Below are 57,671 nucleotides of genomic sequence, written 5' to 3'. Positions count from 1 at the left end.
GCCCATCCAGCACCTCGTCAAGATTGACGAAGAGAAAGCCTACGCGATCTTCCGTCAGTTCCGCTGGCCTAAGACCCAGGGCGAGCCTGTCTGCCCCCCTTGCGGCGTTCTCGACCGCTACGTACTCCGCAGGCGTCGCCGCGAGTACTCAGTCACCTCCAGCACCGTGTTCGCCTTCCGCAAGCTCAGCTTCTGCAAGATGCACCAATCGCTGGCGTTCAACGTGAGCAGTTTGAGGACGGGCCGAAGGCCGGGCACTGGTGTTGAACCAGATTTGGGCTTGGCGGGGCAGCCGCGTGCCATCGTCTTTCATTGAAAAGCACGGCCGGCGTCAGCTATTGCGACAAGGTCCGCGACATCCGCAATGATCGGCCGCCCATGAACACTTGACCCAAGCGCCTTCGGATAGCGCGGCTCGGCCAGCGTTTTGACAAACTTTGCCAAAATATGCCATGCTGGTATAGGGTACGGAGGGCACTATGGCAACGATGAACGTATCACTACCCGACCCGATGAAGGATTGGGTCGAGGGGCAAGCCAAAACGGGCCGCTACGGCTGTTAACGAGAGGCGAATTCCCATTAGCCATTGTCGCGCGGCGCTTCATGGCCGCGATTTTGTCATTTCGCTCCTGATCCCGGCGGATCAAATCGCGCACATAATCGCTCGCGTTGGCGTTTTGTCGATGATGGCCTGAAAAGGGGCGCCGGCAAACGTTCCAGGGACACGCTTTTTGCGGAAGCGGCCAAACCATTATCGGTATTGCCGAGCAGGCAGTGCACCTGTTCGGTGCTGTGCAGGTCAGAGAAGATCATGACGAGATGTTCGCGATCTTCGATCTGATCGCTGCCAATCCGCGCATGGCCCGGGAGCGGCTTGAACTATCGCCGCCAATACGTATTCAACATTCGAGGCCCATCTCATCGTCTACCTGATCGAAGCCAACGACGGCATACTCATGTCCGTGTGCGCCACGGACATGGGTCCTCATGACGACTCAGGATCGATGATCCCCCATCAGCTCTGGGATTGCCCCAAGGCTTGGGAATAGTCTGGCACAGGATAAACTTTCTGGCAGCACGACATCGGCGCAAGCCGTGCCTTTGCCATTGAGTTGACTGGAGCGTTGGTACTCAATTTCCTCCCTATCTGACTTCGACCTGGGTCATTGTCCGGCAATCAGCGTTTGTCGATCTGGCCGCCTGTCTTTACTTCCTGCTCGCAGTCGTCGATTTCGAACAGATCGATCGCCGGGATACAAAACGGCAAGCGGGATCCGCTTTTGATCCGATCCCCCCTGGTCAAGCTGTTCGCCAGTCTCGCTGCCTGACCGGCACTTCGCCAATTCGCGTGCAGACATTGCAACAGATCCTTCAAAGAAATTCATACACTCTTAGCAACACCAAATTCGTTGGAATGGTAAGCTCATCGTCGAATCCGAGGTAAGTAGGTCAAAAGCCTGGCGACACTTACTCTCAATGGTCAAACTGCAATTCTTTGCGGCAACAGCAGAAGAGCGCACATCATGGGTTTTTGAAAAACTCTACTGTCGCCTCAAAACAAGTACGCGCTCAAATACGCGCTCAAAAATAGGAGAAGTTCCTCGCGACCACGGCGATTGTCTGGTGGCCGGATTAAGCAAAAACATGATTTGGTTCGAAAGCTGCAGCATCTGCGGAGATTGCCAAATGACAAAGTCAGTAGGACGAGTGCCCTGTCTTTCTATGTGGCCTGATGTTGACCAATGATGACACTGGTCAGTCGCCTACGCACAGCAGCGCATTTGGATCGCCTTCGAATCCTGGGCCTTTGCGCGCATGCGGACCTAACTGTCTGCGAACTAGCGGAGATTCTGGGCGTGCGTCGCGAGCGGATTGTGCGACACGTCCGGCTGCTCGCCAGAGCCGACTTTCTTTGCTGCAACGAACAACGCCCGTGGCGCTCGTACCATCTGAAAGCAGGCAAGGACGGCGGGCTGGTTCAACTATTGGTCGATCTCCTGCCCCATGGCGACGGCTATCATAAACGGGACCTGCAGCGGCTCGAAGCGATCCGAGACGCGCGGCCGAAGGGACCGCCTGCCTGATCGTGAAATAAATCAATCCAAGCGGAGCGAGAAGCTACCATGGACAACACCACCGACGGCGCCATCGCGCAGCCCGAAACCTCCGCATGGTCTCCCTTGGCCGCGGTTGATCGCCGCGTTCACGAACTGCTTCTAAGACAGGAGCGGCAGGAGCGGACAACGCTCAAACTCATCGCCTCTGAGAACTTTGCCTCCTCGGCCGTTCTGGAAGCGACCGGTTCGATTTTCACGAACAAGTATGCCGAGGGGTACCCCGGTGCACGATACTACGCGGGAAACGAGATCGTCGATGAGCTTGAGAACCTTGCGATTGAGCGGTTGAAAACACTATTTGGCAGCGAGCATGCCAACGTCCAGCCTTATTCCGGCTCGCCGGCCAACCAGGCTGTCTATCGCGCGCTTTTGAGCCCCGGTGACAAAGTCATGGGCTTGCCCCTTCCGGAAGGCGGCCATCTCACTCATGGTTGGGCCATCAATTTTTCCGGAACGGACTATAAGCGGGTCCCCTATGGGCTGCACGAAAAGACGCAGCAAATTGACTATGACCGTTTGCGCGAAACAGCAAAGCGCGAACAGCCTCGGCTCATTTGGGTTGGCGGTACTGCTTATCCCCGTATCTTTGACTACGCGCTGATGGCAGAAATCGCTCTGGAGACGAACTCCTATCTCGTGGCCGACATCGCGCACATCAGTGGCCTGATTGTCGCAGGAGCGCACCCGAATCCGGTTTGCCATTGCGACGTCGTCACCAGCACCTCTCACAAATCGATCCGCGGTCCCCGCGGTGGCTTCATTTTGTCGAGGAACGAAGATCGCTATCAGGCTCTGTACCATCCCAAGAGCAAATACAATCTCGCCAGGCGGATAGATCGCGCTGTCTTCCCTCAACTGCAAGGAGGGCCTCATATGAATGTTGTCGCTGCGCTAGCTGTCGCTTTGCAGGAAGCCGCGACCCCGGCCTTCCGCAGCTACGGTCACCAGATCGTCAAGAATGCCAAGGCTCTGGCCCAGGCGCTTCTGGAGCGAGGTTATGACCTGGTCACCGGGGGGACTGACAATCACATGCTGATCCTTGATCTGCGTGATCGACCACTGTCAGGAAAAGCTTATGCCGAGCGGTTGGCAAACGCTGGCATCATTACGAACTTCAATATGGTGCCGGGCGACCCGCGCGACCCGGCGGTCGCAAGCGGAATTCGCTTGGGGTCGCCAGCAGTGACCTCAATGGGCATGCGCGAGGGGGAAATGCTGCAGATCGCCGCTTTCATTGACTTGGTCTGCCGCCAGCCCAACGATCCGGATGTTCACACCAGCGTGCGAAGAGACGTCGCCGACTTCTGCGCTGCGTTCGGGGTGCCGGGCATCACCGACATCTAAGGCGAACTCATCAAAATGCTCCATACAACTCCACACCCGAAGCGAGGCATTTCATGGCTAGGCAGTTCGTGTTCTCTTCTGAATCCGTCGGCGCGGGACATCCGGATAAATTGGCCGACAACATCTCGGATGCCATCCTCGATGCGGTCCTGCGCTCCGATCCAAAGGCGCGCGTCGCCTGTGAAGCTTTGGTGAAGACCTGTGAGGCGTTGGTCAAGACAGGGATGGTCGTTCTGGCTGGCGAGATCACCAGCGATGCGCAGGTCGATTACAGCCAAGTTGCCCGCGACACGATTCTCGATGTTGGATACGATGATGATGCCGTTGGCTTTGATGGTCGGCGTTGCGCCGTCGTCCTGGCCCTCACCGAGCAGTCGCCCGACATTAGCCAAGGCGTTGACGAGGGTCGGGGGCAGGATCTCGAGCAGGGCGCGGGGGATCAAGGCCTGATGTTCGGGTTCGCATGCAGCGAGACCGATACACTGATGCCCTTGCCGATCCAGCTCGCTCATCGCTTGACGAAAAGGCAGGAAGAGGTCCGCAAAGCAGGACAGCTTAGCTGGCTGCGTCCGGACGTGAAGTCGCAGGTGACTGTCCGCTATGAAGGTTTGCGCCCAGTGGCGCTGGATACCATAATCCTGTCGACGCAACATGCGGAAGAGGTCTCACAAGATACAGTCCGGGAAGGCGTCGTCGAGGAGATTATAAGGCCGGTCCTGCCGACCGATTTGGATACGGCGGGGATCAGGATCTTGGTCAATCCAACGGGGCGGTTCGTGGTGGGTGGGCCGCGCGGCGACTGCGGCCTTACAGGGCGCAAAATCATCGTCGATTCCTATGGTGGGATGGGGCGTCACGGCGGCGGCGCCTTTTCGGGCAAGGACCCGTCCAAGGTAGACCGCTCGGCTGCCTATGCGGCCCGCTATGTCGCGAAGAACATCGTTGCTAGCGGACTTGCGGAGGTCTGCGAGGTTCAGCTTGCTTACGCGATCGGCGTGGCCAGTCCGGTTTCTGTCATGGTCAACACTTTCGGAACGGCGAGGATTGAGGAAAAAAGGATCGAGGGCCTCGTTCTTGAGCTGTTCGATCTCAGACCGAAGGGCATTATCAAAATGCTTGATCTCTTACGTCCGATATACCGCAAGACCGCGACATATGGACATTTCGGCCGTGAAGAGCCTGAGTTCACCTGGGAGAGGACAGACAGAGCCGAAGACTTGCGGCGCGCGGCAGGGCTCGCAGCCGCATGAACGCCGACGTCGACTGGATTGTCATTTGGAAAACCCATTCCAACTCGCCAGATCCGCACGTGGCGGCAGAAAGCCGGCAGGTTCATCGCGGAGACATTGATGCCGGATTATGACGTGCTTTGCATCGGCAATGCCATTGTCGACATCATCGCCCAGTGCGACGAGGACTTCCTCGAGACCAACGGCATCATCAAGGGCGCGATGAACCTCATTGACACCCAGCGCGCCGAACTGCTCTACAGCCGCATGGGCCCGGCCATCGAAGCGTCCGGCGGCAGCGCCGGCAACACGGCGGCCGGCGTCGCCTCCTTCGGCGGACGCGCCGCCTTCTTCGGCAAGGTCTCCAACGATGCGCTGGGCCAAATCTACGCGCACGACATCCATGCGCAAGGCGTCGCCTTCGACACCAGGCCGCTCAAGGGCGAGCCGCCGACGGCGCGCTCGATGATCTTCGTCACCCCCGACGGCGAGCGCTCGATGAACACCTATCTCGGCGCCGCCATCGAACTCGGGCCGGAGGATGTCGAGCCCGACAAGGCTTCCGGCGCCAAGGTCACCTATTTCGAGGGCTATCTGTGGGACCCGCCGCGCGCCAAGGAAGCGATCCGGCAGACGGCGAAGCTGGCGCACGCGGCAGGCCGCGAGGTGTCGATGACCCTATCGGATTCGTTCTGCGTCGACCGCTATCGCGACGAGTTCCTCGACCTGATGCGTTCGGGCACCGTCGACATCGTCTTTGCCAACAGCCACGAGATCAAGTCGCTCTACCAGACATCGTCGTTCGACGAGGCGCTGGCGCAGATCCGCAAGGATTGCCGGATCGCCGCCGTGACCCGCTCGGAAAAAGGCTCGGTCATCGTGCGCGGCGACGAGACCGTGGTCATCCAGGCGACGGCGATCAAGGAACTGGTCGACACGACCGGCGCCGGCGACCTCTATGCCGCCGGTTTCCTGCATGGCTACACCCAAGGCCGCGACCTCAAGGCCTGCGGCGACCTTGGCTCCCTGGCGGCCGGATTGGTGATCCAGCAGATCGGCCCGCGCCCGCGCCAGAACCTGCGCCGCGAGGCTGAACAGGCTGGGTTGCTGTAGCGTGCGAACTAGGTCCCCACCCCGGTGCAAGCTGTCTAAGGAAAGTGCTGGCAAATCGCTATCTCAAGATCGACGTCTTGGGATCTAGAGCGACGTCGACATCCGGCCGAGACTGCCAAGACAGGCCAGCGTCCTTACGATCGTGTCCGTCGACGCACGTCGGTTCGGGCGGCTGGTGCTCCCCCGCCGCTGGCTCTCATCTGCTGCCCGCTTCGCCCTGCAGACACCAGAGAGCGAAGCCTCCACGGCCGCGAAAATCTCGGCACGGCGGCTCGATACCAGGACCGGATCGCCATTTTGGGGAGGTGATCGGTGCAGGTGCCCGACGTGGATCACGCCATCCATCTCCTGACTGTATCATAGCCATCGTCCTTTTCAGCCGGCAGAGCCTCCCGACCGCCGGATCGATGATGAAGATACCCTCTGGCGAATAGTCTCTTTTTGAAGAGTGTGACGGTCTGCGCCGTCCTACTTGTTCCGGCCTGTTGCCATGCCCTCCTGCTCCGCGCACGCGGCAAGGCGTTGTCACTCTACCGTGCAACACCCTGTGGAAATACGACAGGTGCACCAGAATAGCCCGGTCTGGGCTAAAGATTTTTCAGGCAAACCCTGAAAAACGAAACGGCAGCCCTTGGTGTTCACGCCGCCGCTTGGGCTAGTACTACAGGTTGCGCATGTCCACGCCGTTTGTAGTGACAAATGGTGGCTGCGGCCCGATGTCGTCGTCGCCATAGCGACCATGCGATGATGAAGGGCTTTTGTGTCGGTGGGAAGATGAGGATCCGGGCGAGGAGATAGCGGATCTCGGGCACGCTCGGGACGAGCCCAGCCATCCGGATCGGGCGGCGATTGGCTCCTTCAGACTTTCGTTCGGTTTGCTCCATGCGCTGCGGCGAAGATCAGCCGATAGCTTGGAGAGGAACGCCAGGGCGGCCATGCACAGGCTCATGTGGCGATGCCATCCCTGCCAGGACCGAGCCTCGCAATGATCAAGTCCGAGATCATCTTGGCGCGCCAAAAGCACTCCTCGAGTTCCTCGGGCGAGGTTTCCTCAAACCGACGATCCCCTCCACGGCGCATGGAGGACGTTCTCGGACTGCAATGCCTCGGAGCCAACACACAGCTTTTTCTCGATACGCTGCGAGCGTGGCTTCAACTGGCGGATGATTTGCCAAGGCGGCGTTTGTCCGGGGTAGGTCAGACGGATTCCGCCGACGTCCACTCCGTCCCGGTCGAGCAGCACGCGGATCAAATCTTCTCGACTCAATTTATTGTAATCAGTCATTTATTACCTCGACAGAGCCGCTAGGTGCCTGCTCCTGAATGAATTTGAAGCTAGGCTGAGCCTGCCGAGGCGTGAAACCATAGGCTTTTTGATCTGTTGCTGTGAGTCGACCTCGATAGGACCATTACATGAACAAACGGAGGTGACTACGCTCATCTCTCGACTTCCCGCAGGGGGTTAACGATATCGACTCCCTCGAAATCTTTCTCATTGTCCGTGACGACAAGGCACCCATTTCTCTCGGCAACAGCGGCGATGATCGTGTCGAGAGCGCTTCGTGGGCGGCCTTTGGCCTTGCCATCTGCCATTAGCCGCGCCCAGATCAGACCTGCTTTCTCGTCGAATGCGAGGATGCGATCCGCGAACAGAGCCTGCGGCCCTTCAGACCCAGTGAACCACTTGTCGAGTGCATCGCGCTTTCTGCCGCGTGGTTTCTCCAAAATCCCGCGTCGGATTTCCGCAACGGTCAGCGAGGCGATAAACAGGTCCTCATCGCGCTGTGACGACATCCATGCCACGAGTGATTCTGATGGCTGCGGTTTGACGACATTGCTGATGATGTTGGTATCGAGCAGGTAACGCGTCACAGGTCGACCTTGCGCCCCTCTTCGCGGGGCCGGCTGAGGTCGAGGTCCGCGCCAACCAGAGGCGAGCGACGCAACGCAGCGAGAATGCCGCCCGCTTTCGGAGACTCACCCGCCACTGCCTGCTGTACGGCCCGACGAAGCTGTCCGGCTTCCGGCCCGCCCTCCGTCAATTTCCGGGCAAGGGTTCGCAGTAGATCGCGGTCGGCGTCGAACGCCTGGATCTCGAACCGCGCGATGCCGCGCTCAGTCAGGCGAGACCGATAATTCTCGATGGCTCTCTTCTGCGCACTGTTGCTCATCGCGTGCCTCCGTTCTATATCCGGATATATAGCCGTCTTTTCCTTGGAGGGCAAGGCTGGTGAAACTGTTATGCATCCCGGTGGGTGAGGATGGCCTCCCCAAGGCATTCATGGTGTCGAGGGTTGCCACCATGACGAAACTACCCTCTTCAAAGGAAGGTGATCGCAAAAATATTTTTGCTACGACGGTAGTCGACTCGTGCCCCGCCACTACGCTGCCGTCCGCCAGAACTCGCTCCTGCGCGAAACAAGCTATTGATTCAAAATGAATTTCTCTCTTGCCAACGCGCCGTCACGTGGCATCTTCGTCGCGAAGCGGAGTGCTCCGCGCGAGGACGAGGACGCGATCGTGGTGCGACCGAGACGTACAACAGCCGAAAAGTTTGGTGTGGTCGTCGACGCGGCCCGCGAACCGGCAGTGCCTGCGTCCTCGAAGCCCGATCCACGCCTCATCGATCTGGTCCGGCTGCTGGCGCGACAGGCCGCACGGGATTTCGTACAAGCCGAAACGCATGATTGGAAGCGAGATCGCCTCCCGGAATAGGGAGGTCGCCTCATGAAGGTCGCGCTCTACGCCCGCTACTCGACTGACAATCAGCGAGACGCCTCGATCGAGGGATCAGCTGCGGCTCTGGCGCCTCCATGCCAAAAAGCAAGGCTGGACAGTCGTCGACAGCAATACCGACCGGGCGATCTCCGGCGCGTTGCTGCTGCGTCCCGGCCTTCAGGAGCTGATCAGCGATGCGATGCGGGGCAAGTTCGTCGTCGTGCTCGCAGAGGCGATCGATCGCCTGAGCCGCGATCAGGAGGATATCGCTGGACTGTTGCAATGTGTGGGAGACAGCGAAAAGTCCAACAAAAACAACCAACCGCCCAAAGCACAATGTGCTGCCTTTTATCTTGCCATCTTAATCGGTTGTGTTTGGCAATACTTTGTAATCATCGTCGTTCCTCCTTCCGTCTACGATGATAAACGACTCTATTCTCTGCGCTACGATTCCGCTTTTGAACGTCGAGTTCCGATGCGCCGTGCAATCTTCCGCGCTCTGCGACGGTGTGGTTCGGCTGCATGGTTGCAGCGCTCGGACCGTCGTGGCGCACTTTTCCATCGGACTGACGGAGCATCGTCACAGGCAATCGAGCGCGGTCCGGCCGGCTGTTCGTCGGCGCGGCAGCAGGCAAGATAACGTGCGTTCCGTCGTTCCTGGTCTGCTTCGGTTCTCATCCGCAGGGGCGGATCTCCTTGTGTCAGATGGCGTCCGTCAGCGTGCGGGCGCCATGCGTTTCAACCGCCGCCGCGCCGCTCATCGCTGCGCTCCGAGCAGGCGTCGATCCTTGATGTGGGCGCGTTGCGCGGCGTCGGTGTCACTCATGGCTGCGTCGCCGACATAGAACGTGCCGTCGCTCCACATGGCGTGCATGATCACCGCCAGCTTGCGCGCCACAGCGACACAGGCCTTGCGGTGGCAGGAGCGTTTGGCGATCTCCCGGCCCCAGCTCTTGACCTTGTCCCTGCCCTTGAAGCGCGTCATCAGTCCCGACGCCGCCTCGTAGAGCGCGCGCCGCACGTCCGCATCGCAAGCCTTCGAGATGCGGCGCTGAAGGTCGATCGAGGAGCCCGACTGCCAGCGCCGCGAGGTCAGCCCGAAGTAGGCCGCGACGTCGCGTGAGCGGCGGAAGCGTGTGGGATCGTCGATCGTCGTCATAAAGCGCGCGTCCGACCTTGCCAAGGCGGATGCCGAATGCCTTCAGCGAGTGCCTGATCGCGTTCTCCAGGTCGAGAAACTTGACCTTCAGATTGCGCCGGCGCATCAACAGAAGCTTCGTCCCGCAGCAGCTCTCTGACTTGATGTAGGCTTGGCGGAACTAGCCGGTGCACATGATGTGGGCGATGCCGAGTCTATCAGCCCTGTCGGTCTTGTTGCGCTGCGCCGACATCGCGCCGCGCACGTGCTGCGTCTCCAGGCAGATCGCCGGCAGGCCGAGTTTCTTCAGTTCCGGATGCAGACCGGCGACAGTGATCCTGCCTCGTGGCCGACGCGGCGCAGGCTCGGCAGAAACGGCTTCAGCACCGCAAACAGCGCATCGGGATCCGTCACCGCCGTCGTCACAAGTTGCACGACGCCATGATCGTCGACGACGCACAGCGCTGTCTCATCCATCGCCACGTCCAGTCCACAAAAGAGCTCTATCGTTCGCCTCCCGCGTTGCTTCAAAGGAGCAGATTTGCCGCCAAGTCGTCGGCGACAGGCGGGACGGCCGCTAGGCGTTCTGGTCTATTTAGGGTCGGTTTGATATTCACGACTGGGATCATGCCAGAGAATACATGGATAGCACGGTTGAGTGTGTCTCGTCCTGGTATGACGTCGTCGTCTCTCGAGAGACGCGACCACAATGTCGCGCAGCACAAAGCATAATGGATCAAATCCGCCATAACCGCCGCGCTTCTCCCCGGTGGAGGGCGAGCGCTGCCGCAGGCGCGATGACGATCTTGAGCGGGAGCGGCGCTTCGTCTCCTACGACACCGTGACCGGCAAGGACAGCGACACTTCGTAGCTACCCCCCCTGTTGCCATCAAAATCAAACTCATAAATCGTGACCGGCCCAATGGCGGTTGCGCGCTGGCCTAGGAAAAATGAAAAGGCCCCCGGAACAGCCATGAACAAGTGAATCCTTTGTCCCGGCGAAGTGTCGCGGACTGACCTGATCTTGGCGACCAGAGACTCTGCCAGCTCGAAGGCATGACGGCCGCAGATCACGGCGCGAGCACCCGGCGCCGTTGCGATCCGCGCGTCAAGCGTAGCGCGCGCTACGGGCAGCGACGCGGCCGCATATCCGGACACCGCCGCCGCTACGTCATGAGTGAGACTCACCGTGACGACTATCCCGTCCCCCTCCGGCATGCCGTCATGCTCACTGAAGGTCCATACCGGCCAGGCGGGATCGTGAGGCAGGTCATTGGGCGACCACACCGCACGGCCCGTAGTGCGCTGCTCCAGCTCGATAAGACGCCCCGATTTGATATTGAGCACCGAACCTGCCGCAAATGAAAGCGTGAGGTGCGCGTCGAGGACGAGCCTGAGCCGTTCGCTCTCGCGCGCGGCTTCAAGAAGGAAGTTCTTCAACGCCGGATACAGCGTCCCCTGCCAGTCCGAATCCGGCCGTATCTGGCGGTCGGCAAAACCCGGCACAGCTACGTTTCAGCCCTACGGCCAGGAAATGCAGGTCGAGAAGTTCGCGCAGTCCGTCCAGGGATTCGGACGTTTCCGAAAAAGCGAGGGTCCGCGCGAGGATGCGCAGTTCGTCGTCCGTGACACCCAGGTGATCTCGCCAAAGCTTGCGCACCTTGCCCATCGTGCTGTTATCGGTGGCGGTTCCGAAAAGCATGCCGACACGAAGTGTGTGCGACCGCTCATTCACGAGCGCGCGCAGAGGGTCGGCGCGATCAATGCGCCAGTTGCTGGCGAGCCGGAAGCGAGTGCCCATTCCATCGGGTGCGTGGTCACGCTGCGCCTTTATGGCGCGCTGCAAGTGAGACCGCGCCGTCGCCCCGAGAAACGCCGGGTCGGCCAGGCTCGCATGGCCGTAACTGTCGGGGCTGACATGCCATTTGCACTGGACATGCTCCCTGCGCAGGGGATGTCCCTCCTGATCGAGAAGAGCCGGATCATATTCGACCCACATGTCATCAAACCCGTTCGCGCCGCTTTCAAAGCCGACCTTTACGACGGGGCCATGGGGATCGAGAAGCAGCGCCGCCTTTTGCCAGAAAAGACGGGCTTGATAGGCTGCTCCATCGCGGGCGACGATAACGGCTTGGGTCACGGGCAGTCCTCCGTAAAAGCTGCGCTCATGTCGCCTTACCGTCGCGGAAGCGCGGTGTAGCCTTCATGGCCTGAATAATCTCGATGGCGCGTTCGAACCGGACAGGCCGGTCGGGATAAGCGTCCAGGATAAGTGTCGGCAGTAAGCGCTGCGTGAGATCGGAGAAGGTGTAACCAACCGCGCCCTTTTCGCCCCCGGTCAGGTTCACGACCTGATCGATCTGCGCCTTGTTGAAACCCAGCTCGGTCAGAGGGTCTTCGATCACAGCGCGGCGCTGCTTATCGCCGGGCCTGTCAAAATCGAAAATCTCCGCCGCCCGCCGTTGTACGGCAGGGTCAATTGCCGATAGGCGGTTCGTGCAAAGGACCACGGCAACCGGCAACTGCCTCTCGGCAAGCCGATCGACGCCGCGAATGAACGCGTTAACACCGGCCCGGTCCTCGTGATGCATCTGGGCGCTTTCGCGGCTCTGCGTAACGGCATCGGCCTCGTCGACCAGGAGGATAATCCCGCCCGATGCCTTGCCCGACGAACGCTTGAGTTTCTCGGCCGCAAGAAGCGTCGCATCGAATGCAGCAGACAGCAGCTTGGTCATTTCGCCGACCTTGCCGCTTCCCCTCGTCGCGAGCGACAGGGGATAGAGCGTGACGCCGATCTTTTCCTGCCGGGCGACGGCATCGCCGACGGTTTCAGAGAGAGCGGTTTTTCCTGTGCCGACGTCACCCGCTAGAATCACCAGTGGCGGGCGTCGCTCCAAATAGTCGAGCGCGACTGACGCTCCCTTATGGTGCTTTTCCGCCCAATCGCGCGGGCCAGCGGGATTGACCAGAACGCCCAGAACCTTGGCAAGGCGCGTCTTCGCGTCATCTATGCCGACAAGCCGCGCAAGCCGCCGCGCCGCGCCCATATCGGGAAAATCGAGCCGACGGTCGAAAACGTCGTCAATTGAGATGGCGTCGCTCATATCTTCCTCACTGTGCTGCGGCCGAGACCACGACCGCCGGCGATGTAGTTGAGATCGTCGGTCCAATAGCCGGATTCGAGCGGCGGTTCGGTGCCCAACGACCGCTGAAAGGGGCAGGCGTTCTCTATCGCCTGACGTTCTGCTGCCGTCATGTTCGACCAGTTGCTGTTGTGAACGAGAAAGGACGTAAAGGTGGCACCGGCAACGTCAAGGCGCGGCCGGATCTTCCCCGGATCATCGTCCGAGACCAGGATGCCGCCCGCGAGCGCGCGGTAGCGCACGGCGGCCTCGGTCCACTTGCCGTCGCGCTTGAAGCCGTAGGTCACGGACTTAACGACGTCGTGGCGGAGATACTCGACGATCTCCTTCTCGTAGTTGTCGATCAAGGCCGTAGACGGCACGCCGTTATAAAGCGACTGGAACCGCAGCAGGTCGGTGGCAACCTTCGATGCGATGCGCCGTGCATGGGCGATCGTGAAGGTTTCGGTTTCGGTGGTGGAGTAGGAGCTCATATTGCCTCACACATTGAACGTCGGGCCAAAAATTTTCTGCCAGTAGCGCACGGTGTCGCCCTTGGTGATCGCGCGCAGCGCCGAGTCGATCGCGTCACCCGCATCAAGGGCGGCTTCGACGATCTTCTCCTTGTTCTGCCGGGTGTAGAGAGCGCTCACGTTGTTCTTGTTGTTGACGGGGTCCCAGACTCGGACCGGCGCGCCTGTCGCCGCGCAGGTCGCCGGGTTGTAGTAATCAGCAAAGGTGATGGCCGTTTCGAAGTCGTCGTTTGCTATGAAGGCGAAGATCTTCCCCAGGGCCGACGGATAGTCGCTCAACGCAAGGCCGCGGTCGGCGAGATAGGCGACTATCAGCTCGATCATGAATGACTTGAAGCGGAAATTTTCGTCCTGCTGCTTGATAAGCTGGCTCCAGAACTTCACGAACCGCACGACCTGCGCGAAATGCTTGTCATTGGCGGTTTTCCGTTTGCGGATGAATTCGAGGTGCATCGGCACGCTCGTCATCAGCTTTTCGCCCGTGTCCTGAGAGACAAGGTCACCGCGCCACTGCGGATCGCCCGCATAGAGAATGGGGACGATGTCGACTTCATTGCCCGTGGTGATGAAATTGACCCCGACGGAATAGGTCTTGCGCTTGATCTGCTCGGGTTTGAAGTTCGGAAACGCCGTTTCGAGCTTCTTGGCCAGCCAGTCGATCAGATCTGAGATTTTGTCCGGGGCCGAGTCGGAAGAAACGTAGCAGCCCACGTCGATATCGCTGATCGACTTCAGCGCCGTACCCTTGGCCAGGCTTCCCGAAAGCATCATCTTGCGCAGCGCGAAGTCGGGATGTTCTGCCAGATAGGTCTCCAGGCGGTCACGCAAGCGGTTCGCCTGAGCGCGCAAATCCGCCGCGTCATCGCGCTTCAGGTTCACCCGTTCGTCGGCAAAACGAACCAGGTCCGCGTGACTTACGTGGTCGCGGCTCATGCTACGCACTCCTCTTAATTGACGATTCTGTATGGTTGTGTTAAGTTACTATACGGATCGTGTTTAGCTGTCAATATAGTTTCTATCCCCATCGGCGAGGCTTGCAATGAATAATGAAGTGACCGGCATCCGGTGGGGCGTCGAACAGAGGCTGGAATTCATAGAATTCCGCCTGTTCTGGGAGGGGGGGGTTCGCCGCAAGGACATCATCGAAAGGTTCGGCGTGTCAGTTCCGCAGGCGTCCAAGGACTTGACGCTCTATCAAGAACGGGCGCCGGGAAATGTGGAGTACGACAAGAGCGCAAAGCGCTATGTCGCGGCGCACAATTTCAAGCCAAGGTTTTTGCAGCCCGATTCGGATGGTTATCTGTCGCGCCTGCGCTCCCTTGCGGAGGGATTGGCGAAGCCAGCGGAATCATGGATCGGCTACCGTCCCGATACTGACATTGCCCTCAGTCCGCATCGGGAGGTCGACCCCATTGGGTTGCGCGCTGTTCTCGACGCCATGCGCGAGGGGAAATCGATAGAAGTGCTTTACCAATCCATGAGCGACACCCGAACCGATCCGGTATGGCGGCGGATGTCACCCCATGCCTTCGGCTCTGACGGACTTCGTTGGCACGCCCGCGCCTATTGCCATATCGACGGAAAGTTCAAAGACTTTCTGCTGCCGCGCATTCTTGACGTGCGTTCCCCCGGACCCGGCGGAGCCAGGGGCCAGGACGACGTGCTCTGGCAAGAGCACGTCGCGGTGGAGATTACTCCGCATCCGCAGCTGACCGAAAGCCAGAAGACTGTCGTCGCGAAAGATTACGGCATGCAGGATTTCAAAGCCGTCCTGTCCGTTCGTACGGCGATGTTGTTCTACGTCTTGAAAAGACTCGGCTTGCTTCGTGATCCGGAGAATGAGAAGCCACGCGCCCAGCATATTGTTTTGCTCAACAAGGATTATGTGATGGCGGCCCAAAAGCGTGCGGAGTTTTACGATGCCGGTATCACCAGCGCTCCTCTCTCATAGTCAGGGCGGCCCGGGACCTCGGTCAGGATCACGCTCGGATCACTTGTTTCTCGGAGGCTCCCAACTCGGCCCTCCGCCACGAGGCCCGAAGGACCGAGCTACCAAAAAGCAACTTTAGATCCCACACGTCCTGTGCCGGTGTTCCTGTACGCGGAAGCACCTCAAGTTTCGCGAGAGTTCCCATCTGACCTGCGAATAGCGCAATGGTTCCAGGGTACGCCTGCCCGTCAGATCATAGCCTGGAATACTCCACTGGGTCTGCCGTTGATCGACCCTAGTCTGAGCGACATGGCCGTCGAAAAGTGCGTCAATCGAGCTGCAAGTCTTGACCAGGAAGGCGGCGGACGACCTCGGCAAATACTAGCTCTGGGCTTCGCTGGCCCTCGAGCTACTCAGCAAGCTGGCAAGCAACCCACCCTGGCTATTGCGGATTCCAGGGAACGACCGGACGGGATTCCGATCAAAATCCGGACGGCATTGGAGTGCACCCCCAGACTGAGACAAGGAAAATCGCGGACAGCTCCCGTGTTAAGCTATGCAGCCTTTTCCATCTGTCGCCCGCGTGAATGCTTCTGTTCGTATTCCTCCGGGCTGAGGTAGTCGAGCGCCGAATGCAGGCGCTGCGTATTGTAAACGGTCTCTATGAAAGCACCGATGTGCTTGCGGGCATCATCTGCATCCTTATAGGCGAGACCTTGCACCTCTTCCTGTTTCAGGGTTTTCATGAAGCTCTCCGCCTTCGCATTGTCGTAAGGATTGCCGACACGGCTCATGCTCGCCTGGATGCCGCGGCGATGCAGAAGTTCGGAGTAGGCCCCGCACGCGTATTGAACCCCCCGGTCGGAATGATGGATGAGGCTCCCGGGTACGGGCTGGCGATCAGCGATCGCTATCTCGAGAGCCCCGATGGCAAGGCTTGCTCTAAGATGCGTATCCAGCGCCCATCCGACAACCTTGCGGCTAAACGCGTCAAGGACAACGGCAAGGAAGGCAAACTCCTCGGCCAGATGCAGGAAGGTGATATCGGCAACCCATAGCTGGTTTACGCCATTGAGGATCATTCCCCTCGCGAGGTTCGGCACGACTTGCCAACCATGCCTGGAGTTGGTCGTCACAGGCGCAAAGGGTCTAGCGCGCAAGCACAGCAGATTGTCTTCACGCATGATCCGTAGAACGCATTTGTGATTGACTCGCCACCCCTCCCGCCGAAGCAGGGCTCCAATCCGGCGGTAGCCGTAGTGTGTGTTGCCGAGAGCCAGCTTCTGAATGAGATCGCGCAAACCCGTCTCGGCCCGACGCGGGGCCGAATCCAGCCAGTGACGATAATAGCTCGCGCGGCTGACACCAGCGAGCCAGCACATTCTGTCGATGTTGAATTCGCCTTGCGACAGGCCGGTCATCATCTTTTCGATGACTTTGAAGATGCCGTTTCGCCAAGAGCGCTGCTCCGACGCTGATCTTCCTCGAAGTGCCGCAAGGCTTCGCGAAAAAAATCGAGATCGAGCTGCTGCTGCCCGACCTTCTGCTCCAGTTCCCTGATCCGGCGCCTGACCCTGCTCAGTGCCTTTTCCTGAGGTGACGGCACATCGACTGCACTCTCCTGCTGTCCTGGCCGGCCGCCGCGCCGACGTGACCTCAGATTACCATGAAGCCTGAGATGATCGCGCCACTCGTAAAGTCGTTGGCGACTGATACCAACCTCATCTGCCAACTTGCTGACGGTTTCGCCCGCCTCCATGCGCCGGAGAAGCTCCAGCTTTTGGTCATCATCAATAACTCTTTGCCGTCCGGCCATACCCCAGTTTCCTCTCCTTGCGGGGAAACTGTCCGCGATTTTCCTTGTCTCAGTCTGGGGGTGCACTCCATCACTGTCCGGCTTCAGATTGGAATAGCCGTCCGGCATCACCGGAATACGCAGGCTATCGATCCAACCCATTGGCAGTCGCTCTTCGCCACTGCTGGCATCCGCGTCTGGACGGATCTAGGTTCGTCGATCGAGAACGGTCACATTCGGCAGGCCATCGCCCGCCAGGATGTCACCAAGTTCCCCGAGCAGGAGGTTGGTGTGGCCCTCGATGAGGCCTTTCTTTTCCAGACGCCAACCGCCATCGCGCAGCTTCTCCGCCATCGGACGATCGATGAGCACGTAGTCGACCGCGATGTCGGCCGGGACCAAGGTGGCGTTGAGTAGACGGTCGTTGCGTCTGAGGTTGGTGGCGTCGATCACCACGCTGTTCCCTGCGGCGAGTGCAAGTCTTGCACGTTGCCGCACCGTGTTGAACACGGCCTCCTGACCTCCGGTCATATTGTGGCTGCCATAGAGCTCTTCGCGGATCGCATCGGCGGATATCACCAGCTCGGTCGAGTAATTGGCCGCGGCATAGGAGCTCTTGCCCGCCCCGGACGGACCGACCAGCAGGACGAGGCGTTGACCGCAGCGCGGCCAATCCCAACCGACGCCGCCGGCGAAGCCCTCGGTATCCCCAAGCATCATCTGCCAGCTCCTGGATGCCCTGACGATGAGCGAAGCGTCGCCGGGCTCCATATGGGCCATCGATGTCCTCAGCGTCTTGAGGTCTCGGAGAAGGTTCGCTTCGAGCGGCGGGATCTCATCCTTCAGATGATAGAAGACGTCATTGATCTCAAGCTCGAGGGGATGGTGGTACGTTCGCTGCGTGTTGTTCTGGAAGGTCTTGGTGACAGGCAGGATCGAGGTGAGCTTGCCGAAGTACCTTTCCACGAACGCTTGGCGGATCTGTTCAATCGCGGGGAAGATGGTCGCGACGTGTGCCCGCCATACCCGTCGTGCCAAGAGCTCCCTGGAGCCCAGGAGCGCCAGAGTGTGCATGTGCGGAGCTCCGTCCATCAGGTCGACGAGCCCGTTCGACCAAGAGGGCGTTCCAAGCTTGAGTTCCAGTGCGCTGAGGAGCTGACGCGGGTCGATCTGGTCCCCTATAGGGCGTTCAGTGAGTTGAAGCGCAATCCCAGGGTCCCAGCATGCGACTTCCGCGACAGTCGCTACGGCTGCCCGCTCCGCGAGACGACCGGACCGTCCGAGCCGCGACTCGACGAAGAGGTGCATATCCGCTCGGGAGACCACGTCTCGCCATTTCACCTCGGATGAACCAAAAACCGCTTCGACCTCATCGAGAGGGAGAGTCAGCGGTGTAAGCACCCCCAGGCTGGGGGCCGAGATCCTTCCGGACCGGGTTCGCTCATTGCGGAAGGTGCGGAAGAAGAGGCTCCATTGGTTCCACTGCTCAACACCCAGCTCGTCGATGAGGAACACGGCGTTCGCAAGGGCGGCCGACTCGATGAAGTCATTGGTGGATCGGATGCTTCCGGGTGGCGCCCCAGCAGCTGCGGCCAAGGCGTGAGCAGGCGATCGGGCGCCGCTGGCGTTCCGGGCGTCTACCAGGATTGCACGAAGCCCTCGCCCCTGCTCCAAAGCAGATACGAGGGCTAGGATCAGGCCGGTTGGCCGTCGTATTGGGAAGGAGAGCCCGATCAAGCCGCCGTCGTCGGAAGCCAGCCGGTCGACGGCACGTCCTAGAAACGCTGATGGTCCTGGTAGATCCCACCAGTCCACGCTGCCCCAGTCGATGGTCACTACGAACCTCCGGCCCCGAGCAACGATCTGGCGAGCGCGTTCAAACGGTACGGTCGGCTGTCCTCGTCGCGAGCCGACCCTGCTCCCTGTGCCTCGAGCAGACCCATCATCACTCCGAAATCGACGACCTGCTGCCCCGCGAGGTTGGCACCAAGCTCCGCAACCGGTCCTTCACCTATCTCATAGGCGGTGATATCGCCCTCCGTGTATACCGCTACGGCCTTGAATATGTCGTACATCGCCCCTGCGAGGCCCAGTTCGCCCGGCAACGCTGGATCGCGGCGACGTCGAACTGCCGTATTCTCGAGCCTCGTCGCCAGGGATTTGGCGTTCACAGTTCCTCCCGTGGTGAACAATTGCTGCATCAGCCGGTTGAAACCGCCGGTTGCGGCCTGCAACGAAGCCCTGAAGTGCATCGGATCGAGATGCTCCTGATGCAGGAAATGGTCCGCTAGAGTTGTGGACCAGGTCTGCAACGGCACGATCTTCACCTCTTTGGACAGTGCTTTGCTGCTCGGGTCGCGGACCCAATCCAGGGCGTGTTCCGGTTGCCCCACGAAGATCAATCGAACCTTCCCCTCGCGGACCGATCTGGCGCGGAGTGCCCCCTCGACCCACGCGGCGTTCCATGGACTGGCGTCATGAACGACGAGAAGCGCGGCGGGCTCTCCGGGCAACGGCCCCTTGAGGTCCTTGAGCATGGCATCCATCGACTGGAACGACCGGGCCGTGACGTGCCCGGTACCGCGCTTGTCCTCCCGGGAGCTCGAGGCGGAGGAGAGGGCGCCTGTAACCATCCCGATGTCGGAGAGCGCATTGCCGAAGATCAGTGTGGCAGGGACCCTGTCCCGCAGCATGTCGTGCTCCTGACCCAAGGTGAGCGGACTCATCCCGCCCTCCTGTATGCGCATGGCCGCATTTGCTTTGAGCTTTCGGCGCATCGACCGCGGGTCGAAGACCGGTGGGGCATTGCGATCCATGAACTCGCCGAGCTTGGCCGCGATCTTGTCGTCGTTGCCAAGGAGCCGGAGGATCGTCGGCGAACGAAGCGCCCAGCGATCGGGCTGCACGCGACGCAGCACTCCCAATCCCTCCATCTCGTCGAGCAGATCCTCTGCCACCGAGAGGCGATTGGCCTCCCCGAAGGCCGCTGGCCACCAAGACGCGGCGGCGTCGCGGACCTCCACTGCGGTCATGCCTTCACCCACTCGGCCGTCCGCGGCATCGCGCAGGGCTCGCTCGGCGACGATGTTCGCGATGAGGGAGTACCGGTCCTCGATCTTGCTGATCGTGAAATCGAAGGTCTCGCCGATCTCCTTCGCTATCGTCTCGTTCTCCAGCGCCAGGCGAACGTGGTCCGACGTGATCCCGGTTATGGGCCGTCGCTTCTTCAACGTTTCCTTGACCAGTTCCCGAACCAGGCCCTCGCAGAATTTCTGCACCAGGACCGGGTAGTAGTTGCAGTAGCTGAGGATGCGCCAGACGTCCTCACGGTTCTCGAACTCATAACCCATGCCCGCCAATGGACGCTTGACCAATGCCTCGGCATCCCCAAGCTCGTCGTCCATGAGCGGCCCGATACGCTGGGGATCGGATGCGATATGCTTGAGGGGCGGGTTCTCGGTGTGCACGAGCCGCGTCACGTTGTGCAGACCCGCGAGCACGAACTTGAACCGTCGGTTCGTATCGTCCATTAGCCTTTGCAGACGAATAAACTGGACAAAATCCTTGGTTGCATCGGCCTGGATGAACCTATCGGACTCGTCCAGGAGCACCAGCACCCGCCGCTTGCTGTCCCCCGCCAGCCAGCGCCGGATCGTCTCGCTGAACCGATCGCTCTGCTCGACCGGTTTCGAGAAGATCGGCTTCAGTTCGCGGGACATCGATTCCCATATCTGCTCTTCGCCAGCATTGGTCCCGATGTCGTTGATGTTCACGTACGCCACCGCTGTGCCGGCTCCGGGGTCATCCTCCTCGGATTGCAGATGACGTAGCAGCGCGGTCTTGCCCAGGCGTCGCCCGCCGTAGACGATGCAACTGCCATGCGGCTCAAGAAGCTTTCTGCGCTCCTCGGCGCGCCCGAAGAACATCTCTCTCGGCACGGCCTGGTTGCCATAGTCGCGGTAAGGATCCGCGAAGGAGAAAGGCTGAGCCAATTCGAACAAGGTCAGTCCGCGCGATTCGGGCTCGGAAAGCGTGAAATAGACGATGGACTCGTCGATCGCGAGCAGCCGCCTTGATTTCTCCAGACTGGACAGATGCTGCTGCCGCCGACGCTCGGACGGAACCATATCGGTCACGACGAAGACTAGCCGGAGGGCTCCTGCATCGGCCTCGATGCCGGCAACCTCGCCATCGGTGGGCATCTTGGGGCCGATGCAGAAGCGATACTCTCCCCCCGTAAGACTGCCGAAGTCTGGAAGAAGTACCGAGGCGCTGTCCGGCAACAGGTCCACATGCATGTCCACGGTGTAGAACTTGCGATTGCCGCGCGGATTCGGTGACCGCAGCACGACATTCAGTCCGAAGCCTTCGAGCAACCGCACGAGGCGGCCTGCGACGTCTGCTTCTTGTCGCAACGAGGCGACCGCTCGCTTGAGCTCGTTCCACTCCTCCAGCAGGTTCACCACATCAGCGCGACGATCCGCAGCGATCCGTCCGAAGTTCAGACCGGCGAACTCGCCGCCCCCTTCGATCACTGAAAGTATGCGATCCTGCTCGGTGCGAGACATCTCCGCCAACGCATCGGGCACCTTCGGGAAGTACGCTCTGTATCGAGGGTTGGGCGAGGTGGTCTCAGGCAGCCCGCGACCGTTCTCGAGGAACTCTACGTATTCGGTCGCCGTCAAGAGATCGTCACGTTGCACCAATCCACGCACCGTCTCCAGATCACCAGCAGCGGCCGTCCTCCTGGACTCCAACACCCCCAGCCGAGCCAGCAGCTGTTCGCGGGGACGGGTGAGAAGGACGTCGACCTTGCTCTTGACGTCCGCGACTAACCCGTACGCCGCCCTGAAGTCGAGTATCTGCTCGTCGTCCTCCGTTGCTTCCGTTCGTGCCTCCAAGGGCACGATCTCGGGCAATGTCCTGGGTTCGATCCGATCCAGCAGGGAGAGAAGCGACTGCGCTTCGTCGATGGAACCGACACCTCCCATTCGTTGGACGCGGTCGACCATCAACCTTGCGTCACGAAGATCCGCCTCGAGCGAATCCCTCTTCGTCTCCTCATCTGCAAGGCGAAGTTCGGACAGGCCTTCGGGATCGAAGTCGGCAACCCCGAACGATACCGCCATTTCGATCATCATCGACGCTGCGATGTGCGACCCGACAGCCAGTCGCTTCCGGATCGCGGTATCGAAGGCAGCCCCATCGGCGGCGCCATGGATTTGGTCCGAGCCCAATCCGACGAGCGCGCTCGTGACAGTTTCTGGCGCGTACGGCGCCGGATACCAACCGCGGCCGAAGTTGAGCGCCGATACCCATAGGAGCTGCCCATGCAGAGCAACCAGATGATCGACTGGACTAGGGGTGGATTCCCCGCCGTTCAGCGTTTTTTTGAAGCTGTCGAAGGCTTCTCGTGCGAACTTGACGGCGGATGCCTCCAGAGCGGTGGCCGCTGGAAACTGCGCGAGCGCGCCATCCAGGGTATCGACCGCGTCGGTGATGCCGGACCTCGCCTTCTGAATATTGGCCCTCATGCCTTTCATCACTGGCGCAGCGTCGGCGGAATCGACGTATTCCGCGCAGAGTTGCGCCAGCGACTGGATGAGGCCGACGAGCTTCTCTCTGGCGATGCCATCGATGCCTGTGAGCTTGTATGTTGCGACCCGCTTCTCCGTCTCCTCGAGGAGGTGGATGACAGAGCTACGGTCGTTGTACTGGGCAGCGAACTTTCGGGCGGCGTCCAATGCCGACTGCCCGCCTCGTTCGACCCGCGCCCCAAGGTTGCCTAAGGCGCCATCACGGTTGGTAAGGGCACCACGAAGCTTGTTCCCCAACTGGAACTTGTAGCGCTTGGCCCCGAATTCCTCTAAGGCATGCTTGATCTTGTCAGCAAGGATGCGCGTGTACTCGTCGTCCTGTGCATCCTCGCGCGCCAGCCGAAGCAGGGAAGGACTGAGCGAGATCCCGGATCTGAGCGGAGCTGCCAAGGCCTCCCTCAGCCCATGGACTGCTTTCCCAAGGCCCGGCCCCACCTGACGCAGGGATTCAAGGGCGGCCTTGGCGTCGGACTCCCCATGGAAGATCGCGAATGGTGCGAGTGAAGCCAGTCCCATGATCCGCCTCGCCGTGGTCGTTGATTGCTCGTCATCGAGGCTCTCGAACACCAGCGCGGCCTCGGTCATCAGATCGTGGACCACGGAGCTGCCCTGGTGGGCAGAGTGGTTGAAGCGGCCCGCGAAGGCAGCAAGCTTCAATTCCGGCAGGGAAACGGCGAAATCCTGGTGCAGGCCAGCTCGACGCGCCGCCTCGGACAAGTGGAATGCAAGCCCGAACCTCTGTGTGACGACGAATTCCTCGAATCGTTCTTCGAGCTTCGCCACCATCGGATCCGGACCGGATGCCAATGCATCTTCGCCCTCGTCCGGCTCGGTTGCGAACCGATCGAGGACGAGATCGGCATCCTCGACGGGCGTGAATTCATCCAGCTCATTGGAGGAATCCCAATCGCGCTTCGAAGAGATTTCGCCGACATCGTCCAGCGGTGTCGAGAAGGTCTCGTCGGCTTCCGGCGCGTCCGCTGCGAGAGAAGGCGGCTCGTCCGACGCGGGCGGTTCGGCTGAATCAACCGAAGCCTCGAACTGCCTGTCCCCGGAGGGCCGCGGGACCGGCGCCAATCGCTGCAGCACCTCGATCACGGAGGCGATCACGCTACGACCCGCTTCGATCGCTTGTATCCTCAGAGCGGAGGCTTCGTCCAGTCGAGTCATCAGCATTTGCCGGAGGATGCGTTGCGCCTTGTCGATCTTCTCCCGCGCAGCGCTCCCAATTTCCTCCGCCGACGCAAGCGTCTCTTCGATCGAGGCCGCTGCTTCAAGATCGATCGTCGCGCTGAAGGACCCGGTCGGAACGCTACCGAAATCCTCGTTCTCGACCCCGGCATCGACTAGAACTGCCTTGGCGTGTTCGAGTATCGCTTGGGAGCGTTCCAACAAGGCTTGAGCGGACACAGCCTTCTTTTTGGACGCATCGTATCGAACAAGCGCCTGCCGCGCGGCTTCGAGCTGCTCCTCGATCTTGGCTAGGACGCCTTCGTCGGGCCCCGCGTCGGGGTCGGCAAATCGTAGGATGCTGCCCATGGCGCTGCGCCAAGCGGCTTCATCGTCGATCGACGTCGTCCCATCGGGTGCGTCGGACGCCATATCAATTTCCGTTCCCATGTCCAAGGCAGGTGCTGAATGGCCAACTGCATTGGTACCAATCATGGGGACATGCTCCGTTTGGGTTTGACGGGCCGTGTTGATGGATGGCCCTTCGGGGTCGGCGAACTCGACTTGAGCAGGTTGCACCTCACCCTCGCCAGTCGGCTTGGGTGGGAAGCGGCGAATGTCGCCGGACCATTCGTAGTCGGAACGAAAAAGGTGCTCGGCGGCGTCGGTCGCGAACTCGCGAACGTCCCCGAGCCGCCCATCGTTCTTGATCGTGCCGATGATCGCTGCGTCGAACGGGTGCTCATAGGCGCCAAGCACGACTTGAGCCTTGGCGAGTCGGACCGCGTCGCCCTTCAACAGGATATCGAGGAAATTCCAGAAGGTGTCGGGTCTGGAGAGGGACGCATCGGACCGGACCGTGGATTTCGCCGCCGTGATCGCTTGGCGCCAGAGAGGGTTGAAGGGGCTCCACTGCTTAGCCTTGTTCGAAGCCATGCTTCGTTTGGCGATCTGACAGATCGCGGCGGCGAACCGTGGATACCTCAGTCCATTCAACAGGATCGGCACGAAGTCGTTCTGGTCGGGCCGGAGGTCCGGCCAGCCATCGAAGCCGGTCAATGTCGCCAGTTCCGATCGAGACTGATGAATGGCCCTGAGCTGTGCATTCGGAATCTGCACAAACTCGGAGAGCCATTCCTCGGTCACGAAGTCCGGGAGACGGATGACTCCCGCAAGTTCCGACCAAGTAGGCGCTTCTTCATCGCCGTCGTCGTTTGGCCGCTCCCTATTCACCTTCGGCGCTTGATGGAACATGTGCACAGCGGTCTCAGACCGATCGCTGGGCTTGAAGATGGGCGCGCCGGCGTCCCTAGGCCATAGCGGAGCATTGAGGACCGTCACCCCCGGTTTGCTGGCAAGTATGCCGTCCCAGGCCTGCTTGTCGGATGCCCCACCGCCAGCACCGGCATCATCCGGCGCGCCCTCGTCGGCATACGTGCCGTCGTCGACCGTTGGTCCTTGCCCGACTTCGGCGGCCTCGTCGTCCTCCTCCGGGGACAGATCAAGAGCGAAGCGCGTCATGTAATCGCGCGCCTTGGACTCGAACGATAGTGGGGCGGGCAAGGACGTGGCGGACGCGGTATGCCCATAGCCGTACCTGAGGCTGGCGACGAGGTGGGCAATGCGATCGGGATCGTCCCCCTCCCGTGTGCTGGCGACGGTGATCTCGATCGGGTTCGGGAGCCGGTAGCTCACGTCAAAGATCGGTATCTCGATCGGCGCAAAGAGCTTCTCCATGGGTTGAGGAGCGTCCTTGAACGCCTTGGCCACGTGAACCAGTGAGACCAGACGCCGATAGACGCTCAGTCCTCTTGGCAGCGACATCTGGAAATATCCCGCTGTCGCCCAGTAATGAGCGCCAGTGCGCGACGACGAGAGCTTGACCGTCCTCGCGACTATGGTGGGGCAGTACCGGCGGAGGATCTCACCGGTCTCGGCTCCCGTGTCGGTGGCAACCGCGACATAGTCAGTGGTCTTGCGCTCGGCGATCCGAGCCGCATTGCCCAAGCGCACGCGAACCAATCTGGCGCCGGGCCATCGACGAGAGGCGTCCAGGCGTTCCGAACCAAGAGTGATCTCGCCGGAGATTTGACCGTCCTTAAGCCAGGGCCACAGGGAGGCTGCCCCAGTGCTGTCGATCATGACGAGGGGGCGGTCGCCGACTTCAACGCAATCGTCCAAGATCTCGCGCACGAACGCCTGGAAACTGGCGCGTTCGGTCGCAAGGCCGCTCCCCAATGACGCCTTGATCGAAGGGCTTGCGATCCGCTTCAAGGCTTTGAACAGCGGCTCCCATCTCGCGGACCACTTCATCTCGCCGTCGTACCAGCCCACCCGTGCCGTGGTCCGACCGTTCTCGCAATCGACCCGGGTCGCGATGCAGAGCTTGCCGCCCTTGCCTGCCAGTCGGGTGCGCGCCTGAGTGAGGACGGATATCCCGATCAACGATGTTGGCTCCTCCGTGCTGTCCCGGAACGCATCGGCGACCACGTTCGCGACATCGGAGACCAGTCCTGCATGACCGAATATCAGATCGTACGTCGCCGCTTGTATCCGGTGGAGGTAGTTCGCGAATCCTCTATGACCCGACGCCCTAGGTCGCAGATATTGCACGTTCGCGTTGGCCTCCGCGGCGAGTGCGTACCGACCGGCCGGCTTGTTGACTGGATCGTCTGGTCGTCCATCATACCAGTCGGTCGCCTGCACCAGCGCGTGACAGCCACCGTCGATCTGGTTAAGCAGCTCGGCAAGAGGTCGCCATGCGGCGACACGAGCCTCGAAGCGTTGACCATTCTTCGCTTCGGACAGCGGAAGGGTCGCGCGTGATCCGTGCACATCGCTGGGCAGCGGACGAGTGCTCACCTCGATACTTGTCCCGAATAGGGTTCGCAGGACAGATTCGAGCAGGCGGCGCTCGTTCTCGCTACGAGCAATCGCCACCACCGATGGCTTCTTCTCACCGAAAGCTCTGGACACCCGTTGGGCGTTGGCGGTTCTGACCTCTAGCAGCTTCTCGCGGGCCTTGGACGCGGCCGTGGCGCTTATGATCGGACCATACTCGCCAAGATCCAGGGAGTCCCACGCGGCTCGGATGGATGCATCGTCCGCAAGATCGTTTCGCCCTACTGCAATGGCGATGTCGGACAGCAGCGCCTCGGTCTCCAATGCCTTGTGGAGTTCCTCGGCCCGCTTCGGCACCTGCTTGGTCGTGGTTGTCTCCTCAAACGGTATCGCGACGAATCCGAGGCCGCCCATAATCTGCTGCACGACATCGAAGAGATCGGTCTGATCTCTCGTTGAAACGCCCGCGCCGATGGGATGGGAACCGAAACGCGGCGAGTACGGGATGCCGAAGAAGTGGGAAGAACTGGCACCCCTCTCCACCTGCTCGGCCATGCTGCTGCCGATGTCGGCGCCCGTGCCGAGCAGGTGCCCGAGGAATTCAGGCGTGATCGGGTCTTGAACCTGCTGCGATCGCACCGGCGCTGGTACTTCCAAGCACACTTTCGCACCGTTCTGGGCCATGAGCGTAAGGCTCACGTTGCTCTGACCGATGAGGACTCGACCGGTTGGAACCTCCTGCATCCAGCGCCGACGGGACGCGCGCACTGTGGCGATCGGCTTTTCGGAGAACGGAACGGTCTCGACCGTGATCGTGGCCACCATCGAATAGAGTGCTTCGCCGTGCCGCCTCGGCCAGGTGATGAAGTCGATCTGATTGGACGAACTGCGACCCCGAACAATCCGCCGAACCGGCCCCATGCCCTCGAAGAGCACTTTGCCTTCGAGGCAACGCGCGAAGGTGTGGATGATGGCATCCCGCGCCTCCACGAAACTGTCGGACGTCAAAGCTCCTCCAAGAACTACCGAGCGGCGTTGCCAGGAAAAGGCGTTCGAGGCCAAGACGTCGATCGCATCCACGAGCTGCTCGGGCGCACCGACTCTTGTAGCCCATGGGCGCAATGCCGACCCTACCCACAGTGTGAGCGCCCTTCCCAGTCTCTCCTTGAGATCGCCGCTGCTCGGCACATCCATCAATGCTCTTGGCTGGTCTGACCAAGGCGCACCCAGGTCGCGCTCCAGGACCAATGCTTCTGGCACCTGCGACGCGATCGACGCCCGCAGGGAAGCGTATGGCAACGCGTGCCCCCCTTCCCTCTCGGAAGCGTCACCCGCCTGAGCGAGTTCCCTCATCAATGCCGCAGCGCGCGTTGTCCACGTGACGCGTTCAGCCTCCACGGGATCGCCGGCCTCGCCGTCGAACTGCAGCGCAGAGACGACGGTTTCCCTTCCTCCAGACCGACTGCCTTTCACGCCGCGGTACAGGATGTCTGGCAGTCGGTCACTCATCTAGTGGTCCATCCGAGAATGCTACGCCCGCGCAGCGGCGCAGCGGATCGTAGAAGGGCGAGTAGAGAGCCCCATAGATTTCGGCATCGACGGCGTCATCGTCGTGAATACGATTGCGCAGGATGTCCCGCATCGCCACCAGCATGCTGCTCCGGAAGTTGTCCTGAGCACCTGCCGCGGAGCGAGGTGCCCATGCAGCGTCCACGAAGATCGCCCGCGCGGCTGCTCCATTGCGCATCGCTCTGCCGATGGTCTGAAGCACGTCGACCATTATGTCCGCCGTGAAGGGTATCGCGAGCTCGCCTAGTCGGCTGGCCTGCAGTGGGAACCGCAACAGGCGTCGTGTGACTGATGAAAGCTCGCGACGCGCGTGGCGCCAAGCGGTCGCCAAGTCCTCGTATCCTTCCTCGTCGCGGAAATGCCGCATGTCGAATGCCAACGACTGTTGACCGGCAATACCCGCGACGAGGTCCAGGCTCTCCGATGCCGGATGCGGACGAATTAGGAACACGAGGGTCCCGAGCAAGGCATCGCGGACCCTAGGCCCCGATTCGAAGACGATGTTCACCCCTCTTGCGAGCGCCTTCATCGGGAAGAGGAGGACGTCCCAATTGTCCCTAGCGCTCAGGCGCTCGACCTGTGCGGCACTGATCCAATCCCCATCGTTCTGATCGGGCGGCCTGTTCGCCACGCCGATCACGCGGCCCGCCAAATCTGGCCTTATCCTCTTGATATGGGCCTTGATCTTCATCACCTGCTCATAGCTGTTCACCACCATGCCGACCTTGCGGCCAGGATCGAAGTCGGTCACCATTTGCATCGCCAACGGGTGTTCGCCGAGGAAGTAGTGCTCGACCATCTTCTTGAGCACTCTGTCTTGCTCGGTGGTCGACGAGCCGCTGAACCGCAGCATCCGGCTTGGGTTCGATGTGTCTGGTATCGGCGCGAACACGTACTTCGACTGGCGCGACCCCGCGTCCCGCCCGGTGCGACGCAGGACGATGTCAGGCCCGACGGGGATATGGAAAGTTGGACTCTCCGCCAAGTACGAAGTTGCACTCGCAAGCAGGACATTGGGGCCCCTTGCACGGCCTTGATGCCTCAACAACCTGCCAAGACGATACAGCAGCACCCTGGGAGCGCCGCGGAACGACACGTATTGCAGGCGAACCTTGGACCGGAGGCCTTCGTCCTCATAGCGGAACCGGACTCCGGAGAGCCGACCGATCAGCGCCTCCGGAACCAGCCGCCCGAGGTCCTCCGAAATGCCTTGCTGGAACAGCGGCTCCCTGTGAACGCCCTCGGCCACCATGGCCTGCTGAGCAGGGATTAGCGCAAGAAACTGCATGACGACGGTGGTCACGCCGACGAGAAAACGGAAGAGCTCGACGACCTCGTCACGCCCCAGATGAGCGCCAGGTTCGACGAGCTTGAAGAATTCGCTGCGTACCTGCTCCAAGTACTGATCACGCTGCGCAGCCAGCGGCTCCGAGATCCAGTCGCGCGTCAGCCCCGCTATGGCCGTTGCGGTCGCCGACACCTCGCCCTTGCTCCTGCCTAGGTCGATGGCGATGCGCTCGGGATCGAAGCCGTATCCGTCGACGTCCTGGTCCTCGTCCGTGCGGCGCATCAGGGCCGCGCGGATGCAGCCGTCCCAGAACGCCCGGATGGCGTTGAAGCGTCTTTCTTCGCTCTCGCGTTGGGAGCCCGACAGGATGGAAATGTCCTCTGGGCTGAAGATGGCCGTGAGGATGTTGTTGCCGGTGACGAAGGTATCCTCGAACCGCGATAGCGGCGTCTCCACTCCGCTTCGGAGCCTCAGGTTCTGAAGGTGCCCGACCAGGCTGTGATTCAAGCTGCGGAAGTCGGACGCTGCTCGACCGTACTGCTGGATGCTGCCTGCCGCTACGTCGGTTCGCCCGGTCGACAACGGAACGAAGAGATCTCGATTGAGCGCGTGCTCGTAACTGGACTCGCTGCCGGTCAGATCGAGCGACGCCACGGCCTTGCGGTCGAGGACGGCTTGCGCTCCGTCCGCCTCATCAACCATGACCAGATCGGAATTCATGGCCACCGCTTCGAAATGTCGAATCCGATCATCGCTGAAGTGCGGGCTGATCCGGGTGTCCATCGATAGTACATGGCCCAACCAGATGTTGTGATCGGTAAGTTCCCTCGGCGCTCTCAGGCGGCCACAGTGCGCCGACAGTGGACAGAGATGGGCCGTTTCAGTTGGTCGCAGCGAGCCATCCGCCCTGGCCGAGCGCTGAAGCACGGACGTGCACGGGGGCGACAGGTGAGGAAACTCGCGTTCTGGTTGAGCATCCTGTTCGAAGCCGCCCAAGGCGCAGTTCAGTGCCAACAATTCCGCGCCCTCCGCCGTTGCGCCGAACCCTTTGGTCTCGGTTGCGCCAATGCGATCGGCAAGTTTTCGAGCGTGATCTATGCGCGTCTGCGGCGATTGGCCCATCAGCAGACCGACATCAGCGCCGTATTTGCGCAGGTCGCCAAGCAGGTTCAACGATGTCTCAATGGATGGCAGCAGTACGACGACGCGGTAATCCCGTGCGCTCAGCCACATGAGCAACAGCACGATCAACGTGGTCTTGCCGGTGCCGGGGAGACCGATCAGGTGCCGCAGCCCGTCTAGCCGAATGGTGTCCTTCGCGACCAGGCGACCAGTGGCCCTATCGGGTGAGAGCATCTCCACCTTCAGAGCGCCATTCGCCTCGCGCATCCGGGCCGCCCAGTTGCCGGGCGGTCGTCCCGGCTGCCGCCGATCCATCTCGTCGAGTTCCTCGGCCACGAGGATCAGTTCAGATACCGGTACTTCGATGGCACCACGCGGCTCCCTGGTGAAATCGAAACGCGGCGGAGCATCTGGAAGGAAGCTTTCGAGATCAACGGAGATCCTCTCGCTCGATCCTGAGGGACCCACCTCGACTATCATAGATCGTGTCGGATCGGCCGCCGTGAGCGACCATGATCTAAACGCCAAAGGGTTCTTGAGCGCAGCCATCATCGCGACCAGTTCTGGGTCGTCGTCCGGGACTCGCCTGCGGAACGGGAACCGAGGATCTGATGCATCGATCCTGTACGGCGGCTCCCTGTAATCGGGCAGGTGGCGGTGGTCCTCCTCCCAGCTAAGCGCCGAGTAGACCAGCTGACGCAGCTGAATCTCCGATGCAGCCACGACGCCGAGCAGACGAAGGGCCGTGGCCGCTTCCGCGAAGCCCTTAAGCGTTGCGCTGTCCAGCACTGAGCCGAAGCCCGACATCAAGGCTGGGGCATCGCGAAGATGCTTCGCCCCAAGGATGGTGTCCATGGCCGCGCACAACCATTGCGCCCCCAGGGCTCCCACAAAGTCCTTCGGCTGCGCTCTCATGCCGAGAATTCCTCGATGACGGAGGCAACCGTCATGAACTCCAAGTCTTCTGCACCTACGTACGATGCTCGGAGATCGTCGATGTAGCGGGGGTTCAGCCGCACCTTGTAGTCTGGGACGACGATGATCTTCCGACCGAAGATACTGAGACGCCCAACACCTCTGGACAATCGAGCGCCGAGGACGAGCGGGCTCGCGTAGCTTTTCACGTCCAGACCAACCTCCAGCCCGTCGAGCCCGACGTCCGCAGCATCGGACATGGGGTAGAGGGAAACGGATCGGCCTTGGCCAGCGAGGTGGTCATGCAACGCCACCTCGTCGAGCCCGGGTCCCACCCAGAAGGCCAGAACGGCACCCGTGGCGAGTCGAAACAACGAAGGATCAGCGATGCCGTCGCCCACGATCGTTTCCCCACGGATGGCGCACCGACGCACTCTGCATCGTCCATTGGGGAACGCGGGATCACTGGTCGGCCAGAGCAGAGACCCGCAACGTCCGCACAGCCGGGCGGAGCCATTTGCCATCGCAGTCTGAGGAATTGGCCGGTAAAGGGCAGCGATCGCGCGCGCGCCGTGCAGGTGATCGTTCGTGATAAACCTGTGCAGGGCGTCCAGACTGCAAACCGGCCGCCGCACCACGAATTCCCGGATGGTGGTGTAAGCTCGATCCCGCTGAGCAGCCGGATAGCTCTGGACCGCGACCCTCAACTGCTCATGATGGATGTCTTCGATGGCATCGAACTCGCTTCCGCCCAGCCGCGCCAGTTCCCTGCAGTCGGCGGTCGGAACGCCCGAGGCGTCGTCCACCAACTCCACGTCGCTGTACTTGAAGTCTCCGGCGAAGCTGGGGATGCCCCAAAACCCCATCGCCCGCGACGCTGCCCCCATCACCAGGTGGATGCTCGACCCCAAGTCATCGACTCCTTCGGTCAGGCAATGCCGCGACAGACGGGCCAGCGCCCTTCGAGCGATCGGTGGCATCGAAGCCCCTTGTTGAACGATCTCGCCTTCCTGGGCGATACGGTCGTAGATCTCGCAGAGCCCACGCGCCAACAAGACCGCCGTGACTACAGGTTCGGAGTCCTCGATCAACGCGACGACCCCAAGGTCGATCCGCATAGGCACTCTGCAAGTAGCAACGACTTCTCCTCCTTTTGTCAGGCTACCGCGTCATTATTCGCCTGAGCCACAAGTCTTTCGAACTTTGACCGGATACTCACAGGAAACAAGGGGCCGTTCTTGATGGTCAATGCAGTTTTTCGGTCTACCCTAACTACAAGCCCGGAGCACACACATCCAGGCAGACGAACAGCGTGTGGGTTGATGCTGCTCGCGGGTAAGATGGCAGGGCGGACGTGGGCCGCCCTGCGCTAATGGCGAGAGGTAAAAGATGTCGATGTGGATCTCCACGAGACGCAGAATGTTTGCTGAGGGTAGGACCTTAGGACCATGCAAGCGCCTGACTATTGGCCAAGGTGCCAGGCCATGTCGGCTTTTGTCAGCGCGCTATTCTAGATACTTGCGCATGTCCGCTTTGGGAGCGGGTCGCCGGGCGCTGATTTCGCGGTCGGCCCATGCACTCCCTAGCCCGCCCTGCCTAGCCCAATATGAGCAACCCGTTACCGTCCACAATGAGACAATGCTTGCGCGTTACACGGGGCCAAGCCGCGCTAACTTGCTCGCTTTTACGTTTCGCGCGACTTTCTCGGCGCAGTGATACGCCCTTTGGCGCCGCAGTGATTGCGCGCCATTTGAACAAAAAACCGCCCCGGTTAGACCGAGGCGGTAATTGATTTATGATAGAATTGGTTGCGGGGACAGGATTTGAACCTGTGAACTTCAGCTTATGAGCCGGGAACGCCGTTCACCCTTCGAACAACACGACTGTCGTTTGGCTGGCAAGCCATCGGTCACCTACAGCGGTGGGGTAATATCCTCATGTAGCCAATGTGCCGACAATGCAACAGGATGCCGAACCTGATAAGGCATTTTCGCATAGAAACGCGCTGCTGCTCGCATCGCACGCGACCCTAAGGGGAACAACGCCGAACGGATTTCACATAACGACATAAACATTTATTTATATGGTGTTTGACAAAGGCGCGTGCTGCTGCGATTGTCTGAATGTCGTGGTTCTCCGTACGGCACTGCCGCAGCGGAGCTAAGAGGGAAGCCGGTGCGATGCCGGCGCTGCCCCCGCAACTGTTAGCGGCGAGCCAATCCCACTCATGTCACTGAGGCGAACAGCCTCGGGAAGACGGGTAGAGGCTATGACCCGCGAGCCAGGAGACCTGCCACGGCGAACAATGTCCACGGGCGGGGTGTCTCGGTGGTCGCGGCAGCCCGACGTTCCTGTCGGCCTACCAGCGCCTTCCTGGTCCCCACGCCCCAACCATCGGGGTATGGCATGACTGTCTCTCAGCAAGTTCCTGTAGCAACGCTCGGCGTGCCGCGTATCGGTCGCCGGCGCGAACTGAAGTTCGCGCTTGAAAGTTACTGGGCCGGAAAATCTTGTGCTGCCGACCTTCTTACAACGGCGAAGGCGCTCCGCATCGCCAGCTGGGAAGAGCAGCACGATCGCGGCGTGTCGAAAATCCCGTCGAACGACTTCTCGCTCTACGACCATGTGCTCGACACCGCAGCCATGGTCGGCGCCGTGCCATCCCGTTACGCCTGGAATAGCGGCGAGGTCCCACTCGACATCTACTTCGCCATGGCGCGCGGCAACCAAGGTCGAACGGAGGATTGTGGACACGCTGGTCACGAGCATGCGGCTCATGAACCTAGCCTAACCGCGATGGAAATGACCAAATGGTTTGACACCAACTATCACTACATTGTGCCCGAACTCGACGATGATCAGACGTTCGCCCTCTCGTCCACGAAACCGGTTGATTATTTCCTCGAGGCTAAAGCCCTCGGCATTTACACACGCCCAGTCATCCTTGGACCGGTAACCTTCCTCAAGCTGGCGAAGTCACCTGCCGAAGGTTTCAATCCCATCGCGCTCCTACCACGGCTTCTGCCTGTCTACGAGCAACTCCTGCGGAGGCTAAGTCTGTCAGGAGCCGACTGGGTGCAGATTGATGAGCCAGCGCTTGTGCTCGATCTGAACCCGAACGAACGAGCTGCGTTCCAATTCGCCTACGGCCAACTGTCGAAAGCCGTGCCCGAGTTGAAGATCATGTTGGCGACCTATTTCGGGTCGCTGGGAGACAATCTCGAGACCGCAATTTCCCTACCGGTGGCGGGCCTGCATCTCGATCTCGTGCGCGCTCCCGAGCAGTTGGAAACGGTTGGTCGTCTCGCACCGAAGGATCTGGTGCTCTCACTTGGATTGATCGACGGTCGCAACGTCTGGCGTGCGAACCTGCCTGCCATTCTCGACCGCATCAAGCCGATCGTCGCCGGCTGGCCGTTGGACCGCGTCGAGATCGCGCCTTCCTGCTCGATGCTGCATGTGCCGATCGACCTGCGTATGGAGACGGCACTCGACGCGGACATCAGGTCGTGGCTCGCCTTCGCGGCCGAGAAGACCGACGAACTGGTTGTGCTGGCCCAGGCCTTGTCCAAAGGCAGGGATGCGGTGGCAGACGCGTTGAATGCTTCGACCGAGGCGGCCGCCGCGCGCGCAACGTCCATAAAGGTCCACGATCCGCTCGTCGAGGGGCGGATCGCCAGCATCAGCGGCGGCATGAAGCATCGAAAGAGCGCATTTTCCGAACGGTCCAGAGTCCAGGCCGGCACGCTAAGCTTGCCGCCGTTCCCAACGACGACCATAGGGTCCTTTCCGCAGACGCCGGAGGTGCGCAAGACGCGCTCCGCTCATGCGAAAGGCAGGCTCAGCTATGTCGAGTACGAGACCTTCCTGAAGAAGGAGACCAAGGCTGCTATTCGCTGGCAGGAGGAGATCGGCCTGGACGTGCTGGTGCACGGGGAGTTCGAACGAAACGACATGGTACAGCATTTTGGCGAGCAGCTGTCCGGCTTCGCCTTCACCCAGCATGCCTGGGTGCAGAGCTATGGCTCCCGCTACGTTCGCCCGCCCATCATCTTCGGCGACGTGTCACGGCCCAATCCGATGACGGTGCGCTGGTGGCAATTCGCCCAGTCGCTTACCGAAAAGCCGGTGAAGGGAATGCTGACAGGTCCAGTGACCATTCTCAACTGGTCTTTCGTTCGCGACGATGTACCCCGCTTCGAGGCCTGCCGCCAGATCGCGCTTGCCATCCGCGATGAAGTAAGGGACCTCGAAAGATCCGGCGCAAGGATGATCCAGATCGACGAGGCCGCGTTTCGCGAAGGCTTGCCACTGCGCAAGTCCGACTGGAAAGTCTATCTCGACTGGGCGGTCGAATGCTTCCGGCTCGCTTCAACGGGTGTAAAGGACGCGACCCAAATCCATACTCACATGTGCTATTCGGAGTTCAACGAGATCATCGACGCGATCGCTGAAATGGATGCGGATGTAATTTCGATCGAGACGTCGCGCTCGAAAATGGAACTTCTGGACGCCTTCACGAACTCGAAATATCCGAACGAAATCGGTCCCGGAGTCTATGACATTCACTCACCACGCGTCCCGGAAGTCGCCGAGATTTCGGCCCTCCTTATGCTTGCCCGGGAGCGATTGTCCGACGCCCAACTGTGGGTAAACCCGGACTGCGGCCTCAAGACACGCAAATGGGAGGAGGTCCGCCCTGCCCTCACGAACATGGTCGTTGCAGCACGCGCGCTCCGGGAGAAAGTGAGGCCGGAGCCTTTCTGAATTTCGCACCATGTCCCAGGGAAAAGTCGCCATCATTGTTGATAGCGCTCCCCTGGCTCCGGCCCTTTATTTTCCCAAGATTTGCGAGACAGGTCGAGGCGTCGCCGCCGTTTCGGCGGGTAAGATGGGATAGGCGACCTCGGGCACCTTTCCGGTCAGCGAGTTAAGGAAGGCAACGAGCCGGTCGACCTCTTCTTGCGTCAATTCTTCACCGAGCTGGGTGGTTCCCATGATGGCGACGGCCTGCTTCAGATCCCAAACCTTGCCCGAATGAAAGTATGGTGCGGTCAGTGCTACGTTGCGCAGCGGCGCCACCCGGAAAACATAGGCATCGTCGGGTGTATTGGTGACCGCAAATCGGCCCTTGTCTTTTTCCGGCAGGATGTCGGCGCCAGGCTTTTCAACAAGGCCAAATGGGTAATAGCCGTCCCCACCAACGTTGATGCCGGCATGGCAGGACGAGCAGCCTTTGTCCATGAAAAGAGCCAGGCCCTGTTTCTGTTCAGAAGTCATGGCGGCGTCATCGCCATTGAGGAAGTGATCGAAGGGGGCCGGCGTGATCAGTGTCGCCTCGAAGGCTTCGATTGCCTTGGCGAAGTTGTCGAAGGTGACACGATCAGCTTCACCCGGGAAAGCTGCATTGAACCACTCGACATATTGCGGCATCGACTTGAGCGTGGCGATGAGTTGACCCGGTGTGTTGGCCATTTCGCCACTGGCTTGGACCGGTCCTTTGGCCTGGGCCTTCAGGTCTTCGGCGCGCCCATCCCAGAACTGCGCGATGTTGAAGACAGAGTTCAATACCGTCGGCGCGTTGCGCGGCCCCTTCTGCCACCCATGACCGATCGAGGTTTCCCGATTGTCGTCGCCTCCGGTGGCCAGGTTGTGGCACGAATTGCACGAGAAGACGCCTGACGCCGAGACGCGTGGATCGAAGAACATGGCCTTGCCAAGGGCGATCTTCTCCCGTGTGATCGGGTTGTTGGCGACTGCCGGTGTGGTGGATGGCAAAGCCTTGAAGGTGGCCCGTGCCGTTTCCCTGAGGTCTTCGGGGATCGCTTGCGCAGCAAGAGCGGCAGCTACAGGCAAGGCGACAGCCACCGTAGTCACTAGGATTTTCATAAATAGTCTCCCTGCGTGGTGCACCGCACCATTGTGGGACAAGCGGTTGGTGGGCGCCTTGCGCTAGATCAGGACCGGTCCCCTGTGGTCGCGGCAGAGCCGCGACCGGCCCGGAAGTGAACGCTCTTCTCGAGTGGATTTCAGGGAAGCAAAGGGGCAGTGCTCGGCAAGCCCCGAAGCGCTGGCACCGGAGCCGGAGCAATAGCGGCTGACGGATGATGAACCTGCACCGTTTCGACCATTGAGAATGAACACGTTTGATACATCTTCCTTGACACGGCGCCAGGACACAGCCGCGGCCATCGATTTCACAGTCCAAAGAGAGGATGGCAAAACAGAAATAGACCGCTTCGTTTCGAGAACACCGGCAATTTTTGAGCGCAAAAGTTCACGGTCGAGACGCGCCTGGAAATGTGCGAAGCACCGCGGCGGCACGGTCGCCAATAACGGGCGGATCAACGTTCACGATGGCGCGATACCGCGCTAAAGAGCTCGCCGCTGGACGAGCATCGCAATAATGCCGTCGAGACGTTTGTTGCTTTCAGTGGCAACCGGCACTATGAAGCGACGCTTCGCTGACTATGTTTCACGCCGCCTGGAGAGTTTCATGACAGAAGAAGCCGAAAAAAACATCGACACCCTTATCGAGCTGACCGCCGATGTCGTGTCAGCCTACGTGTCCAACAATCCGGTCCCAGTGGGGGATCTCCCTGCCCTGATCGGCCAGGTGCACGCGGCTCTGAAAGGCACGGCCGGAAGTGTCTCCACACAAGAGCCAGAGCCTCTCAAGCCTGCGGTACCGATCAGGAAGTCGGTGACACCGGACTACATCATCTCGCTCGAGGACGGGAAGAAATTCAAGTCGCTGAAGCGCCATCTGTCGACCCACTATGGGCTGACGCCGGATGAATATCGCGCCAAATGGGGCCTGCCGGCAGATTATCCCATGGTCGCGCCGAACTACGCCTCGGCGCGCTCGGCATTGGCCAAGACGATGGGGCTCGGCCGCAAACCGAAAGAGACGGAAACGCCGGAGCCGGCGCCGGAGCCGGCGAAGCGGACCCGCAAGAAGGTCGCAGCTTGATTTCGACGATCGAGATTCGTTCTCGAGCGCTGTAGCCATCGGCTTAAAATGCGCCGGATATAAAAAGGCGGGGACCAACCCCGCCTTTCCTTTGCAGACAGCCTGCTTTTACTGGAGTTCGCGACGCCTTGCAGCAATCTGCTGCCCGGCCTTGCCGTTGAACCACTTTCTTGCTCGCTCTTATCGAGCGGCCGTGAGTATCTGCTGACATACTGCGCCCACTCTGGCTGGGACGCAGGAGAAAATTCAGCCAGCTTTGCTGAGGCTGCCAGCAGAGGATTTGCCAGTGCGGCGGTCCTGTTCGACCTCATAGTTGATCTTCTGGCCATCAGCGAGAGTCGAAAGGCCCGCGCGTTCGACAGCGGAAATATGGACGAAAACATCCTGACCGCCATTGTCGGGTTGGATAAATCCAAACCCCTTGGTGCTGTTGAACCACTTCACCGTTCCAGTCGCCATTATACGCATTCCTTTGTAACAATTGTAACGTAGGCAGGCCATTAGGCCAGCCCGATTCATAGCCGAGAGCGAGGCGTAGCAAAACGAAAAATTTCAAGGCGCTGCTTGATCGCCCGGCGGGCAGCTGGCGCACGCCATCGCAACCGCCTACCACCAGCAAGCTTTGTCCAGCGCTGCCACTCAGGCATGGCCCAAGCACCCGATCTTCCAACGCTCCGCAGCGCCCGTCCATGGCTTGGTTTTTGCTGGCCTATCACGCGACCATCCGACCTACCGACCCAGGCAGGATACGCTGACGACGATCCAACAACTGCATCGCGCACGAGACGCACTTAGCGTGACGCCTCATTCGTCGGGCCACCAGGATAACGGCTGGGTGGTTCAGGGTGCCGTCTTCGTGCATAACCCGCCTGGCAAGCGCTTGAAGGAGTTTCGCAAAATTGGATTGTTTCAAGAAGATCGAGGGTCTGATCGATGCGGCCGGCGCGGATGCGGATACGGCCGGCGCGGATGCGATCGATGACGCGCGCGATTTGCTGGGTCAGTTCAAGGATAAGTCGGAAACAATCGCCCATGCGATCGACGACTTCCTGCTTGATTTGATGACCTTGCTGTTTGTTGTGGAAGCCACCCGCGAGCGGTTCCACAATCCCGCGCGCCGGTTGGCGCGCACAAGATTGAGCAGGATCAGGCTGTTGTTGACCAGATAGGCTTGGCTTATAGGCCGCCTCATTAACTGTCGCAGATCCTTGATAAGATCTGTCTGCGCGTGCGAGCCGACTCCGGGCGCTTGAGCCCGCCACGCTCCTGACGCCTCTCGCGTTCAGCATCGACCCTGACCTGCTTATCAAGGACAGCGTTCCGCGGGCGACCACCGAACTCTCCATTCTAAACCCTCTGAGTGCCGGCCAGTTCGTGGCGCATCCCATCCCCCAACGCAGCGCGCTCAATTGTTCTTGTGAGCGAGGACGATTTCGTCCCAAGCCACAAGCGCGTCGTCGGCGGTGTCCCACGTGCGACAATGTCGGCTACGCGACATGGCGGTGCCCAACTATCACCTGCGCCGAACGGTTTTCTGATCTGGCACGGTACCTGCGTGGTCATGCGCACATGCGTCACGGATCAAGGAGAAGCCGTCCAATGATCGCCCCACCAAGAAACACCGGTCTCCCGGGTCCATCCGAAGATGGGGCTCGAGTAAGGCCCGGTACCATGAAGGCGGTTGCTCCTCCTCTGGCTCGGCGCTGCCCGCCGATCCGTCCACGGGGGGAGAGGTGGACGCGGCGCGTTCGAGATGTGCAACATTTGCCTCGAACCTTGCCTTTCAACCAGCCAATACAACTGGTGCCGCCGATCAAACTTCGGTCGCACTGGCTGCGCAGAGCATTCGTTGCAACCGCTTTGGTCCTCGCGACGACCGCTACGGCTGCGGCCGCTAAGGATGACGGCAAGGTGGCGGATTTCCTGCTCGACAACGGCATGGAGGTGGTCGTCATCCCCGATCACCGTGCGCCGGTCGTCACCCATATGGTATGGTACAAGATCGGCAGCGCCGACGAGCCACCCGGCAAATCCGGCATCGCGCATTTCTTCGAACATCTGATGTTCAAGGCCACAAGCAACCACGCCGCCGACGAGTTCGACCGCGCCGTGGCCAACATCGGAGGCTACCAAAACGCCTTCACCTCATACGACTACACCGCTTTCAACGAGACGGTAGCGCCCTTGGCCCTCGAACAGATGATGGGCTTCGAGGCCGACCGGATGCGCAACCTCATCCTTACCGACGACGTCGTCAAGACGGAGCGGGACGTAATCTTGGAAGAGCGCCGTCGGAGCATCGACACCAACCCGCACGCAGTGCTGGACGAGGAGGTCGTCGCGACGCTGTGGCAGAACCAGCCCTACCGCATACCGGTGCTTGGCTGGATGCAGGAGATGGAGAAGTTGAACCGCGCCGACGCGGAGGCCTTCTATGACAATTATTACCGGCCCAACAACGCGGTGCTGATCGTGGCCGGCGATGTCGAACCGGAGACGGTCAAGGCGCTGGCCGAGAAGACCTATGGCAAGGTGGCGCGCGGACCGGACCTGCCGCCGCGCATTCGCCCAGTCGAGCCGGAGCAGAACACCAAGCGCGTGGTGACGCTGAGCGATGCCCGCGTTGCGGTGCCCAGCTTTTCGACGTACTGGGTGGTGCCTTCCTATCGCACGGCCGAGCCCGGCGAGGCCGAGGCGCTGGACCTTCTAGCTGAGATCCTCGGGGGCGGCAACCGCAGCCGGCTCTATCAGGAACTGGTGGTGAAACAGGGTATTGCCACCGAGGCCAACGCCTGGTTCCGGGGCACCATGCTGGACGCCACCTACTTCACCATCCGTGGCTCGCCGCGCGGAGATGCAAAGCTGGTCGATCTCGAAGCGGCTGCCGATGCCGAAGTCGCCCGGATCGCCAGGGACGGCGTCACCAGCGACGAGCTGGAAAAGGCCAAAGACCGCTTTGTCCGCTCGATGATTTTCGCCCGTGACAAGCAGGACCACATCGCCAACATGTTTGGCTCCACCCTTGCCACCGGCGGCAACGTGCAAGACGTCGTGGAGTGGCCGGACCGCATCCGCAAGATCACTGCCGATCAGGTCAAAGCGGTTGCCGCCCGCTATCTGGTGTTCGACCATTCGACCACCGGCTATCTCTTTCCCGAGACGGAGAATTGATATGATGACGAACCAACACCGCGGCGCCTTCGCACACGTCTTGTCTTCTCCGCTTGCAGGAGAAGGCAAGGCTGCGCGCCTCGCCATGCCGCTGGCCATCCTTCTCCTCGCCATTTTCTTCCTCATCCAGCAGGCGCTCACCGCCCATGCGGCGATGGACATCCAGGAGGTAAAATCTGGAAAGGGCATAAAGGCCTGGCTGGTGGAAGACCATACGGTGCCGATCGTCACCATCCACTTTGTCTTCGAGGGCGGCACCACCCAGGACCCGATCGGCAAGGAGGGGCTCGCTTATCTGATGACCGGCCTGTTCGCAGAGGGGGCTGGCGATCTCGACAGCGATGCTTTTCAGGTGGAGCTCGACGATGCGGGCGCCCACATGAGCTTCATCGCGCAGCGCGACTGCATCAATGGGTCGATGCGCATGCTTTCTCAACACCAGGATGCCGCTTTCGATCTGCTCAGGCTCGCGGTCAACAGGCCGCGCTTCGACCAGGAGGCGTTCGAGCGCATCCGCGCCCAGGTCTTCTCCGACATCATCGCCAAGGAACGCGATCCCAAGACGATCGCACAGGGCAAATGGCGGCGCGCACTCTACGGCACGCATCCGTATTCAAGGCCGGACAAAGGTACCAAAGTGAGCCTCGCCGGCATCACGCCGGCCGATCTCAGCGCCTTCCACAAGGCCATTTTCGCTCGCGACGGGCTCCGTGTTGCCGTGGTCGGGGACATCGACGCGAAGACGCTCAGTAACAAGCTCGACCAGCTGTTCGGCGATTTGCGCGAAAAGAAGACGCTTTTTCCCATCGCCGATGTCGCTGCAGAACTCGGACAGCAGGTGGAGGTGAACTACGACCTTCCACAGACCTCGCTGCAATTGGTTTTTCCAGGCGTCGCGCGCAGCGAGCCACAATTCTTCGCCGCAGTGCTGATGAACGAAATCCTCGGCGGATTGCCCTTCACCTCACGCCTGTATGACGAGGTGCGGGAAAAGCGCGGCCTTGCCTACAGTGTGGCTTCCAACCTGGTCGACCAAGAGCATTCCAACGCGCTGATCATCAGCACCGCGACGCGCTCGGACCGCGCCTCCGAGACCCTCGGCATTGTGCGCGACGTGGTGAAGAAGATGGTGGAAGAGGGCCCGACCGAAGCCGAGCTCGAGGCGAGCAAGAAATATCTGATCGGCGCCTATGCCATCTCCCGTCTGGATTCCTCCAGCTCGATTGCAGCCACCCTGGTCGATATGCAGATCGACAATCTCGGCATCGACTACATCCAGCGCCGCCCAGCCCTCATCGATCAGGTGACGCTCGGCCAGGTCAAGGCAGCGGCGAAGAAGCTGCTTTCGGCCGAGCCTTCTATTATGGTCGTCGGCCCGTCGCTGGGGGGCAAAGGATAGGCCCAGGAACCCGGTGCTTACCTTCTCCCCTTGTGGGCCTTTTCGCATGGAGCGAAGTCCGTTTCGGTTAGAGGCCCGCGGAGCAGTTCTCGGGGACCTTGTGAGGCATTTGCCCGGTTCAGGCGGTCGACTCTCGCCTGATTGTGCCGCTCCTCCTCACCCAGCTTTTCGAGCGGATGGTGGACGCCGGAGGATTGTCTGCAATTGTAGGCGCAGGCCACCAGCGTGCACCGCGTGCGGCTGGCGAAGCCGACGACCGATTGTCCAGTTTTCGCCTCAGTGAGAACCGCGAGCCATCGACCAGAGAATTCGAAGTCCTTTCCCTTTCCCGTTGAGTACCGTGGTCTACCAGCCGTCTGGCCGAGGCCCTATAAGAAAGCCGCACCTGCAGAATACACCCCACATTCTGCCGACATGGATATTCGCTGCGTTGAGGAGGAATCCGGTATTGCCCCTGTGCCTGCCGATGATCCGCCACCTGAAATCCCCCGACCTGTTTGGCGCCATCGACCGCATGCCGGCACTTGGCACACCTGTTGGCGAGCGGACCTTCAAGGTCTTTAACCCGTCGACCGGCGAATTGCTGGCAGAACTTCCGGACATGGGTGTCGAGGAGACGCGCGCTGCAATCGACATGGCCTATGTCGCACAGGCTGAATGGGCGGCATTGACCGCACGCGAGCGCAGCGACATGCTCTGGCGCTGGCATCAGCTGATTATCGACCACGCCGATGACCTTGCTGCGATTCTCACCGCGGAGATGGGCAAGCCGCTTGCCGAAGCCAAATCGGAGGTCTCGCATGCGGCCGCGTATCTGCAATGGTACGCCGAAGAGGCCAATCGCATCTACGGCGAGACGATCTCGGCGCCGTCGACGGACCGCCGGATGCTGGTGATCAAGCAGCCGGTCGGCGTCGTTGGCACGATAACACCGTGGAATTTCCCGGCCTCCATGGTGGCGCGCAAGATTTCGCCGGCCTTGGCGGCGGGCTGCACAATCGTCCTCAAGCCCGCTGAACAGACGCCGCTCGTAGCTGGCGCAATGTTCGCCCTAGCGCATCAGGCTGGCTTTCCCGAAGGCGTCGTCAACCTGATCTATGCGTCCGAAGGCGATGCTGTCGGCCGTGAACTGTGCACCAATCCCAAGGTCCGTAAGATCAGCTTCACCGGCTCAACCGAGGTTGGCCGGCTGCTGATGCGCCAGTGCTCGGACCAAATCAAGAAGGTCAGCCTCGAGCTCGGCGGCAATGCACCTTTCATCATCTTCGACGATGCCGATATCGACGCCGCGGTTGACGGGGCGATCCAGGCGAAGTTCCGCAATGCCGGACAGACCTGCGTTTCGGCGAACCGCCTTTACGTCCAGTCAAGCGTTCACGACGAGTTCGTCGAGAAATTCGTGGAGAAAGTCCGCCACTTATCGGTTGGGGATGGCTTCGCTCCCGCGGTCGACATCGGCCCGCTCATCGACAAGCATGCTTTGGTCAAGATCCAATCCCATATTGCCGATTCCGTCGCAAAAGGCGGTGTAATTCGATGCGGGGGCAAACACATCGGCAAGGAAGGCACGTTTTTCCAACCGACGGTCCTCACCGAGATCTCCAGCGAAATGATAGTGGCGCAAGAAGAGACATTCGGGCCCTTGGCTCCAATCATTCGCTTCGAGGATGCGGATCAGGTCGTGCGTGAGGCCAACGACACGATCTACGGCCTCGCCGCTTATTTTTATGCGTCAAACCTGAAGCGTGTCTGGCGCGTGGCCGAGGCCTTGGAGTACGGCATGGTGGGCATCAACACGGGACGGATGTCGTCGGAAGCAGCGCCGTTCGGTGGGATAAAACAGTCCGGCATCGGACGGGAGGGTTCCCGCCACGGGCTCGTGGATTACCTCGAAATGAAATATCTCTGCCTGGGCGGCATCTGACGCATCTTTTTGCGGATTCGCAGACCCGGTTATCGAACGAGCCACCTCCGAATGCAGGAACGTCCTCGATGGGAGCGGACGAACGGCTCGGCAACCGGAGCAAAAACGCAATCCTGAAATACTATCTTGGCTGGATGTATCTCAAGACGAGACTATCGTCCGCATTGCCAGCGAAACGGCGCGCATGTAACGGAGGAAACGCTTGCGAGCGATTTGGCGGCACTCGCCGATTATCTTAAGGCGCCGGGCTGTTGTTTGCGCGGGTCGGTTGGAAGCCTGCGCGATCGTGAACGCGGGTTGTGCGTTGTCGGGTCTCTGGGGCTGAATTTGAACCAGAGCCTTCCGATCGTGACTCACTTGCACTTCGGCCAACTGCCCCGATCCCGGAGAGGTCAAGGCGAATGCCCGGGATCTTCCGGTTCTGTCCAAGCCTGTACCGGCGGCGTAGCCGTTGCCGTAGCGTGTCTACACTCGTTCCCTCTGCTGCCGGCAGGGCAACGTCCAAATCGTCCGGATCCGGCTCACTGAACACCGCCTTCCCAAATCTGATATGGTCCATGTGGCCCGTCTCCCGTCACGATGATTTCGCAGAAGGCTCCCACCTTCCCCGCAGTGAAGGTGGACATCATTCCTTGGATGCTACCGCCGATGATCAGTAGTCGCCGAGTCATATCCCGCTGCCCATTTCTTCGGCCAACGGGTCGGACCAACTCTCGATGGAAGTAGGGCTGATGAAGCCGCGATGCTCGGGGGTGGCGCGCGGCGCGCGCCCGAGAAGGCTGTCGAGGATGCGACGCGCTCGCCAGGCGAGCAGGCTTAGATTCGGATCAGCCAGTCCGCGCTGCCCGAGGCTCGCGTTTTGTATGAAGATGCGACTGTCTGGCGGCCCGTCCCAGTGCACCGAAAAATCTTCGCCAATGGCCAATTCATTGTCGACCTGCTCCAGCCGGTCCGCGATCGGTTCCAAGAAGTCTGGCACCGCGTTCTGGTAACCGGTGGCCAAGATGACGATATCGGCCATGACGTCTCCGACATAGTGCCTGGCGCGCTGCAGGGTCAGCCTGTGACCCGCGCCAGCGTTGATGCAGCGCGAAACGTTGCAACCTGGCCGCAGTGTGATGTCGCATGGGTTTGGCTCGAGAAATGCGTGGCGGTACAGCGCCTGATAGATAGCACGCAACGTGCTTTCCGAAATGCCGTCCGAGGCGAGTACGAAACGCTCCAGGAACAGCTTGCGCTGCAACTGGCTCATCTTGGCGAAACGATCCGAAAAGCAGGGCATGAACAACTCGTTTGTGAACGGGCTGTTGTCGAGGGGCAGGTAGTTTTCACGCTGCGAGACCCAAGTGATCGATCGAGGCCGCCGTTCTTTCGGCAGGCCGACAAGGTGCAACATCACCTCGGCCCCCGACTGGCCTCCGCCAACCACGCAGACATGCTTCCTCCGCACGTCAAGATCGATGTGCAGGACGACAGATGAGTGGAACAGGTTGCGTCCAGTCCAGCCCTCAAACTGAGGCGGAATTCTCGCCTGCTTGCCAATGCCGACCACGAGGTTTCTGGCGCCAAGAACCGCGTTTTCCGTCCGCACCCGGAACTCGCCGTCAAAGCGGATTTCGTGCACGGTCTCCCCGCCACGAACAAGTGGGTTCCTGTGGAAGGCCCAGTTCAAGTATTGCTCGAACTCAGCTCTGAACACGGCCCCGAACTGTGCGTTCAGGAAGTGGTACAGACGCCCGTTCTCGTACAGGTAGTTTACGAAAGTGTAGGCTGATCGCGGATTCACCAGCGTGACCAGATCCTTAAAGTGGCTGACCTGGAGCTCTGAGGAATCGAAAGCGATGCCTGGATGCCAACGGAAGTCGACTTGCCGATCCAGGAACAGCGCCCCTTGCCCGATTTGCTCGTGTATCTGACATGCAAGACTCAAATTAGACGGCCCAGCACCGACTCCAACGCAAGAGAACTCCACTTTGCCTTGCTCCTATTGATTTTTCCCACCAAGCGGCTTGCTCGTGGCGAATATCGGCCATAGCCATTGGCTCCCCCTCGCGAGCGTTTTCGAGCCTTGGTCCGGGCCGGATTTGCGGAAATTGTCCCGTGGATCGGATTGTCGAATGTAGACTCCGAGCATTGCAGCCCGGTCACAATCGACGGGTCGTGCCGGCGACGTGGTTAGGGAGTGTCGACGTCCATCCTTTCCGCCCGCCTCGAAGACCGGGTCGCCGTCACGCGAGACGCCTTCCAGTCCCATTAGATGTTTGAAGCCGGCGCAGTCGCCCGCTCGACCATGACGCGCCGGCCTTTTGGCGGCTTGGTGGCGGGCGAGAGCGCGGTTTTCACTGCGGCGACGGCATTTTCTATGCGGATGATCATGGACGGCGTCTCGCTGAACCTTCGGAGAATCCTAAGCAAGGGCCGTGCCAGAGAAAGGAAATCTTATTAAAGCAATGGGTTGGCGGATGTGCGATCCTGTCGAGAATCCGACATTGAGGGGGCGCCTCACGGCGGCACCCGATTTGCACGTCGATGTCGCCTTTTTCCGAATAGCTAATCGGGCACCTTCTGCACCAGAAGACTTCTCATGGAGACCAGCACGATGTCTTCATGAACGGACGGTGCAGAACCTTGTGTCTCTTGCTGGACAGATCGCGATATGCCTTGTCCAACAAGGTCGGCAGTTGCAAGAGCTGCAAGATCCTTCACCCTCAAGACCCTCGTTGAAAAAGCCCGACCAGCGGCTTGGCGATTTGTCTCAGAATCAGGCGATCGCCCCCGTCGCCGATGTCGATCCGAAACTCTGCCAGTTCGCAGTGAGAGCTCAACTGCTTGAGTTTTCCGCGGTGCCCCACCGAGCTCGCACAGGAGACCAATCAGGCGTTTACGGCTTCACTCGTTGTCGGGTCTTCGACAATGTCGGACATGAGACATAGCGTATCAGAGCCATCCCATTGTTCTAAAATGATTTTCCTGTTTGGCACGACACATGCTTGGCTATCCCCAAACGCATTGCCGCGGACCGGGAGAACTCATCCATGATCACGCTCGCCGAACATGCGGTCGCCGCCGCGAAAACAAAGCTCTCCCGAGCCGGGGGAGAACCTTGAGCTTGTTTTCCAGTCGACATCATTCATCGCGCTATCCGGACATGACCGCATTCGATTTCCGCCCAACGCTGGATGCTCCCGACGATGATCCCTATCTTTGGCTTGAAAATGTAGAAGGCGAACGGGCACTTGCCTGGACCGCCAGCCAGTCGGCCAGGACGCTGGGGTACTTCGGTGGGACGCAGTTCGATCGCGACCGCGACGCCCTGACGGCGATATTCGACCATCCCGACAGGATTCCCCTGATCACCCGCCGCGGTCAGTACCTCTACAATTTCTGGCAAGATGCCCGAAACCCGCGTGGACTGTGGCGCCGGACTACCCTTGCCGGCTACATGAAGGCGGAACCCCAGTGGGAGCTACTGCTCGATCTGGACGCCCTCGCCGCTAGCGACCGAGAGGACTGGATCTGGGGCGGCGCGTCGCTTGAGCCGGAGAGACGAGAAAGAGCCGTTCTGCGCCTGTCGCGCGGCGGCAGCGACGCGGTCGTGCATCGCGAATTCGATCTGGCGTCTCTTAGCTTTGTCGCCGACGGTTTCAACCTCGCGGAGGCCAAGGGCGGGGTTAATTGGCTCGACCCCGACACACTTCTGCTTTCCAGTGCGCTTGGTTACGGCATGGCCACCCGCTCCGGCCACGCGCGCACCGTGCGACTGTGGAAGCGAGGCGCGGATCCGCTCACCGCGCCGGTAATCTTTGAGACCGGTTCCGAATCCCTCGGCGTGTCCTGCCATCTGGACCGCACCGCCGAGAGCGAGCGCCTTTGGTTCATCGAGCAGACGGCCTTCTTCGAGGAGACCGTGCGAATCGGGGACAGGAGCGGGCCGATGATGCAGGTCGACCTTCCTCGAGACGCCAAGTGGAACGGCTTCAGCGACTGGCTGGCGGTAAAGCCGCGCAAATCCTGGACGGTGGGCGGGACGCCCCATCGGGCGGACGCGCTGGTCGGCATCTCGCTCTCCTCTTTCATCGCCGGCGAGCGCAGTTTTGTTACCCTTTTTGAACCAGGCGCCAGGCGCTTCCTGCAGTCATTCTTCTGGAATAACGGGAAGCTCATCATCTCCTACCTCGTCAACCTCGTTCCGCGCTTCGAGATGTGGATACCCGGCCGGCAGCAATGGACGCGCCAGGCCTTGGACGCCGTGCCCGCCGAAGGGACTGTTCACCTGTGCCCGCTCGATGCGGAACAGCACGAGACCAATGGAGAGGTCCTCGTTTCGGCTCAGGATCCCATCACACCGCCGCAGCTTCTCCTATTCGACCTCGATGCCGCGCCGCCTCTCGGCGCTCCAGTGGTCCTGAAGCGCAACCCGCAGAATTTCGACGCATCCGGGCTGGTGGTCACGCGCCACGAGGCAGTCTCGACCGATGGTGAGATGATCCCCTATACGCAGGTCGGCCCGGCGAACAGGAGCGGGGACGCTCCGGTTCACCTCACCACCGACGGCGGGTTCGGCACATCGCTCCTGCCCTACTGCAACTCCTTGATCGGCAAGCTGTGGCTCGAACGCGGCGGCACGTGCGTGGTGGCGAACATCCGAGGGGGTGGCGAGTTTGGAACCCGTTGGCACGAGGACGGGCGAAGACAGGGCAAACGTCTCGCCCATGACGACTTCGCCGCCATCGCTGCCGACCTCGTGCGAAGAGGCATTGCACAGCCGAGGCGGATTGCCGCCGAGGGCGGCTCAAATGGCGGCCTCCTGATCGCCAATATGCTGACCCGCTATCCCGAGCGTTTCGGCGCGCTGTTCTGCACAATGCCGCTCGTCGATATGCGCCGCTACACCAAGCTTTTAGCGGGCGCGAACTGGATTGACGAATATGGCGATCCCGACAAGCCGGAGGATTGGACCTTCCTGAAGGAAATCTCCGCCTATCACGCCGCGATGCCGGGAGAGCCCTATCCGCCGATCCTGATCGCCACCTCGACGCGGGACGACCGCGTCCACCCGGGCCATGCGCGCAAGATGGCCGCAAAGCTGCAGGCTCTTGGCTATTCCGCTTACTTCTACGAACCCAGCACGAGCGGGCACGGCCACGGCAAGGACCATCGGGAGCGGGCCGCATTCACCGCTCTGGGCAACAATTTCCTTCGCAGTACGATCGGCTGGCAGGCGGATTGCCTTCGACAGGCGGCTGAGACCCAGCCAAAGCAACGTTTCAACAAAAGTGAGCACGGGTAGATGATTGCGAGCAGGGCTCAAATAATCAGAGCAGACATGAGTGCTCCATCAGTCTCAAGCAATTCGAGCAGGATTTCTCGTAGTGCAGTGCATTATTTCTGAAGAGCAAGGAGAGAATATTATGGCGAAAAAGCGAATGGGCGTGGCGCGGGCGGCGGCCCTCCTCATTATGGTGGGACAGCAGGCCGTCGCCGCGGACCTTGAACAAGCCGCGAGCGTCCAGCAGGCAGAAGACTGGGTCACGGAAGCGCCAAGCCCTTGGCAGGTCCGCCTGCGCGCGTTGGGGGTCATCACTGAGGATTCGGGCTACGTCAATGCGGTGCCCGATTCCGGTCTTTCCTATTCGGACACCCTGACACCGGAACTCGATATCTCCTATTTCTTCACGGACAACATCGCCACGGAACTCATACTGGGCACGACCTATGCCAACATCGACGGCCAAGGGTCGATCGGCGGGCTGGGCAAGGTCGGCAAGGTTTGGCTGCTGCCGCCCACGCTCACATTGCAGTATCATTTTACCAATCTCGGCGCCTTCAAGCCCTATGTCGGTGCCGGCGTGAACTACACGATCTTCTATAACCAGGATGCCGGCAGCGCCGATGCTCTCAAGGTCAAGAACACGTTCGGCACCGCGCTGCAGGTCGGATTCGACTACATGGTGGATCAACACTGGGGCGTCAACTTCGACGTGAAGAAGCTTTTCCTGAAGCCAAACTTCGACGTCACGGTAGACGGCGCGAAGCTGACGGGCAAGGCGGCGCTCGATCCCTGGTTGATAGGCGCAGGTGTCACCTACCGCTTCTGATCACGAAAGGCGAAGCGGGATTGTTGGAGTCCCGACTAAGAAGTAAGCGCTCGTTTGGGCTGCCGATCTGAAATTAAGGGCGTCTCGTGCGCCCTTATACCTCCGAGGTTGTGGCGCTCAGGAAAGGTGAGAGTGGAGAGACGTGTCTTCACTTCTAGTGCAGCAACGTTCAACGGCAGCGCCAACAAGCTCGATCCGATTGGCTTCGGCTCGCCGGCTGATAGTGAAGATTGGCTCAGCACTGATCGGCGATGCAGAAACGGGAGAGATACGCGGTCCTTGGCTTGAGACGCTAATAGAGGATGTCGTCCGATTTTTCGCACGCGGGCAGCAGGTGATCCTCGTCACCTCTGGTGCCGTCGCGGTCGGCTCAAGTCACTTCAACCATCTGGACAGATCTCTTCGAGTTGAGGAGAAAAAAACGGCCGCCGCTATGGGTCAGGTTCAAATCATGTGTGCCTATGAACGGAGTTTTAGGCGCCATGGTTTTGGCGTTGGGCAAATACTATTGACCCGCGAAGATATAGACGATCAGCATCGTCGCCTCAATGCGGCTTCAACCCTTCACCAACTCCTCAAAGTTGGTGCTGTACCCATTATCAACGAGAACGACACGACCGCAACGGCGGAGATCTGTTTTGGCGACAATGATCGGCTAGCGGCACGAGTCGCGCAGCTGGTAAACGCCGACGTTGTCGTTCTGCTTTCCAACGTTGATGGCCTCTTCTCGGAAAACCCACACGACAACCCCGCAGCCCGCCTGGTGACACAGGTTCGATGCATTACTCCCGAGATAGAGGCCATGGCGGGTCATTCCCTTGCTCGCCATAGTTCGGGTGGCATGGTGACAAAGTTGATGGCAGCAAGGATTGCCACGGACGCGGGCTGTGAAATGATCATCGCGAGGGGAGATAAATCTTACCCGCTCGCGGCCATCGAGAACGGTGGGCCATCAACCTGGTTTTTCCCGCCCCTATAGTCGGCTAATGCATCATGTCGGCAAACTTCTCGCGGAACTATTCGAGGAGATCGAGCGAGCAGCCGTGAGGCCGTTGCTGGCGGCGCCGATCGAACAAGTCACATGAAAGGTGCACAAGCGTTGGTGAGGCGGATCTGGACGGTTCGGTCGATCAGCCGATGCGGAACCGAGCAGAAGGCACCGTCGACCTCGACGTGGTAATCGGGATGCGGTGGTCCGAAGAACCGTGGCGTTCTCGACGGCGACGATGGAGGCTTTCGTCGGTGCAACGGGCAGATGAGCCACGCGATCCCGCCGACCGCCGAACTTGACAACAGGATTGGCCGAGAGGCCCCGCACTGCCCATTGAGGCACGCTGGCTTCACCTGGCTGCATGTCTATCTCTCGCGACTTTCGCTCTGAAGCCCATCCGCTTAGTGAAGACCCTATGATCGTGGATTTGGAAGCCGGTCGGTTGTCAAAGTGTGGTGGCCGCACCGGATCGGCTGAGATGTTATCCGAAATGTCAACCGATAAACATCGGCATGAAATTCCGACGAGTTTTGGTTCATGCTTGTCGAGCGACTACCCGAAGAATGTGAAAAGAAATCATCTATATTTATTATTAAAGTCTATCCTATTTCAAATATCTATAATTAAATTGCGAAATATGATAATATTGTTACGATGTTAAACGTAGTCTTATAAATAACCAAATTGATTTTTTCGTTATAGGCATATAAAAGGGCGATATAAGTATCCTACGAATAGGCATTCGAACGCTATTCGAGATAGTCGTGTCATAAAGCCCGTTTGCCGGGTAAGGAAGTCAAATGTCTGCTGTAAGCAGTGTAAGCAGTGTAAGCAGTGTAAGCAGCGTCCGCCCCGATCGTTCCCGCAACGTCGAACGCATCGGATTCATTGGTACTGGCAGCATGGGCCGACCGATGATCGCCAAGCTCCTGCAAGCCGGCTATCATGTGGACGTCTACGACATCGATCCTGCGGCTGCGAAAGACGTGCTGGAAAACGGCGCCCGCTGGCATGACGCACCGCGCGACGCGGCCCGCGATTGCGGCATTGTCATCACCTGCCTGCCGCTGCCACAAGACGTCTTTGACAACATGACGGGCGAGCAAGGCGCTTTGGCGGGAATGCCACCGGGAAGCGTATGGATTGATACGTCCACCACCGACTACCACAACACGATCGAGATCGGCCGTCGGGCCGCAGCAATTGGCGTGGATTCGCTAGAAGCGCCCGTAAGCAACCTGTCCCACATGGGGGTCGATTTTGCCAATGTCAGCTTCTTCGTCGGCGGGCCAAAGGAGGCCTATGTGCGTTGCGAGACGGTGTTGCAAATCATGGGAGCCATCTCCTTCCATGTCGGAGACATAGGTCAGGGCCAATCAGTCAAATTACTGACGAACCTGCTTTTTTACGCTGCAGCCGTTGCGAGCGGCCACGCGCTCTGCCGAAGCGTGCGAGAGGTTATTCCAGTGCAGCAGGCGTGGCGCAAGTTTGTCGGCTCGTCCGCGAACTCCGTTGCAATCGAGCAGTTCGTCCCGTTTCTCCTGGATGGCAGCTACGATCGCTCTTGCACTCTGGAGATCACGGTGAAGGATATGGGCTTGACCGTTCAGCTGGCCGACGAACTGCACGTGGGACTGCCGATCGGGCGCGCCGTCGAAAAGCGCTATAGCGAGGCAGGACGGAAGTTCGACCGATACGACAGCCATCTGAGAGTTGTGGAGTTGGCGGAGGTGGTCTTCGGCGTTCGGCTGCAAGTGCCGGGCTATCGAGCGCCATCCAAGTACGGTGCCGACCCCTCGCATCCGCCAGACCAGGAATTCCTGACTGATCCCGTTGGCCGCATCAAACCGAAGCGCGAGCATGTGTTTCCGCCCGACGACGTCCAGCTCAGTGGCATCCAGATACGCTTGCTTGAGTCTCTGGTCGGCGAGCTCACCCACGTCAATCGCCTGATCCTTGACGAGGCGTTTGATCTTGGGCGCGGAATGGGCCTAAGCGATGCCCTGATCCACGACGTTATCACCTGGAGCGTAGGCGCCTCCGCATGGTCGGATAGCCATGCTCAGCAATACGGCAACGAGCAGCTTGTGGATCGAGTCGGTGACATTGCGCCGCCGCTGACGACTTTGCCGCATCTCATATGCCCCTAAACGGAGGAAACTGCGATGAACAACCTCGATCAACAGACCGCACTTGAGGAAGCCGCAGAGCGCATCAAGGCTTCCCATGCTCTCGACGGCGACGTCGATCGCTTGACCCACTTCTATGGTGGATGGGCCAGTTCCTATGATCTCGATGTCGGTTGCGAGGAATACTGCGGGCCGACGGTTGTTGCGGAATTGGCAGGCACTGTGCAGACAGCGTATTTAGCCAGCGAACGAACTGCCACCGCAATCCTGGACGCTGGGTGCGGAACGGGCCTTGTCGGCGGGGAACTGGAACGCCTCGGCTTCCGGTTGATTGACGGGATCGACCTCTCCGAGGAAATGGCGGAAAAGGCCCGGCAAACCTGCGTCTACCGCCATGTCCAAGGCGATGTCGACCTTAACGGGCCGCTCTCCGACCACGCCAGCGCGAGCTATGACATCACCATCTGCTGCGGCGTCTTCACGCTCGGGCACATCCGACCGGACGCACTGCGCGAACTCGCGCGCGTTACGCGCCCAAACGGATTCATCATCGTAAGTACCCGCAAGAGCTATGCGGAGGCTACATCCTTTGAAAATGAGGTAAGGCGTCTTCAGGATGCGGGCGTGCTTGTGGCGGTACAGTGTCTAAACGACGCCAAATACATCGCGGAGGAGGGTGCGCATTACTGGGTTTTCAAAGTGCCCGATAGGGCCCGCGCAGAAACGGAGCAGCAGGTATGACCACACTACCGCAAATCTCACTGATGAAACTGGCAGCCGATGCAACGCGACACGAAGAGCGCGAGCGCCTACGCCTGGCCTGCGAGGAGTACGGGTTCTTCTACCTTGAGCACGGAATCCCGAAAGAACAGATCTCAGAAGCGATACAAGCTTCCCGGCGGTTCTTCGCGTTGCCACAGTCGACAAAGGAACGGTACGGTCACGCCGCCCAGAACGTGTACCCCACTACCGCCCGTGGATACAGTCCGTTGCACGGCGAGGTGCTACATCCCGAAGTTGGTCCCGATCCAAAGGAAATGTTCGACCTCGGAATCGAGAACGAAGGCGACCGGCGTCCGTTTGCTGGTTGTACACGCTTTCCGGATGACGCGCTGGCTCCTGGTTTCGCTCGAAGCCTGCTTGCTTTGCAAGCTACCGTGGTCAACGAGGTTGTGCCGGAGCTTGGGATCGCGCTGGCCGACCTGCTCGATATGGAAGAGAGCTGGTTCCTACGCCATTTCAGCCCGCCGACGGTCCTGCAGCGCGTGATACGATATCCGTCTACTGGCGGCACGGCCGGAAAGCATACCGACAATGGCTTCTTCACGCTGCTGCTGCAGGAGGAGCTCCCCACGCGCTCCTTGCAGGTGTGGTTTCGCGGCGGCTGGGTCCCGGCGCCGAGCTTGCCCGACAGTCTCGTAGTCAATTTGGGCGACATGCTTCAGACCCTCAGCGACGACCGCTTCATGAGCACTCCGCACCAGGTCGTGCACAGTGGTCCGACTGACCGGATTTCACTGCCCTTTTTTATCTATCCAGACATCGATGCTCGCCTGACTTCGCGGCAAGGCAAGCACACCTTCAGTGTCGCGGAAGTGATGTTACGCAACTTCGACTCGATTTGGGAAACTGGGAATGGTGCCGGACGGGCGCGAGAGTTGCAGTAGGTCGTTTGGCCTGCTGCCGGTTCCATGGACACCGAGTTAAGGTGTTGAAGATGGAACCGGAGTTTTCCCATGGAGAGAAGGAAGTTCAGCCGCGAGTTCAAGCTTGAGGCGGTGAGATTGATCAAGGAGCGGGGCGTTGCTATAGCGCGACATATGTGGAACGGCCACGCGGGCAAGCGCTTTTTCAGACATTTCACCCAGCGGGATAGGTGCGGTCATATGTCCGGCCTTTCAGCGCGGTCTAGACCGCTGGCCTCGATGAAATTCGCGATGCGAGGGGCTGATCAATCTGACGCGCTGTAAGCGCATTGTCGCGCCGGCCTCTCTCGCCTCGGGATTTCGTCCCGTGGGTCATCGTCTAATTGTGCACCTCGCCTCTGTCCGGCGTCGCGCCGGCCAGTCTGTCCTGGTCGTCGTTCGGCTCAGGCGCGTGCTGCGCCGCTTGCCGCACCAGTATTTCGATATGTCCCGCCCTTGGTGAGCAGCGCCCAGATAATCCTCGCCATCTTGTTGGCGAGCGCGACCGCGACGACCTTGAAAGGCCGCCGCGCCAAAAGGGTCACTAGCCATCGCAGCGCTTTGTCGTTTCCCTTAACGCGCTGCAAGACAGACGTCGCGCCACAAACGAGCAGCGAGCGGAGCGTCGGGTTGCCCATTTTCGATATGCCGCCGAGCCGCTCCTTGCCGCCGCTCGAATGAGGCTTTGGCGTCAGTCCCAGCCGGGCGGCGAAGTGACGGCCGGATTTGAACCCGCCGGGATCCGGGACCAGCGCTTTGACGGAAGCCGCCGTGATCGCTCCGACGCCCGGAATTGTGGTCAGCCGTCGCATGTCCTCATCGCGCTTCGCTTCGCCGACGATCCCTCGTTCGAGCTTGTCGATTTGACGCGTCAGCGCCTCGATCTGATCGGCGATCTCAGCCAAAGCAAGTCGAGCGGCTTTTGGCAGGCAAACGTCCTCCTCGTCCCGTACGATCTCGATCAACGCAGCCACATTAGCCGTGCCGAGGGCGGCAATAACGCCCAACTCCGACAAATGCCCGCGAAGCGCGTTGATCGCCTGAGTTTGCTGGCGGATCAAAAGGGCGCGCGTCCTCAGCACCATGGCCGCCGCTTGTTGATCAGCCGATTTGATCGGAACGAAACGCATGGTCTTGCGGGTGACGGCTTCGCTGATCGCTTCGGCGTCGGCGGCGTCCGTCTTGCCCCGTTTTACTAATCACGAGGTCCCCATAATGCGGAGGAGCACGGCCTGATCGGCGGATTTTCGCGGTTCTTGTGCATGTTCCTCCGCATTATTTCAGAGTGTGTCGAGCCAGGCGAGCAGGCTTGCATCACGCTTCCAAGGTGGCTGGCCGCCGGGTGTGGTTGGAACGGCGACCTTTTCCAGGGCTTTCCGCTTCGTTTCCAGATTGGCCCTGGATCTGCCAGCAGTCGCTGGCAAGGTGTTGCCGCAGGGTGATAGCGCTTGCGCACGCGGGCGCCGTCCCGTTCCTTTCCGGCCAGCTTGAAGGAGGGTTGGAAGAAGTTCACGAACAGCCGAACCGTCGAATAGAGCTGTGCAAGGGCAGCAGCGGCTTCGAGCCCCTCCAGCCGGCGATACCCGACAATGCGTCGCACCACGGCGCCGTTCTTCTGTTCGACGAAGGCCTGGTCATTCTTGCGGTAAGGACGGCAGCGGGTGAACTCGATGCCGGCATCCAGACAGTAGTCGCGTATCGTCTCGTTCAGGAACACGCTGTCATTGTCCGTGTCGAATCCGAGAAGCTGAAATGGCAG

37 protein-coding genes, 7 pseudogenes and 1 riboswitch (1 of these 45 running past the window's edge) are annotated in these 57,671 nt (G+C 60.3%); of the genes and pseudogenes, 21 read left to right on the top strand and 23 right to left on the bottom strand.

What is annotated here, in order from left to right; all coding sequences use genetic code 11:
* Together OHD58_RS28680 and OHD58_RS30850 are read left to right on the top strand one after the other, a co-directional pair.
* Positions 1–316, top strand: partial view of a transposase gene (locus OHD58_RS28680; RefSeq protein ID WP_263807023.1) — the 3' portion only. The gene continues 2 nt to the left of window position 1, outside the view; 316 of the gene's 318 nt are visible here — the last part of the coding sequence; the start codon is cut by the window's left edge — 1 of its three bases falls inside, at position 1; it ends in the stop codon at positions 314–316.
* Between the two features lie 163 nt (positions 317–479).
* Positions 480–558 (top strand): annotated as a pseudogene (locus OHD58_RS30850) (type II toxin-antitoxin system ParD family antitoxin); the annotation flags it as partial.
* A 39-nt stretch (positions 559–597) separates the two neighbouring features.
* Here OHD58_RS30850 and OHD58_RS28675 read toward each other — a convergent pair.
* Positions 598–675: pseudogene (locus OHD58_RS28675) on the bottom strand (type II toxin-antitoxin system ParD family antitoxin); the annotation flags it as partial.
* A gap of 1,068 nt (positions 676–1,743) precedes the next feature.
* On the opposite strand from OHD58_RS28675, the gene OHD58_RS28670 reads away from it, so the two are divergent.
* The 4 genes from OHD58_RS28670 (at position 1,744) to OHD58_RS28655 (ending at position 5,804) form a co-directional block, all read left to right on the top strand.
* On the top strand, positions 1,744–2,085 hold the full coding sequence (locus OHD58_RS28670) for an ArsR/SmtB family transcription factor (RefSeq protein WP_263807022.1): 342 nt from the start codon (positions 1,744–1,746) through the stop codon (positions 2,083–2,085).
* Positions 2,086–2,124: 39 nt separating this feature from the next.
* A complete protein-coding gene (glyA, locus tag OHD58_RS28665; RefSeq protein ID WP_263807021.1) occupies positions 2,125–3,462 on the top strand; it encodes a serine hydroxymethyltransferase in 1,338 nt (445 codons plus the stop codon).
* Positions 3,463–3,515: 53 nt separating this feature from the next.
* Positions 3,516–4,712: a methionine adenosyltransferase gene (gene metK, locus OHD58_RS28660; RefSeq protein WP_263807020.1), complete on the top strand. Its 1,197-nt coding sequence runs from the start codon at positions 3,516–3,518 to the stop codon at positions 4,710–4,712.
* Between the two features lie 99 nt (positions 4,713–4,811).
* The gene (locus OHD58_RS28655; protein WP_263807019.1) at positions 4,812–5,804 is read left to right on the top strand and encodes an adenosine kinase; all 993 of its coding nucleotides are present in this window, start codon (positions 4,812–4,814) and stop codon (positions 5,802–5,804) included.
* 1,051 nt (positions 5,805–6,855) lie between these two features.
* Here OHD58_RS28655 and OHD58_RS28645 read toward each other — a convergent pair.
* From OHD58_RS28645 to OHD58_RS28635, 3 genes are all read right to left on the bottom strand, one after another.
* Positions 6,856–7,089: a hypothetical protein gene (locus OHD58_RS28645; protein WP_263807018.1), complete on the bottom strand. Its 234-nt coding sequence runs from the start codon at positions 7,087–7,089 to the stop codon at positions 6,856–6,858.
* 152 nt (positions 7,090–7,241) lie between these two features.
* Positions 7,242–7,676, bottom strand: coding sequence for a type II toxin-antitoxin system VapC family toxin (locus OHD58_RS28640; RefSeq protein WP_263807017.1), 435 nt, complete (start codon positions 7,674–7,676; stop codon positions 7,242–7,244).
* Positions 7,673–7,975: a hypothetical protein gene (locus OHD58_RS28635; RefSeq protein ID WP_263791813.1), complete on the bottom strand. Its 303-nt coding sequence runs from the start codon at positions 7,973–7,975 to the stop codon at positions 7,673–7,675. Before OHD58_RS28635 ends, OHD58_RS28640 begins: the two co-directional genes overlap by 4 nt.
* A gap of 265 nt (positions 7,976–8,240) precedes the next feature.
* On the opposite strand from OHD58_RS28635, the gene OHD58_RS28630 reads away from it, so the two are divergent.
* Together OHD58_RS28630 and OHD58_RS28625 are read left to right on the top strand one after the other, a co-directional pair.
* The gene (locus OHD58_RS28630; RefSeq protein ID WP_263807016.1) at positions 8,241–8,519 is read left to right on the top strand and encodes a hypothetical protein; all 279 of its coding nucleotides are present in this window, start codon (positions 8,241–8,243) and stop codon (positions 8,517–8,519) included.
* A 12-nt stretch (positions 8,520–8,531) separates the two neighbouring features.
* Positions 8,532–8,799: pseudogene (locus tag OHD58_RS28625) on the top strand (recombinase family protein); the annotation flags it as partial.
* A gap of 480 nt (positions 8,800–9,279) precedes the next feature.
* Here OHD58_RS28625 and OHD58_RS28620 read toward each other — a convergent pair.
* The 6 genes and pseudogenes from OHD58_RS28620 to OHD58_RS28595 form a co-directional block, all read right to left on the bottom strand.
* Positions 9,280–10,167 (bottom strand): annotated as a pseudogene (locus OHD58_RS28620) (IS110 family transposase).
* A 324-nt stretch (positions 10,168–10,491) separates the two neighbouring features.
* Complete coding sequence (locus OHD58_RS28615) at positions 10,492–11,166, bottom strand: SAVED domain-containing protein (protein WP_263807015.1); 675 nt, start codon at positions 11,164–11,166, stop codon at positions 10,492–10,494.
* The gene (locus OHD58_RS28610) at positions 11,081–11,800 is read right to left on the bottom strand and encodes a hypothetical protein (protein WP_263807014.1); all 720 of its coding nucleotides are present in this window, start codon (positions 11,798–11,800) and stop codon (positions 11,081–11,083) included. The genes OHD58_RS28615 and OHD58_RS28610 overlap by 86 nt, the downstream gene beginning before the upstream one ends.
* A 25-nt stretch (positions 11,801–11,825) precedes the next feature.
* On the bottom strand, positions 11,826–12,707 hold the full coding sequence (locus OHD58_RS28605; RefSeq protein ID WP_263807013.1) for an AAA family ATPase: 882 nt from the start codon (positions 12,705–12,707) through the stop codon (positions 11,826–11,828).
* Between the two features lie 53 nt (positions 12,708–12,760).
* Entirely contained in the window at positions 12,761–13,276 is a 516-nt protein-coding gene (locus OHD58_RS28600; protein WP_263807012.1) for a hypothetical protein, read from the bottom strand.
* Positions 13,277–13,282: 6 nt separating this feature from the next.
* Positions 13,283–14,248 (bottom strand): CBASS oligonucleotide cyclase, encoded by a 966-nt coding sequence (locus OHD58_RS28595; protein ID WP_263807011.1) that lies wholly within the window; start codon positions 14,246–14,248, stop codon positions 13,283–13,285.
* A 106-nt stretch (positions 14,249–14,354) separates the two neighbouring features.
* On the opposite strand from OHD58_RS28595, the gene OHD58_RS28590 reads away from it, so the two are divergent.
* A complete protein-coding gene (locus OHD58_RS28590) occupies positions 14,355–15,266 on the top strand; it encodes a WYL domain-containing protein (RefSeq protein WP_263807009.1) in 912 nt (303 codons plus the stop codon).
* 533 nt (positions 15,267–15,799) lie between these two features.
* On the opposite strand, the gene OHD58_RS28585 is transcribed toward OHD58_RS28590, so the two are convergent.
* From OHD58_RS28585 to OHD58_RS28560, 6 genes are read right to left on the bottom strand one after another with little or no spacing between them, the layout of a single operon-like run.
* On the bottom strand, positions 15,800–16,666 hold the full coding sequence (locus tag OHD58_RS28585) for an IS3 family transposase (RefSeq protein ID WP_263807008.1): 867 nt from the start codon (positions 16,664–16,666) through the stop codon (positions 15,800–15,802).
* Positions 16,666–17,202 carry a helix-turn-helix domain-containing protein gene (locus OHD58_RS28580; RefSeq protein ID WP_263807007.1) on the bottom strand — a complete coding sequence of 179 codons (537 nt, stop codon included), beginning with the start codon at positions 17,200–17,202 and terminating at the stop codon, positions 16,666–16,668. Before OHD58_RS28580 ends, OHD58_RS28585 begins: the two co-directional genes overlap by 1 nt.
* A 45-nt stretch (positions 17,203–17,247) precedes the next feature.
* Positions 17,248–18,876, bottom strand: coding sequence for an AAA family ATPase (locus OHD58_RS28575; RefSeq protein WP_263807006.1), 1,629 nt, complete (start codon positions 18,874–18,876; stop codon positions 17,248–17,250).
* On the bottom strand, positions 18,876–28,157 hold the full coding sequence (locus OHD58_RS28570; protein ID WP_263807005.1) for an RNaseH domain-containing protein: 9,282 nt from the start codon (positions 28,155–28,157) through the stop codon (positions 18,876–18,878). Before OHD58_RS28570 ends, OHD58_RS28575 begins: the two co-directional genes overlap by 1 nt.
* Positions 28,150–31,542: a hypothetical protein gene (locus OHD58_RS28565; protein ID WP_263807004.1), complete on the bottom strand. Its 3,393-nt coding sequence runs from the start codon at positions 31,540–31,542 to the stop codon at positions 28,150–28,152. Before OHD58_RS28565 ends, OHD58_RS28570 begins: the two co-directional genes overlap by 8 nt.
* Positions 31,539–32,660 carry a hypothetical protein gene (locus OHD58_RS28560; RefSeq protein WP_263807003.1) on the bottom strand — a complete coding sequence of 374 codons (1,122 nt, stop codon included), beginning with the start codon at positions 32,658–32,660 and terminating at the stop codon, positions 31,539–31,541. Before OHD58_RS28560 ends, OHD58_RS28565 begins: the two co-directional genes overlap by 4 nt.
* A gap of 994 nt (positions 32,661–33,654) precedes the next feature.
* Positions 33,655–33,855, top strand: a riboswitch (cobalamin riboswitch).
* A gap of 93 nt (positions 33,856–33,948) precedes the next feature.
* Between OHD58_RS28560 and metE the strand changes: the two genes are divergently transcribed.
* Positions 33,949–36,309 (top strand): 5-methyltetrahydropteroyltriglutamate--homocysteine S-methyltransferase, encoded by a 2,361-nt coding sequence (gene metE / locus OHD58_RS28555; protein WP_263807002.1) that lies wholly within the window; start codon positions 33,949–33,951, stop codon positions 36,307–36,309.
* A gap of 66 nt (positions 36,310–36,375) precedes the next feature.
* On the opposite strand, the gene OHD58_RS28550 is transcribed toward metE, so the two are convergent.
* A complete protein-coding gene (locus OHD58_RS28550) occupies positions 36,376–37,431 on the bottom strand; it encodes a cytochrome-c peroxidase (RefSeq protein ID WP_263807037.1) in 1,056 nt (351 codons plus the stop codon).
* A gap of 607 nt (positions 37,432–38,038) precedes the next feature.
* Here OHD58_RS28550 and OHD58_RS28545 point away from each other — a divergent pair.
* Entirely contained in the window at positions 38,039–38,515 is a 477-nt protein-coding gene (locus OHD58_RS28545) for a MucR family transcriptional regulator (RefSeq protein ID WP_263807001.1), read from the top strand.
* 246 nt (positions 38,516–38,761) lie between these two features.
* Here the strand turns inward: OHD58_RS28545 and OHD58_RS28540 are convergent, their stop codons facing one another.
* Positions 38,762–38,974, bottom strand: a complete 213-nt coding sequence (locus OHD58_RS28540) for a cold-shock protein (RefSeq protein ID WP_263791708.1) — start codon at positions 38,972–38,974, stop codon at positions 38,762–38,764.
* 440 nt (positions 38,975–39,414) lie between these two features.
* Here OHD58_RS28540 and OHD58_RS28535 point away from each other — a divergent pair, with 440 nt between their 5' ends.
* From OHD58_RS28535 to OHD58_RS28520, 4 genes are all read left to right on the top strand, one after another.
* Positions 39,415–39,684 carry a hypothetical protein gene (locus OHD58_RS28535; protein WP_006199620.1) on the top strand — a complete coding sequence of 90 codons (270 nt, stop codon included), beginning with the start codon at positions 39,415–39,417 and terminating at the stop codon, positions 39,682–39,684.
* A 430-nt stretch (positions 39,685–40,114) separates the two neighbouring features.
* Complete coding sequence (locus OHD58_RS28530; protein WP_412177311.1) at positions 40,115–41,686, top strand: M16 family metallopeptidase; 1,572 nt, start codon at positions 40,115–40,117, stop codon at positions 41,684–41,686.
* A 1-nt stretch (position 41,687) separates the two neighbouring features.
* Positions 41,688–43,085, top strand: a complete 1,398-nt coding sequence (locus OHD58_RS28525) for a M16 family metallopeptidase (RefSeq protein ID WP_263807000.1) — start codon at positions 41,688–41,690, stop codon at positions 43,083–43,085.
* A gap of 514 nt (positions 43,086–43,599) precedes the next feature.
* Entirely contained in the window at positions 43,600–45,009 is a 1,410-nt protein-coding gene (locus tag OHD58_RS28520; RefSeq protein WP_263807035.1) for an NAD-dependent succinate-semialdehyde dehydrogenase, read from the top strand.
* 667 nt (positions 45,010–45,676) lie between these two features.
* Here OHD58_RS28520 and OHD58_RS28515 read toward each other — a convergent pair.
* Positions 45,677–46,981, bottom strand: coding sequence for a lysine N(6)-hydroxylase/L-ornithine N(5)-oxygenase family protein (locus OHD58_RS28515; RefSeq protein ID WP_263806999.1), 1,305 nt, complete (start codon positions 46,979–46,981; stop codon positions 45,677–45,679).
* A gap of 281 nt (positions 46,982–47,262) precedes the next feature.
* A complete protein-coding gene (locus OHD58_RS28510) occupies positions 47,263–47,385 on the bottom strand; it encodes a hypothetical protein (protein WP_263806998.1) in 123 nt (40 codons plus the stop codon).
* A gap of 772 nt (positions 47,386–48,157) precedes the next feature.
* Here OHD58_RS28510 and OHD58_RS28505 point away from each other — a divergent pair.
* The 3 genes from OHD58_RS28505 to proB all read left to right on the top strand — a co-directional run bounded on the left by OHD58_RS28505 (position 48,158) and on the right by proB (position 52,086).
* Positions 48,158–50,299 (top strand): prolyl oligopeptidase family serine peptidase, encoded by a 2,142-nt coding sequence (locus OHD58_RS28505; protein WP_263806997.1) that lies wholly within the window; start codon positions 48,158–48,160, stop codon positions 50,297–50,299.
* Positions 50,300–50,420: 121 nt separating this feature from the next.
* The gene (locus tag OHD58_RS28500; RefSeq protein ID WP_412177313.1) at positions 50,421–51,107 is read left to right on the top strand and encodes an OmpW/AlkL family protein; all 687 of its coding nucleotides are present in this window, start codon (positions 50,421–50,423) and stop codon (positions 51,105–51,107) included.
* Between the two features lie 142 nt (positions 51,108–51,249).
* Positions 51,250–52,086, top strand: coding sequence for a glutamate 5-kinase (gene proB / locus OHD58_RS28495; protein WP_263806995.1), 837 nt, complete (start codon positions 51,250–51,252; stop codon positions 52,084–52,086).
* 119 nt (positions 52,087–52,205) lie between these two features.
* On the opposite strand, the pseudogene OHD58_RS30845 reads toward proB, so the two are convergent.
* A pseudogene (locus OHD58_RS30845) lies at positions 52,206–52,295 on the bottom strand (Mu transposase domain-containing protein); the annotation flags it as partial.
* Between the two features lie 681 nt (positions 52,296–52,976).
* Between OHD58_RS30845 and OHD58_RS28490 the strand changes: the two are divergent.
* From OHD58_RS28490 to OHD58_RS28480, 3 genes are read left to right on the top strand one after another with little or no spacing between them, the layout of a single operon-like run.
* Positions 52,977–54,248 (top strand): NAD(P)-dependent oxidoreductase, encoded by a 1,272-nt coding sequence (locus OHD58_RS28490; protein WP_263807034.1) that lies wholly within the window; start codon positions 52,977–52,979, stop codon positions 54,246–54,248.
* 15 nt (positions 54,249–54,263) lie between these two features.
* A complete protein-coding gene (locus OHD58_RS28485) occupies positions 54,264–54,968 on the top strand; it encodes a class I SAM-dependent DNA methyltransferase (RefSeq protein WP_263806994.1) in 705 nt (234 codons plus the stop codon).
* Positions 54,965–55,894: a 2-oxoglutarate and iron-dependent oxygenase domain-containing protein gene (locus OHD58_RS28480; protein ID WP_263806993.1), complete on the top strand. Its 930-nt coding sequence runs from the start codon at positions 54,965–54,967 to the stop codon at positions 55,892–55,894. Before OHD58_RS28485 ends, OHD58_RS28480 begins: the two co-directional genes overlap by 4 nt.
* A 422-nt stretch (positions 55,895–56,316) precedes the next feature.
* Here OHD58_RS28480 and OHD58_RS28475 read toward each other — a convergent pair.
* Together OHD58_RS28475 and OHD58_RS28470 are read right to left on the bottom strand one after the other, a co-directional pair.
* A pseudogene (locus OHD58_RS28475) lies at positions 56,317–57,108 on the bottom strand (IS110 family transposase); the annotation flags it as partial.
* Between the two features lie 206 nt (positions 57,109–57,314).
* Positions 57,315–57,671 (bottom strand): annotated as a pseudogene (locus OHD58_RS28470) (transposase); the annotation flags it as partial.

Origin of the sequence: Mesorhizobium sp. ZC-5 (assembly GCF_025753855.1) — a bacterium.
Taxonomy (GTDB): Bacteria; Pseudomonadota; Alphaproteobacteria; order Rhizobiales; family Rhizobiaceae; genus Neomesorhizobium.
This window is presented reverse-complemented; position numbering and strand designations above follow the sequence as displayed.

Bases quoted from the DNA above. Each gene is read 5' to 3' on its own strand.
- OHD58_RS28655 (WP_263807019.1), top strand. From the start codon at position 4,812: ATGCCGGATTATGACGTGCTTTGCATCGGCAATGCCATTGTCGACATC.
- OHD58_RS28580 (WP_263807007.1), bottom strand. From the start codon at position 17,202: ATGGGTTGGATCGATAGCCTGCGTATTCCGGTGATGCCGGACGGCTAT.
- OHD58_RS28505 (WP_263806997.1), top strand. From the start codon at position 48,158: ATGACCGCATTCGATTTCCGCCCAACGCTGGATGCTCCCGACGATGAT.
- OHD58_RS28605 (WP_263807013.1), bottom strand. From the start codon at position 12,707: ATGGGCGCGGCGCGGCGGCTTGCGCGGCTTGTCGGCATAGATGACGCG.
- OHD58_RS28635 (WP_263791813.1), bottom strand. From the start codon at position 7,975: ATGAGCAACAGTGCGCAGAAGAGAGCCATCGAGAATTATCGGTCTCGC.
- OHD58_RS28600 (WP_263807012.1), bottom strand. From the start codon at position 13,276: ATGAGCTCCTACTCCACCACCGAAACCGAAACCTTCACGATCGCCCAT.
- OHD58_RS28510 (WP_263806998.1), bottom strand. From the start codon at position 47,385: ATGATCATCCGCATAGAAAATGCCGTCGCCGCAGTGAAAACCGCGCTC.
- metE (WP_263807002.1), top strand. From the start codon at position 33,949: ATGACTGTCTCTCAGCAAGTTCCTGTAGCAACGCTCGGCGTGCCGCGT.
- OHD58_RS28500 (WP_412177313.1), top strand. From the start codon at position 50,421: ATGGCGAAAAAGCGAATGGGCGTGGCGCGGGCGGCGGCCCTCCTCATT.
- OHD58_RS28570 (WP_263807005.1), bottom strand. From the start codon at position 28,157: ATGAGTGACCGACTGCCAGACATCCTGTACCGCGGCGTGAAAGGCAGT.
- OHD58_RS28585 (WP_263807008.1), bottom strand. From the start codon at position 16,666: ATGACCGGCCTGTCGCAAGGCGAATTCAACATCGACAGAATGTGCTGG.
- OHD58_RS28540 (WP_263791708.1), bottom strand. From the start codon at position 38,974: ATGGCGACTGGAACGGTGAAGTGGTTCAACAGCACCAAGGGGTTTGGA.
- OHD58_RS28480 (WP_263806993.1), top strand. From the start codon at position 54,965: ATGACCACACTACCGCAAATCTCACTGATGAAACTGGCAGCCGATGCA.
- OHD58_RS28485 (WP_263806994.1), top strand. From the start codon at position 54,264: ATGAACAACCTCGATCAACAGACCGCACTTGAGGAAGCCGCAGAGCGC.
- OHD58_RS28670 (WP_263807022.1), top strand. From the start codon at position 1,744: ATGATGACACTGGTCAGTCGCCTACGCACAGCAGCGCATTTGGATCGC.
- OHD58_RS28525 (WP_263807000.1), top strand. From the start codon at position 41,688: ATGATGACGAACCAACACCGCGGCGCCTTCGCACACGTCTTGTCTTCT.
- OHD58_RS28520 (WP_263807035.1), top strand. From the start codon at position 43,600: ATGCCGGCACTTGGCACACCTGTTGGCGAGCGGACCTTCAAGGTCTTT.
- metK (WP_263807020.1), top strand. From the start codon at position 3,516: ATGGCTAGGCAGTTCGTGTTCTCTTCTGAATCCGTCGGCGCGGGACAT.
- OHD58_RS28565 (WP_263807004.1), bottom strand. From the start codon at position 31,542: ATGAGAGCGCAGCCGAAGGACTTTGTGGGAGCCCTGGGGGCGCAATGG.
- OHD58_RS28545 (WP_263807001.1), top strand. From the start codon at position 38,039: ATGACAGAAGAAGCCGAAAAAAACATCGACACCCTTATCGAGCTGACC.
- OHD58_RS28645 (WP_263807018.1), bottom strand. From the start codon at position 7,089: ATGACTGATTACAATAAATTGAGTCGAGAAGATTTGATCCGCGTGCTG.
- OHD58_RS28630 (WP_263807016.1), top strand. From the start codon at position 8,241: ATGAATTTCTCTCTTGCCAACGCGCCGTCACGTGGCATCTTCGTCGCG.
- OHD58_RS28530 (WP_412177311.1), top strand. From the start codon at position 40,115: ATGATCGCCCCACCAAGAAACACCGGTCTCCCGGGTCCATCCGAAGAT.
- OHD58_RS28595 (WP_263807011.1), bottom strand. From the start codon at position 14,248: ATGAGCCGCGACCACGTAAGTCACGCGGACCTGGTTCGTTTTGCCGAC.
- OHD58_RS28590 (WP_263807009.1), top strand. From the start codon at position 14,355: ATGAATAATGAAGTGACCGGCATCCGGTGGGGCGTCGAACAGAGGCTG.
- glyA (WP_263807021.1), top strand. From the start codon at position 2,125: ATGGACAACACCACCGACGGCGCCATCGCGCAGCCCGAAACCTCCGCA.
- OHD58_RS28560 (WP_263807003.1), bottom strand. From the start codon at position 32,660: ATGCGGATCGACCTTGGGGTCGTCGCGTTGATCGAGGACTCCGAACCT.
- OHD58_RS28550 (WP_263807037.1), bottom strand. From the start codon at position 37,431: ATGAAAATCCTAGTGACTACGGTGGCTGTCGCCTTGCCTGTAGCTGCC.